The organism is Bradyrhizobium sp. PRIMUS42, assembly GCF_023006515.1.
In the GTDB taxonomy this organism is placed as follows: domain Bacteria; phylum Pseudomonadota; class Alphaproteobacteria; order Rhizobiales; family Xanthobacteraceae; genus Bradyrhizobium.
Map to the genome: position 1 here is coordinate 1 of NZ_JALBGZ010000005.1, position 52,615 is coordinate 52,615.

Consider the following 52,615-nt stretch of genomic DNA (forward strand, 5'->3'; position numbering starts at 1 on the left):
GGTCTGCGCGACGACATGGGCTTCGCCCGTGTCGGGATCCACGATCGTCAGCTGACCGCTGGTGTTCAGCGCCGCCGCGGTGTCGCCTTCCGTGACGGACTTCGAGTCCGACGAGACCGTCGCCGCATCGTTGCTGCCGGTGATTGTCACTGTGACGATGCCGCTCGCGGTGCCGTCCTGACTGGTCACCGTGAACTGATCCTGCACCTGCTGGCCGGCGGTGAGCTCATCGTGGGCACCATTGCCGGTGTAGCTCCAGGTCCCGTTGGCATCGATCGTGAAGTCGCCATAGGTCCCGTGCGCGTTGGTCTGTGCGACGACATGGGCCTGGCCCGTATCCGGGTCGGTGATGCTGAGCTGGCCGGAGGTGTTCAATGCGGCGGCAGTGTTGCCTTCCGTGACGGACTTCGAGTCCGACGAGACCGTGGCCGCATCATTGGTGCCGGTGATAGTCACCGTCACCGTGCCGCTCGCGGTGCCATCCTGGCTGGTCACCGTGAACTGGTCCTGGACCTGCTGGCCGGCCGTGAGCTCGTCGTGGGCGCCGTTGCCGGTGTAGCTCCAGGCGCCGTTGGCATCGATCGTGAAGTCACCGTAGGTCCCATGGGCGTTCGATTGCGCCACGACATGGGCCTGGCCCGTATCCGGGTCGGTGATGGTGAGTTGGCCGCTCGTGTTGAGCGCGGAGGCGGCATTACCCTCGGTGACGGACTTCGCCTCGGAAGAGACCGTGGCAGCATCATTGGTGCCGGTGATCGTGACCGTCACCGTCTGGGTGGCTGTTGAGCCATGGCCGTCATTGATCGTCACCACGAAGCTCTCGGTGACGGTCTGGCCCGCAGCGAGGTGTTGCGCAGCCGCGTTGTTCAAATTGTAGTGCCACTGCACCGCGCCGTTGGCGGAATTGGCCGCCTCGTTGACAGGATCGAGCGAGAAGGCGCCGAGCGAAGTAGTGTTGGAAGAGGCTGCCGCGAACGAGGCCGAATGCGTGTCGCTGAGATCGGCGTCGTTGAAACTGATAGTGCCGGCCGCGCCCTGCGAATCCGAGAGATCGGGTGTGGCATTCGCGTCTTCTACCACCGAGCCGCTTTGCGGACTTGACGTGATGAAGACCGAGTCGTTTGCGCCGTTGAACTGGAGTGTCACGGTCGCCCAACTGAGCGTGCCATTGCCCAGCTGGATCGCGTAGGTGAATGTGTCGGTCAGCGTTTGCCCGGTCGCCAGCGCCTGAAGCTGAACGTTGATGTCGCCCTTGTCGTAATGAACGGTGCCGTCCGCTTCGATCCAGATGCGTGCGCCGAGGGCGCTGCGGTCACCGGTTGCGGCCATTCCAGCGGCATCACTGCTGTACGCTACATCTTTGACCAGCAAGTCCGCCGGTGCGTAGTTCTTGGTGGACGCGGAGGAGCTCGTTCCATTGTCCAGGGAGAACAGCGTCTTGGCCGCGCCCCCAAGGTCATTTGCCAGTACGTTCAAGATGAGAATGTTGCTGGCGTCTTCCGTAAACGAGAAACTGTCCGTGTTGGCTTGCGGAGTATTGCCGAACGAAACCGTGCTGCCGCCGCCCGTTGTCTGCGTCGCCATAGCTTAAATCCTCTGGGTGATGCGCCGTCCGCATTCACGGACCGGCACAAATTGCACAATGGCGCTGGGATGATCGGCCGTTGCCTGGCTTATGCTGCTGAAGAAAAATGCCGAGCTGCTCAGCAGGCCAGCCGTCCTGCTCAGCGCTTCGAAAATGTGCAAACAGAACATGTGCCGCTCAAGCCAGTTTGGGGCTGGAGTCGCTCCGAGCTTGCGAGCGGATGTCGCGTGCATGATCGCGCGCCTGGCAGCCGCCATGTTTGCAAACCGCAAACCTGGCTGGATCGAGAGATCGCAAACTGACGGAGAAGAATTCGAAATTGCCCGAGCCCGAGTGAACATTGCTACAAAATGCGTGCACGTCATTCGCAACCCTCGTCTGCCAATGCAGAGCAGAGAGCGTCGCCGCAAAATCAATTCACGCAAATTGGTAGCGCTTGCTCGGACGGCGATAAGTCCGCCCCAGCGACAATCCCTGCCAAGTTACGCGAACGATCTAGCGGTTCCCCTGCCCATCGTGGCCGGCGCTCGGCCGCCCCCGTTTTGGCAATTATGATTCTGCAATATTCGCGGCTTCAGAAGCGACAACCGTGATCAAGAAGCGCCACGATCAATCACTCCAGATTAAATCAAACCTATTTTAAATTAAAGCTCAAGTCCATTTATTTATTTATCCACCATATTTAATAATTAATGCATCGAAATCAACAACAAGGAGGCTCTTGCGCCCCTCCTGCGAGGCGACCGGAATTTTACGGCTTTTCTCAAGATGCACTCGGTCCGCGAGGTGATCTTTGCCTCGCGTGGATCGGCAGTCGCAGCGAGCCCGCGGGAGCCGAAACTCACCCCTATCCGCGAAGACGGGGCATGAAAGCAACCGTCGCGCAATACTTTGCGCCAACCTGCGATCATTAATTTGCGCACCCGACGCGATCCAGGCCCACCGGCCGTGAAGCGGCGAACTTGAGCTTTCAATGTGTTGCGGGTCATCCTTATCGGGTCAGCGTAGCCGTCCTTGTCGCCCGAGCGCACGTTCCAGAGCGTGAGAGCAGACCGCTGACGCAATCCCAATGGCTGGGTTATGGCTCGGTAGCCGGCGCAAGTGTCCTGGAGTGCGGCGACAAGGTCCTCGGTTGGGATTTCTGACATTGCGATGCTCGCACGCGAAGCTTCGCATCTCGTGTTGCCGTCCCGCGCAAGTTTCTCGTTCGCTTTACCGCGCAACAGGGCCCCGGCGAGCAAGCATTCGAAACGATGTGAAGCTTAAACTGAAACCAGTTCCCGTTCAGCCCACATAGGGAACCAAATAGACCGCCATTAAATAAGAAATTTGATTATTGTATATAATCATGATGACTCCATCGCGAAATTGAAAAATATGTTTGGGGAAAACATGGGAGGTTGAAATGGAAGCTGCCCGCCGCTTTCGTGCAATGGCTTTGCTTTGCCGACAGACTGCCGCACTCCAACCTGAGAGAAGCTGGAAACTGCTTGCAGAGGCAGAGTACTGGGAGCATCTGGCGGCTGCGGCTTTAGCTCATTGAGCTTCGGTCCGGCGTCTTTGTCTTTCGCTTTTCGTCGACTTCTTACTCCAAGTCATTTTCTGAGGCATATGATGTCGAGTACGCGTCAGCTTTTTTCTAGTGCTGTTCTGAGCGAACGGCACCAGGCACTTCTGGAGGAGCTTAGAGAGGTGGAGAAGCTTCGGAGTAAGCTCCGACATGTAGAAGCAAGAACAATCGGCAGAAGACGGCGTACCAAACCGAGCGGCAGAGCGAAAGCCGTTTAGAGACTTGCCGGGTCCGAAGGTTGACCCGCGTTGGCTCATTCGCGCGATTCGATGTACGGATTGCCCGCCTTCCTTGCATCTGCCACTATTTGACGAGGACTGGCGCCTTCATCCCCGCAGTGGTGAGCCTCGGCGACGACGTCGCTGCGACATGTCGGCAACCACCAGGCCGGGGTGCCTCGCAACGCTCGAACTAACTCGGCGGCGAGACCGTCTATTCAGGATCGCGCGTTAGCTCCGGCTTTCATTCGACGTTGCACTTCGGAACACCGCAACGAGTCGATTGCCTTCCCAAAGCTCAACGTCGTGCTCGTCATGCATTTGCTCGGCTCGGCGTCTCGCCGCCTGCTCGTCAATGCAGTCGAGCTTTGCAGCGCAGATCACCTGCCGGCTGCCGTCCACCACGAACACCTTGTACCGCATAGTGCAGTCCGATCCCAAAGGCGACCGTCATCGTACTCGAATGCTCGTCTAGGCACTGCCAAACTAGGTGTGGCGCACGGAACCTATGTACGTGTTGCAGTCCGGCTATATCAGCTCGTGGAATCCACCGATCGCGCGGCGGCTGTACCTCGTATCTAAGCTACCTCAGTGGCGCAATCTCCACGCGTGCCGAAGCGTGCGGCTCGAGCTTAAGAGCGAGAGGCCACCAAGCGTCATCAGCAGCACACCAAACCAGGCCGTCCAGTTGCGCGCTTCGTCGCGCGCCTCTGCAGTGCGCGCCCCCAGCGGCATATCTTGAGGTGAATCGGCGGGCGCGGCGGCGAGAAGCTGCCCAGCGTCGACTTGGCCCGGCGCGGAGTGTTCGGGCGTGAGCTGGTTGGGAAGATCGACAATGGGGGCCGCCGACATCAGGGCGGGGCCCGTGCCGAGACTGGAATCGGCATCAGCTACCTTCATTTCGGGTACAGGCGGCTGAGATTGCTCGGGCGGTGTTGAGCGCAGCAACTCCGCGCGCGCATCAACGACCGCGCTCCGCCTCGTCCCGTTTTCGTCCAAACTGGCGCTGCGGTCTTTGGCCACGCGCGCCCGAATGGGCTTCTTCACCGTCGCGATGCCCTCGGCCAGGAACCAGCATTTGCGGCGACCGTCCGTCCGGTAGACCCAATGCTGTCCACCAGTGATCGAGGTACCCGGACGCGGCACGCATTCGGCTTGCGGCGGAGAGGTTACCGTGGGTTGGGACCTAGCAGTATTGAAGAAATCGGCAAGAGGATCGGAAGACGCAGGCCCCGCCGAAAAACCTCCGACAAGGACCAAACTGGCGAAGTACAATCGCAAATGACCGGACATCGAGAACTCCCGGGTGCGCCCTTACCCCCGCTCGAGCCTTAGCGGCGACAACGGCTCCCATGGGGCTTAAATCGGGCAGCGCGATGAATTAATTGTAGTCTTGGCTACCTAATTAATATGCCGGTCCGGCACTCCAGGGGTGCAACACGGGGCAGCGCGATCGATTCATCGAGCCACCTGAATTGCGCCGGGCCTCACTCCCGCCCGCGATCCGCGGCGCCGTCGCCCGCCATCATTGCGCTCGTTCCCCAACACGAAAGCGCGCAACTGGCCGAGGGGGAGCTTGTGGATGTCACGATACGTGGATACCCCTCGCAGGAAATTAAACACTCCGCCACGATATTACCACTGTCGCGCCTTTCTCCCTGCTACCCCTGGCATTTAAATGTGGATTGCACGATCAATATTTAACTGACGGCTTGTCTGCTCCCGGATTCCCGACTTGTCTGCCTGGGCCTTCTGCCCAAGATTCGGATGAAGCCATGAACACCGCGCATTTCAATTCGCTCTCCGTTGACGAACTCTGGATACTTCACCAAGAGGTCGCCGCCAAACTCACTCAGAAAATGTTGGTGCAAAAAGCACATTTGGAGGAAAGGCTCCACAGGATTGGACTGGCCAACGAGGCCACGCGGTTCAATCGTAAGCGCCGTCCATACCCGCCCGTTCGTCCCAAATATCGCAATCCGAAGAACCCGGCGGAGACATGGTCGGGTCGCGGCAGGCTGCCTCGATGGCTGCGGCCGCAGCTTCGAGGCGGCCGAGATTTGCACGATTTCCTGATCGATCAGGCCTCAGCCCAAAAGCGGCAGACAAATTGAGCACCGATTGCGGCATTTTGGGATGGAATGCGGGCGCCGGCTGCTACCCCCTGGGGCTCTGAGCTCTTCACATCATCGCTCGAACGCGGGTCATACCATGCTTGGAGGCATGGCATAGCGAGCGCGCTGGCGATCTGGCTGATGGGTCTCGCTGAATCGCTCGGGGGGCCCGCGGCGCAGTGAAGACATCGACGAGAATCTCGAGCGCGCGATGGCCCGCGTCTAGTCGTGGCGCCCTCTGAAGTGCCGCCTAACCGCATTCCACGCTCGAAGGACTGGAAGGAGGAGGACGACGAAAAGAACTCTGATTGCAACCGGCGTCATCCCGCGCCGCGGGAGTGGTGGGTCGTGATCGTCCGATCGACGGGCCGTCGTGTTGATCGTCACCGGAGATGGAGTTCCTGCTCGCCGAGTAGGTGCCGGTCTGCGCGTGGGCAGGACAACTACAACGAACAGAACATTCACCAGTAGCCATATTCCCACAATGAGAAGGAATGTACGCACGAGAACGACCATCGTTTGATCTGAAATCTGCCGAGCTTGCTCCTGCCTCATGCCCGGCACGCAGCCGGCAGCACTGCGTTCGCGGACGGAGCCGCTTCAGCACAGCCGGCACATTGGCATCCCCCCGAGGCCATTGGGCCCCGAGCGCTTCGCGAGCGTCCGGGATCGCTCACAAGCCTAGTCCGGCGCAACAATCGCGTCTGTGCGCTTTCGAACATTCATGCCCTTTCAGGTATGGTAGTTCTATGCATCCGGCGAGAGCCGGACAGGGATGGCTCATCAGAGCGTGGCTAGATATCGCAGCATGATGAGCGGCGAATTTGGCGATCCGCATAGAACCAATATCCAGTTTCGGCAGTTGACTCCCGGGCGATCGGAACAAGCGAACTGATCCTTCGGGCCGAGGATAAGTTTAGAAGCTGAGCCGGCACACATGAAGGACCTCCGACGACGTTTGGAAAAGGTCCGCGCTGACGCCAGAGAGTTTGCGCTGATGAGTCAGCGGGGGACGGACATGGAAAAGCGCGAGCTGTTTAAGCGCATGGCGGATGAGCTCGCCTTCGAGGCTCTCGAGCTTGAGCTAATCGTGAAAAAAAATGAGCCACCTGATCCGTGCGACCAGCACGAGGTCGTGGAGTTTAAGCCACCCTCTCAGCGCAAGCGCGGCTGACGCGGAAGAGCGTTAAGCCGGCTGGATCGTGCGTGCACAACTGATCTTTGCTTGTCTCCGCTGTCGGCCTGAAGCGATTGTAGCAGACTTACCGGTCGCACCGCTGGGCTTAACCGACCGACAATGGGCATTCGTCGCACGAGATCAAAGAGCGCTCACTCGAAATCTTCGGGGACGAACAGCTGGACACGTTGAGCGAAAGATCGGGATCGGGCTTCGGCCATTCATTGATGCGGCGCGCCGCTTCGAGGCGGAGACAATTATGCTGGCGCGCAGCGAATCCCATCAAGGGGTATTCACTGTAGCTCAGAACGACCCCTCACGGTCCATTCAGCGAACCGCGCCGACGCCGCTCTTAGTCCCTGTAACGCGAACCCTTTGCGTCCAATGCGCGCCGATAGGCTTCGAACGAATCTTGTCCAAAGGCGGTCTTTTCGTCGAAGCCCTTCGCAACCTCGCTCTGCATCTGTCGCGTCGTACGGCGCAAAATCTCTTCCGGCAAAGGCCGCCAGCCCTTCCCGAACGTTGCCGCCGCGAGCTGCACCTCGCACGCCCGTTGCAGGATCGTCATGCGGAACAGCGCCTCCGCGGCAGTCCTCCCGCAGGTCAGAAGCCCATGATGTCTCAGGATCATGTAGTTCTTGTTGCCGAGCGATCTGACGAGGCGCTCGCGCTCGCCGAGATCCGTCGAAATGCCCTCGAAATCGTGATACGCGATTTGCTCGTAAAGCATCGCGCCGTAGAAGCTGTGATGCGAGAGCCCCTCATCCGTGCAAGCAACGGCCACACCGGCCGTCGTGTGCGTGTGGGCGATAAAATGGGCGTCATCGCGCGCGGCATGAACCGAAGAGTGGATCGTGAACCCCGGCGCATTGACACGACCCGGAACGTCCACAACCTTATTCCCATCAAGATCGATCTTGATGAGATTGGAAGCCGTGACTTCGTTGTACGCCAGCCCGAACGAATTGATCAGAAAGTGCTTCTCGGGACCCGGGACGCGAGCCGTGATGTGATTGTAGATGTGTTCGCACCAGCCTAGATCAAAAAACACATGATACAGCGCACCGAGGTCCTCACGGACCAGCCGCTCGTCGGCGGCCCGAGCGTTCTGGCTGACTTTTCCAAGGGAAGTTTGGGCGTTCATGCGATACCTCCGAACAAGATTATTGCTGGCCGGCACCTCAGATGAGCAGATCCGGCTGTTCTTTTACGATCTACGAATACAGGGTCTGGAATTGGAAACCACCCTGCAGGCGGGAAGTTCGTTGACGTTACGGGACTATAATCGTCTCGCCGATCCATTCCTGTTGGTCGGAATAAACCAGGCAAGCATGGGCTGTGCTTCGGTAGCGCCTCGCGGGCCGCAATTTATCCTCCTCCACTCGCTCGCCGAGTTTTGCGTGAGCCCTGCGGCGATATCGACCGCATCATGAGGGGCTCAGAAGACAAACGCAGCCAAGCGGCCCACCACGGCGACCGATAAGGCTACGAGAACGACGAGAAGTTGCCCAAACTGGACCTCTTCCATGTCGATGTCCGGCATCGTGATCATGGCGTATGCGATCATGTGGCAATTTTCCATGGCAGTTCCTCTCCTAGCTATTGTTCTGCCGTCTTCCGGGCAGTACCAACCCGCTCGGAGCGGATCGCTCGAGGGGCGACTCTTCGCTTAACACGCGCGGATCAGGCCGCCCTGCTTTCAAGCTCCGTCTGATGAGATGCCGCAATCGTTCCGACGCACACTCCGAAGCCGATGGATGCAAAACCCTCACGAGTGCAGCGCCCCTCAAATCGGATCTCGTCACCGTCGTGTAGAAAGCCGCGACGCTCTCCGTTGGGAAGCGTAATGGGGCGGGTTCCGGCAGAAGTGAATTCGAGCATGCTGCTCAATTCAGCGTCGGTAGGTCCGGAGATCGTGCCGGTGCCGATCAGGTCCCCCGGTAGAAGGTTGCATCCATTGATCGTGTGGTGCGCAACCATCTGCGCCGGTGTCCAATATAGATATCTGGCGTTCGAGCTGAGAATTTCGACCGGAACGTCCCTTGCGGCCCGCATCTTTTCGGTCGTAAGAAAAACCTTCAGGCTTATGTCCAGCCCGCCACTTTTCTGATCATCGTCGTCGAGCAGATATTTCAACGGCTGGGGGTCCCCGTGAGGACGAACCATCGCCGGAATGCGGAACGGCGCCAATGCGTCCGCGGTGACAACCCACGGCGAGACCGACGTTGCGAAACTTTTGCTGAGGAATGGGCCGAGTGGGTACATCTCCCAGCGCTGGACGTCCCTCGCCGACCAATCGTTGAGAAGTGAATAGCCGACAATCTGTTCGCTTGCGCGCGCAACGGGGATCGGACTTCCGAGCTCGTTGCCGCCGCAGAGATAGAAACCCATTTCCAATTCGAAATCGAGCCGGTCGCACGGACCGAAGCCCGGAGTGCCTCCGTCGACCGACGGCGGCCGCTGTCCAATCGGTCGGCGAACAACACCCTGCCCGACTTGCACCGAAGACGCCCGTCCGTGATAGGCAATCGGCACCCATTTGTAGTTGGCGGGCAGCGGATTCTCAGGCGTGAGAAGTGCGCCCGCCGCCTTCGCGTGATGTATACCGGCATAAAAATCCGTGTAGTTCGGCACCGCGGTCGGACGATACATCGTGCAGGCGCCCATTGGGACCAGCAGGTCCGACGCCCGGCGGCGCGCAGCCTCACCGCTTGAACCCGCGTCAAGCGCGGCACTGATTGCCTTTCGTAAGGTGCGCAACGCGCGAGGTCCCAACGCAAATAGCGAGTTGAGCGAGGAGTCGGCGACGGTCCACTCGGGAATTTCTGCCGGGAGGAGACCGGCCCTGTGCGCCGCATGAAGATCGAGGATCTGGTCGCCGATCCCAATCCCCGCGGATCGTGTCCCGTCCTTGCCACGGCTGAAGACACCGAGCGGCAGGTTCTGGATGGGGAAGTCGCCGGAGGGATCGTTTGCGGACGACACAAAACTGCGGCGCGCCGGATCGTGGGTCTCGTCGATCGTGGCGCTCATCGTGCAACTCCCGCCAGCGCGTTGTTGCCTTCAGAGAGGCCGATGCCGATCTCCGATTGCACAAACTGAGCGTCAAACGCGCGCCGCTCCGCCGTGGCACGCGCCGTTCGGTCACTCAGCGAACCGAGCCAAATTACCAGAAATGCCAGGGGCATCGAGAAGAGCGCCGGATTGTCGTATGGAAACAACGGCGCCGCGAAATGGAACACCGCGACCCAGACCGTCTTGCTTAGCACCACGAACAGGAGAGAGCTGAACAGCCCGACCAGGCCGCCGGCAACCGCACCGCGCGTGGTGGTACCGCGCCAAAAGATCGCCATCGCCAGCACTGGAAAATTGCAGCTTGCCGCGACCGAAAGCGCTAACCCCGCCATGAACGCGACATTCTGGTTCTCGAAAGTGATGGCAAGACCCACCGCGACGATGCCGGTCGCCACCGCGGCAATCTTCGCAACCATGACCTCACGTGCCTCCGGCGCGTTACCCTTCGCAATCACCTGCCCATAAATATCGTGGCTCACCGCGGAGGCGCCGGCGAGCGTCAATCCGGCTACCACGGCGAGAATGGTGGCAAACGCGACGGCCGAGATAAACCCAAGCAGGATTGGTCCGCCGAGAGCGCCCGCCAGGTGCACCGCCGCCATATTGGGACCGCCGATCAGATCGGTAATCTTGTTGAATTGACCGCCTGCGCCGACGTTGAAGAAACTCGCGTCCGGCATAAGGACCACCATCGCGGCAAAGCCGAACAGCGGGATGACCAGGCAGAAATAGGCCACGCAGGTCGTCGCGTAGAAAACCGACTTCCTTGCGCCTGCGGAATCGCTGACGGTGAAGAACCGCATCAGGATATGCGGCAATCCCGCGGTACCGAACACCAGCGCGAGTCCAAGCGAGATCGCGGAAACCGGCTCAGCGAACAGCCCACCGGGAGAGAGAACTGCGGCCCCCTTGGGGTGCACCCGGCTCGCCTCGGCAAATAGGCGTCCAAGACTGAAATCGAAGCGCCACAGCACCACCAGCGCCATCAAGGTGCCGCCGATCAGCAGCAGCAGCGCCTTGGTGATCTGAACCCAGGTGGTAGCCTGCATGCCGCCGACAGCGACATAGACGATCATCAGAAGTCCGACGCCAACGACTGCGAACAGATAGTTCACGCCGAACAGAAGCTGAATCACCTTGCCGGCGCCGATCATTTGCGCGATCAGGTAAAACAGCACGACCACGAGACTACCCGTGGCGGCGACCAAACGAACTGAGGTGCGATCAAGACGAAACGACGCTGCGTCGGCGAACGTGTAACTGCCGAGGTTACGCAATCGCTCCGACATCATGAACAGCACGATCGGCCACCCCGTCAAGAAGCCTAATGCATAGATGAGGCCATCAAAGCCGGTCGCATAGATCAGCGCCGAGATGCCGAGGAAAGCTGCGGCCGAAAGAAAATCCCCCGCAATCGCCAGGCCGTTCTGGAGGGGTGTGATCTCATGTCCCGCGGTATAGAAGTCCGCCTTCGATTTGGTTCGACCAGCCGATCGATAGGTGATGAGGAGCGTGACGGCGACAATCAACAGGAACATGCCGATAGCAACCCAGTTCAGATCGCGGCCCGCTACGACAGCGGTGGCCTGCGCATGTGCCGAGAAGGACACCGTCGCGGCAATGGCGGCCAGCAGAATGCGCATGATCATCGGCCACACTCCCGGCGAACGAGCTGTGTCAGGCCGTCGAAGTACGTGTTGGAACGGCGTACATAGTAACCAGTCAGGGCAACGACCATGGCGATCATGCCAAGCGCGATCGACATGCCCAACGGAACGGCTCCGCCTGCCATGCTCTTCCCGAGCGCTGACGACGCCGCTGAGATCAGCCCGATGAAGCCGAAGAACATCAGCAACGTGACGATCGAGAGCCCCCACCGCAACCGTGCCCGTGCGGCGGTCAGCTCCCGAAAAGACGGATTAGACAGGATTTTTCGCGTTTGTTCCGAAGACAGCGACAACGACATGATTTCCCTCCCGCATTCCTTGATCAGTTGGTTTCGACCCAGCTAGGACGCCTGCTTCAGGACATCGTCACTATCGGGCGGCGCGGATTCTTCTATCGACGGAGAGGGTCGCGGCGGAATGTTCGTCAACAGCACGCCCGAATTGGTAAGGGCAGCAATCTCCTGATCGGAGTAGCCGTATTCCTTCATTACTTCGACGTTGTGTTCGCCGCGAAAGGCAGCTTCGCGCGCAGCGGCCAGTGGCGTCTTTGAGAAGTGCCAGGGCTTGCCGGGGATTCTGACAGCTTTGCCGCGGCGGTCCGTAACCTCTTCTATCGCGCCCCACCATTTGACCCAGTCCGAACCGGCGAAGTCCTTGACCGAGCGGACCACGCCGAACGCCAGCTTCACTTCGTCGAGCTGTGCATCGAGTTCGCCGGCCGTGGCAAAGGAAAGAATCCACTGCTGGATGATCTGGTAAAGGGCGTTGAGATTCTTCCGGCGCGCCGCCGGCGTGGCGAATCGGGGATCTGAAGCGAGGTCGGGGCGACGCATCGCCGCGATGTAATTCGGAAACGTCAGACTGCTGACGACACTGGTCGCGATTGTGATGACGTCACCGTAGCTTGTCTTGAAGAACGGCGAGTCAGCAGGTCCCAGCGCCGCCGGTTCGGCGCCGAGATCCACGTCGGAGAGATCGGCGTGCACCCGCTCATTGACGGCAAGCATGGTGGCGGCCATCGCAATATCGACATATTGGCCTTCGCCTGTTTGGTCGCGGTGATGCAGTGCTGCCAGAATGCCGATGATCGCTTCGAGGCCCGTATAAATGTCAGCATGCGAATAGGCATCATGCCTCTTGACCGTGAGATCCTCGCCGAGATGGTCGATCATCCCGCCGACAAAGCCGGATTCGGCATGGACGGTCGGCGCGTAGGCGCTGCGGTGTGACAGCGCGCTCCCTTGGCCGTATCCGCTGATTGAGGCGTAAATCACTTTCGGGTTGCGCGCGGCGACGGATTCATAATCGAGGCCGAAGAATTTCAATGTGCCGGCGCGAAAATTCTCAACGATGATGTCGGCGCTGTCGCACATCTTGCGCACGACTTCTCTTCCTTCGGGGAAGTTAAGGTCGATGCTGATGTTCCGTTTCCCGACGTTCTGTTGGATATAGTAGTAGGACATGCTCGCGGTTTCGTCGCCAGGCAGTGCGTATCGAGAGATGTCTCCGCGCGGCGGCTCGATCTTGATCACGTCGGCGCCGAGGTCCGACAGTGCCCTGGTGCAGTGGGGACCAGCAAGGACACGCGAGAAGTCGACGACCTTGATTCCGGCAAGGGGTGTACGATTTGTCATGATAACGTCCCTCAGCGGCCCGAGAAAATGGCGTGACCAGGCCCGGACTCGCGGAAGGCCTTGAGGCCGACGACGAGATCGTTGCTCTGGAAGATTGGACGCTGCGCGTCAGACATTGCGCGGTCGGCTTTCACGACGGTCTCGTCCGTGTATTCCCGGATCAGCCGTTTGGTGGCGCCATGCGCCACTGTCGGCCCCATCGCAAGCTCGAGCGCGAGGATCCGCGTCGTTTCTTCAAGCTGGGCTTCGGGCACGACGCGATTGACGATATTCCAGCGCTCTAGCGTCGCCGCATCATAGCGACGTCCGAACAGAGCCATCTCCTTGGCGCGCGCCACACCGGCGCGCGATGCCACACGTTGTATGGCGCCCATCAGCGGATGCAGGCCCAGCGTCACCTCGACCATGCCGGCCTTCGAGGAGTCCGCGGCAACGATGATGTCGCAGGCCAGCGCCAGCTCGAATCCGCCACCGAGGGCCAATCCGTGCATGCTCGCGATGATCGGCACAGGAACCTGTTCGAGCGCATCCAGGCAGGCGCATACATCAATTTCGGGCAGCCGTTCGCCGCGATTGTCGAATAGTTCTATTTCAGCACCGGCGGAGAAGTGTCGCAACCCGCTGCGAAGGATAATGGCGCGCGCGCCTTCCTTATGAGCCTTTTCGACTGCGTCCAGTAGCGCAGTCAGCAGCGGCTTTGCCACGAGATTGTATGGAGCGAAAGTCATCGTCAGGGTAACGAGATCGCCCTCCCGACTGACGGTAACCAACTCGTTTGGTGTGGCCATTGAATTCCTCCGGATTTTTTGAGTCAGTCGTTGGGTTCGATAATGGAACGGTATCTGAAAAACTCATACGGTCAACATAAAAAAGATATTATTCGATCTATCTTGTATTCTCCCGAATCCTTGTGAAAATGGGCGGGATGCCCCAGGACGCGACCAGCCTTACCGTTTCAGCCTATGTTCGACTTCGCTCGGACATCTTGGCCGGCCGCTTGCCGGCCGACGGAAAGCTGAAAATTCAAGATCTGGCTCAATATCTTGGGGTCAGCCCGAGCGTTGTACGGGAGGCTCTTTCGCGTCTCTCCGCCGAGGCACTGGTTATTGCGGAGCCCCAGCGGGGTTTCCGGGTGGCGCCCATCAATGCCGCCGACGTTTCCGACCTAACCGCCGTCAGAATCGACATCGAACTGAAATGCATGCACCGCGCGATGAAACTCGGCGGCCTCAAATGGGAGGCTGCGATTGTCGCAGCCGATCATGAGCTCTCGCATACGCCCCATGACATTCGCGACCTTGGCGACGACTGGATGATCGCGCACGCGAAGTTCCATGCTGCCCTGGTGGCGGCCTGCGACAGCCCCTGGCTGCTGCGAATCCGCGAACAACTCTTCGTCCAGGGCGAACGCTATCGCCGCATCAATGTGCGAATGTCGCGCGCGGATCGTGATCTGCGCGCCGAACATTCGGCACTGGCCCAAGCCATTCTTGGCCGGGATGTGAAACTCGCCACCGACCTGATGACGGAACATCTGCGCTTGACCGAGGTGTTGACGCTTCAGTCGCTCAAGTTGCAGGACGCAGTGGTCGCCTAGCAAAAACGTCTCCCGGTCCGATACATTCAATTCGGCCAGCCGCACTCAATTGACCATCCGCTCATATCCTTCCCAGTAGCGCTCTCGCAGCAGCCGCTTCAGGATTTTCCCGGATGGATTGCGGGGAAGCTCGCGCACGAATTCGATCGACTTCGGGATCTTGAACCCCGCCAGCCTTGCTCGCGCGAAATGCAGTATGCCCGTCGGGTCCGCAAAACGATCCGGCTTCAACACGATGAGGGCCTTGACCGCTTCACCCCACCGGTCGTCAGGCACGCCGATGACGGCGACGTCGGCGATATCCGCATGTCCATACAAGGCACTTTCGATCTCGGCGGGATAGACGTTCTCTCCGCCGGAAACGATCATATCTTTCAAACGATCATGAATGTACAAGTAGCCGTTTTCATCAAGGAATCCGGCATCGCCGGTATGCAGCCACCCGTCCCTGAGGGTCCTCGCGGTGTCGTCCGTCCGATTCCAATACCCCCGCATATTTTGTGATGATCGACACACGACCTCACCCACCTGTCTAGCAGGCAGCGATTTTCCCGAAGCGTCGATGATCTGCAACTCGACGCCTTCGATAGGGCGGCCACACGACCTCAAGAGTTCGCCATCGCCAACGGAGTGGTCCGCGTCTCCCAAAACGGTGATGACGCCAGCCGTCTCGGTTAGACCGTAGACCTGGAAGAACCCCGTATGCCTGAACACCCGGAGCGACTTCCTGAGGAGCTCGAGCGGGATCGGTGACGCCCCGTAAAGAATTTGCCTCAGCGAGGAGAGATCGCATGTCTCGACGTTACGTTCGGCCAGCATCGCCAATAACATTGCCGGAACGAGGAACGTGACCGTAACTCGATCGCGCTGTATCGTCTCAAGCGCCACCGATGGAACGAACTCGCGAAGCACGATCGTCTTGAGGCCGGCGACCAGACCGAACACGCTGGTACCCACCCCTGCGATGTGGAATAACGGCATTGCGAGCAACATGACGTCGTCGGACGACCACGCCTTCCAGTCGTCAAGCGCGTGTAGCGGGAAATTTGCGTGAGAAAGCTGCACGCCCTTCGGATAGCCGGTCGTGCCACTTGTGTAGAGTTGCAGGCAAACGTCATCGGGCTTGACTGGCAGTCTCGTCTCAGTCGGCGGGTGAGCATCGCGCCACTTCAGGTAACGAGAGTCCAGCACAATGATTTGGTAAACAGTGTCCAGCTGATCCTGGATTTCAGTGATGAGTTTCTCGAACGATTCCCCGACGAAGAGAATCTCGGTTTTGGCATCGTTGACAGCGAAAACGACCTCGGGAGGTGCCAGCCTTGCATTGACGGGAACCAGGACGGCGCGGGCCTTGGCTGCCCCGAGAAGCACTTGAAAAAAGATATCCGAATTCTTGTCGAGTATCGCAATTCGGCTGCCCGGTCGCACACCCCCAGCCACGAGGCCATTGGCGACCTGATTCGATAATTCGTCCAGGACCCGATAGCTCGTGTCGCGCCCCTCGAAGCTCACGGCGACGGCGTCGGGAGTGATCGCCGCGTAACGTCGCGGAATATCCGCGATCGTCTGGATCGGCGTTGACAGCAAGGCCCCTTCCGATTTGGACATCCATCCCTCCCGTTATGATTTTTGGGATGGAGGATGACCGGCACGGCGCCCGGCAAGTATCTAAATTCTGAACTACCGCTATTCAGCGCAGAATGGCCACGGCCTCCTCGCGCGTCTTACCGCGATATTTCCAGACGCGGCGAAGGCAGCATGTGAGACGGCCTCAGGCCTTGCGTTTGGTCACTCTCGCATTTCGAGGGCTGCTCGCGAGCCATTCCCTGGAAGCGGCGAATTCTGCTTCCAGGAATCGCCTGACTTCACGAGTCAATTTTCTCAGGTCGCTCTCGCGCCGGCGCAGCAGCCATACGTTCATCGTAACTGTCTCTTGCGGCAAGACCTGAACCAGTCCCTCGGCTTGCGCGAATGGTACAGCAAGAAGCGCAAGCCCGAGACCGCAACCGGCGGCGGCGAAATGGCTAGCAACCGGGTTGACCCGAACAACGCTGCGGATGCCCGCCGCTTCCGAGAAATACTCCAACAAATGTCTCTGATTGGGCCGAACGTTGCGGAAGGAGACAAAATCGGCTGTATGGCCGATGATGTCGTGATCCCTCAGCTCTGACAATGACCGAGGCGCGGGGCGTCCGGCAAGGTACTGCTCGGAGGCAAAAATCCCCATCGGTACGTCCGCGACCCGCTTTCCAATGAGATCGTTCTCGCCGGGATCTCCCATCCTGATGACGTAGTCCAGATCGCTCGTTGCCAAGCTCTGCTGGTTCACCGTGGAGATGATTTCCAGGTAGATCCGACTATCGCGCCGTCGCAGCTCCGCAACCCGCGGGAGAAGCCAGTGCTTGGTCATGCCTTCGGTCGCCGATATCCTGACCACTGACGATCGTTGCCCGACGCGTGAACGCAGATCGCGATGAAACGACTCGAATGCGAGCATCATATCGCCGGCCGAGCGTTGCAGGTCCTCGCCTTCCCGCGTCAGCTTCACCCCGGACGAGGCGCGAAAGAACAGGGGAGCGGCCACGTAGCGCTCCAGCTCCTTCAGACGCCTGCTCAATGTCGGTTGGCTCATTCCCAGTTCGTGTGCGGCACGATTGACGCTTCCAGTTCTCGCAACCACGGAAAACAAGCGAAACAAATCCCAGCTTGCCTCGGTCATGCTCTCGTCCTTTGCGCAAGCGCTTTTGGTTCCTAATCGCCGAGTGCGAACGACGTCGCAGGACCCGGAAACACAAGCGAAAAAGCCATCAAAGCCTGGCCGCTATTCAATATTGCGTTCCCCGTTCAACAAAATCGACATGGCCTTCCTCGCAGTTTGGGGAAATATGCGAAACAGCTGAACCAACGGACACGGCGATGGCAAAAATCAAGCTCGAGGCGATCAGGGATTTCGTAGGCCAGAATCTCGGAACATCCGACTGGATCACCATCGACCAGCCCATGATTGACCAGTTCGCGGCCTGTACTGGAGACAGGCAGTGGATTCATGTGGACACGGAGCGCGCCAGCAAGGAAAGTCCCGCAGGCGGCACCATTGCTCACGGTTTCCTGAGCCTGTCGTTGATCGCGCCCCTCGGCATGGACCTTGGGCTCGCTCCGGTCGACGCAGCTGCGGTCTTCAACTATGGCCTGGACAAGGTCAGGTTCCTGACACCAGTAAGATCGGGTAACCGCGTTCGCCTTCAGCTTTCCATGACCGGTGTCGAACCAAAGGACAACGGGCGTTTGTTGATCAAGGGCAACGCGGTACTTGAGATCGAGAATAGCCAAACGCCGGCTCTGGTTGCCGAGACGCTGACCCTGGTGGTCCCCTAGCCCTCCACCTGCCACCAGAAGGCGGCTATATAGCGACGGTCAGGAAGACGATAGCACCGAAGTCAGACCGCCATCCACGGCGAGAATCTGCCCGGTAATGTGCTTGCCGGCGTCGCTGGCGAAGAGAGCCGCGGCCCCTTTCAGATCGTCCTCGTCACCGATGCGGCGTAGCGGCGCACCGGCGGCGAGCTTCTCGACACCGACAGCTTCGATCGTGCCCTTCGTCATCCTCGATGGGAAAAATCCGGGCGCCAGAGCATTGGTCGTAATTCCGTAACGCCCCCAACTCCCCGCCAGCGCCCGCGTGAAATTGACCACCGCGCCCTTGCTCGTATTGTAGGCGACAGTCTGCATATCCCCGGAACTTCCGAACAGGCCCGCGATCGAAGCAAGGTTGATGATGCGGCCATATTTGTTGGGAATCATCGAGCCCTTCGCAATCTGTTGGCTGAGCAGGAACAGCGAGCGGATGTTCAAGTTCATCACCTTGTCCCACGCTTCGATCGGGTGATCTTCCGTCGGCGCGCCCCAAGTTGCGCCCGCGTTGTTCACCAGAATGTCCACCCGTCCGAGCTTCTTGATCGTTTCGTCGGCAAGGCGGTTGACGTCTTCGTCCCTGGAATTATCCGCTGCGATCCACTCCGCCTTGACGCCGAGCCCGGCAAGATGCGCCTGGGCCTTTTCCAGGTCTGGGGCCTTGCGAGAGGAGATCACGATCCGTGCTCCTAGCTCACCCAGCGCCTCGGCGATCTGCAAGCCAAGGCCACGGGAACCTCCCGTCACAAGGGCGTTTCTACCGGTGAGATCGAATGCCTTCTTGATGCTTCCCATGGTCAAATCCTCCGACTCGTGAGCGAAGTCGTACTGTACGGTCCGCCAGATTCTATTTCCCGAGGAACACTGCCGAGCGACGTTCCACGAAGGACTGGATGCCTTCTTTCATGTCTTCGCTGCTGAAGACGCGATCCTTGATCTTGGGAATGTAATCGATCGCGGCTCTCTCGCCGGCCTCGATGTATTTCAGCGCGGCCTCCTTCGTCACCTGAATGCCGATCGGCGCATTCTTGGCGATCAGATTCGCAATCTCCATCGCGCGCGCAATCTGCTGGCCGGGTGCAACGACTTCCTGAACGAAGCCGATCTTGTGAGCCCTGGCTGCGCCGAACTCGTCACATAGGAACAGGTGATACATCGCGTCTCCCCAGCCCGCCCGCGTCAAATACCGGAAATGGGCACCACCAAGAGGCGCGATCCCGCGCTTGGATTCCATCTGACAGAACCGGGCGTCGTTGGCGGCCACGACGATATCGCCAGCCAGCATCATTTCGATGCCAATCGTGAAGCAGATCCCCTGCACTGCAGTCACAATCGGCTTGCGGCACCGGCTCTTCAAGGCGAACGCATCGATGTTGCCGGGCTTTAGCTCGGTATTCTCGGCCTTGGGTCCGAAGAATTTCGGCATATCCAGCCCGGCCGTGAAATCCGGACCCTCGGCGCAGAGCACTCCGACCCAATAATCGTCGGTGCGATCGAGAAGCGTCATCGCATCCGACATCTGCGCCATCATCTGCGGGCTGAAGGAGTTCTTCTTCGCTACGTTGTCGATGATGATCTTGAACACATGCCCGTGCACCTCGGTGCGGATCTGGCCGACTTGGGTCTTGGTGTCGCTCATTGTTCGTCTCCGAAATTCTTCCAGGCGACTGCGCAATGACGCGCATGCCCCTCCCGTCGACCGGCATGCGCCGATCTTCTTTGGCAACCAGCTTGGACAGATCGCCGAAATACCGGCCACCAAATATTTGGATAACCTTTATTCAGTGGCGACGCACCCGGCCTCGCAACCCTTCATCGCTCAGCGCAGCGCAGCGAATGCAGTCCGTTCGAAGGACATCAATTCCTCCGTCCGGCCGTCGCGTATCTTCAGGAGCCATTGCGGATCCTGAAGCAGCGCCCGCCCCACCGCGACAAGATCGAACTCCTCGCGATCGAGGCGGCGGATCAGTTCGTCGAGGGACGCCGGACGGGAGCTCTCCCCGCCATATGCGGCGATGAACTCGCCGGTCAGGCCGACCGACCCGACCGAGATCGTCGGCACTCCCGTCACCTTTTTGGCCCATCCGGCGAAGTTCAAATCGGAGCCATCGAACTCCGGTTCCCAGAAGCGCCGTTGTGAGCAGTGCAGAATGTCGACCCCCGCGTCGACCAGAGGTTTGAGCCAGGCTTCCAACGCGCGAGGCGTATCGGCCAGCTTCACTTCGTAGTCCTGTTGCTTCCGCTGGCTGATGCGGAGCAATATCGGAAAGTCCGGTCCGACCGACTTGCGCACCGCGTGAACGATATCAGCGGCAAACCGGGCCCGGCCCGGCAGGTCCTTGCCTCCATAGGCATCCTCGCGGTGATTGGTGCCTTTCCAGAAGAATTGATCGATCAGATAGCCGTGCGCGCCATGCAATTCGACGGCGTCGAACCCCAGGCGCTTCGCGGCAAGCGCCGCATCGGCGAAAGCGCGGATGGCGTCTGCGATGTCCTCTTCGCTCATCGGCTCGCCGAATTTCTTCTCCGGCCGCGACAAACCAGACGGGCTGTCGTAGGCGCCCGGAGGAGACCAATCCTGGGCGCGGGTGCGAACGGCTCCGACGTGCCATAGCTGCGGTGCCATCATGCCACCCGCGGCATGCACCTCATCGACCACACGCCGCCACCCCGCCAGTTCCTTCTCTCCGTGAAAACGGGGAACATTCGGATCGTTCAGGGATGCCGGACGATCCACGCCCGTGCCCTCCGAGATAATGAGGCCGACCGCTCCTTCGGCACGCCGACGGTAATACCGCGCGACGTCTTCGGTTGGGATTCCGCCCGGAGAGAACGAGCGCGTCATCGGCGCCATCACGACCCGGTTCGGCAAGTTCAGCCCTTTCAGCTTGAAAGGCCGGAAGAGAACGTCGCTGGACATCCGTGCTCCATGGTTCAGTTGGTCGTTTTGCGGGCTTAGATCATCCGCATGTTCAGAAGGTACAATTCACCTTCCGTCAGCGCTGAGTACGTCGCCGAATTGCTCCCACGTGGTCCCGTTCCAGCGCTGAAGCTGGAGTTGCGTGTACGCCATGCTGCCTTCGGGGCCCGTGTTGACCACGACACCCGGTATGGAAGTGGGAAGAGACAGCCCGCGTATGCTCCGCGATTGCTTGACGATGTTCTCGCGCGAAAGATCGTTGCCGCACTGCTTCAGCACCTGCTCCAGGATCTGTCCCTGCTGGGTACCGAACAGATAATTGTTGTCGCCGATATCCGCGCCCGGCAGGTATTTGGCAAAAAAGTCCCGGTACCACTTAATGCCCGGATCGTCTGCCCATTTCTTGTCGTTCGGATCCTTCGTGATGGTCGCGGCGACGATGCCCACGGCCTTTTCCGGTCCCGCGGGGACGATGGTCGACGACACGGAGCTCGAAACGAAGTTGATCAGGAACAGAGGCTTCCAACCGATCTCATCGACTTTCTTGATGGCCTGCGCTGCGAATTTCGGTGTGCCGGCCACCAAAAAGGCCTCTGCCCCAGACGACTTCAGCGACACGACGTGGGAATCAATGGTTGGCTCGGTCACCTCATAGGAGGACACGACGACTTTCTTGTCGAAATCGTCCTTCAGGTAGGCCTTGAATGCATTGACGAAGTCCTTACCCAAATCGTCGTTCTGATAGAGTATGGCGATCTTCACGTCGGGCCGGGTCTGGGTGATGTATTTTGCGTAGATTCGTCCTTCGGTGTCGTAGCTTGGCAATCCCGTCGTGGTCATGGGGAATTCAGTGAACTTCGTGAACTTGCTGACGCCGCTCACGACAAACAGGTGCGGCACTTTCTTCGCGTTGACGTACTTGATGGTGGCGCTGATGCCGGGCGTACCCAACGGGCCAAACAGGAACGCCACCTCGTCGCTCTCGATGAGTTTCCTGGTCTGCTCCACCGTCTTGGGAGGGCTGTAACCATCGTCGTAGGTGATGAGGTTGATCTTCCGTCCGTTGATGCCGCCACGCTCGTTGATCGAATTGACGTAGGCGATCATGCCCTTTCCGGTATTGCTGAGCGGCGAAGCGGGGCCGCTAAAAGGGAACGTCGCCCCTATCTTCACCTCGGATTCGGTGACGCCCGGGGTCTGCGCATGCGCGCCGGCTATGGATGCCGCGAGCGCGGCTACAATCATGGCGCTTCTCAACATTGTCATCTCCCTACGGCGACAAGTCCGTCGCTCACCGTTCTTTCCTGAACCGGCATATTGCCGTTCAAATCACTCCTGACGCCCGTCAGCCAGCGGCTGCCGCACGGGACGCCTTCGGGGCGGCCTGTTCGTTCGCCATCTCCCGTAGCTTGTGTTTCAGTATCTTGCCGGTGGAGGCCGAGGGCAGAGCGTCAAGCACGATCAATTCGGTCGGACGCTTGTAGGACGTGAGCAATTGGGCCGTGTACGCCTTGAGGTCTTCCGCGCCGATGCTCGCGCCGGGGAGAAGCTGAACGAACGCGACGACCTCCTCGTTGCCCTCGACCTTTCGTCCGACGACGGCCGACTGAACGACCTGGTCGTGAGCGTTCAGGACCGCCTCCACCTCGGCGGGATAAACGTTGAAGCCGGAGCGGATGATAAGCTCCTTGGTGCGACCAGCGATGTAGAGATGCCCCTTGCCGTTCACCCGCGCGAGATCCCCCGTGTTGAACCATCCCTGCTCATCGATCGCCGCCGCCGTCAGGTCGGGCGCACGATAGTAGCCGAGCATGATGTTCGGACCTCGAACGTGCAATTCGCCCACCTCTCCGATCGCCACCTTTTTTCCTCGCTCGTCCACGATCCGGTGCTCAATGCCAGGAAGAAACGGGCCGACCGACTCGTCCGGGACAGGCTGTTCCGAACGGACCCCCGTGAGCCCCGGTGAGCATTCCGTTATGCCGTAATTGTTCAGCAGCGGGATTCCAAACTCGTCCTCGATCCGCTTCTTGAGGTCGAGGTCGAGCGGAGCGCCGGCGACGGCCATGATCCGCAGGCTGCCCCGTTCGAGCTGTTGGATGCCCTTGACCGCCTTGTGTTCGAGCAGACGCTGATATGTGGCAGGGACGCCAAACAGGCTCGTAATCCCTTCCTCGGCGATGGCGTGAGCCAGCGCAGCGGGATCGGCCTTGGCCACGACATGCAACGTGCCGCCGTGCATCAGCGTCGAGATCAGCAAGATCGCATACCCGACGATGTGCGACATCGGCAGCACGCCGTAAATGCGGTCGCCTGGACCGCTTCGGCGAAGGATTCCCGACGTCCTTGCGGTGAAGAGGAGGTTGCGGTGACTCAGCATGACGCCCTTCGGTGCACCGGTCGTGCCTGAGGTGTATAAAAGGCCTGCGACCTGGTGGGCGCCATCCTTCTCGACGGGCTCCGCTTCGGCATCCGCATTGAGAGGACCGATGCCGATTCCGTCGAACGGCCCCACGGCGCCGATTTTCGCACCGATGCGGCTGGCATGGTCGGCCGCTTCCTTCGACAGCGCCGAGTTGAACAGTACGCGTCTGGCACCGCTGTGCGTCCCGATCAGGTCGATCTCTCGGGGCGAAAGGCGGGGATTGACCGGAATACCCCAGGCACCGAGCTTGCTGGCTGCGAAGAGCATCACGCCGAGGGCCACGCTGTTCTCACTGGCAATCATCACGCGATCACCGGGCCTGATGGCCAATCCGGCGAGATTCTTTGCCGCAGCGTCGACCGCATCCGAGAACTGCCGGTAGCTCCAGGCACGCCCGCCTTCCACGAGGGCCGGATGATCCGGAATATCCCGCACGAACGGTGCGTAGACCTCGTGAACTCTGGACGGCAAGCCGTCCAGCAGTTCGGCTGCGGTGAGCTCGTCCACGCTCCTCATGCCATCCTCCCTCGCGCCTTGTTTTCGGCAGCGTGCGCGGCCCCCTTCAACCGGGAGGTCCGCACCCTTCATTCCTATCGGCCGGCTGAGTAAACCGTTCTAAAATAGAACTGTCAAGACGAGCGAACGTCAATTAACCAGCACAATACGGATTCCTTGGGTGCATAAACTGAATTCTAATTTAGAATTGGTCATCTTTGCGCAATTGTTCGGAGGGATCAGCTGAGCGCAATTACCATTTCTCGACCCACGGCCGCAGCACGACTTGAAAAGCCCAGGTCGACCGGTGCTGGCGGTGCAGCTGCAGATAGGTTTCCGCGATATGGACAGGGTCGGCCATGTTGTCGTCCACGGTCGTTCCCGCCAGCCGGTGCGCGCGGGTCCCGTCCTCCTGAGTCCAACCGATCGCGGCATCGATCGGCACATTCGCCACGTGGATTCCCTGCGGCATCAATTCTCTCGCCAGGCTTTGCGCGAGTCCGGACTTGGCATGGCACGCCATCGCAAATGCACCACTTGATGGAAAGCCCTTGAGCGCCGCGCTGGCGTTCGTAAAGATGATCGTTCCTCTCGTACCATTGACGTCGGGTTCGTTTCCGAGCATGAGCCGAGCTGCCTGTTGACCCACCAGAAACGCGCTGAATGCCGAGTTTCGGATTGTTTCGAGCGCCATCATCGGGTCGGCTTCGAGAATGCCCTTTCGGAAAATGCCGGGAACGCGGCCATCGATGTTATGCACGACAAGCCTCGGCGTTCCGATCTCTCGAGCGACATTCGCGAACAGTTGTGCCACGGCAGCCGGTTCGCTTGCATCGCAGGCGTACCGACGCACGCCGTGCATCTTTTCGAGAGTCTCAAGGACGGCTTTTTCCGGATTCCTGGCTGCGACGGCGACACGCATCCCGTTTTCCGCGAACAGCCTGGCGCAACTCGAACTGATGCCCGGGCCACCACCCACTATAAGCGCAACCTCCTGTGTAGAAGTCTGGGTGCCGGGGCTGGACTGAATCATGTTGCTTCCTCCGATGCATTTGATGGCCGTCAGGATCTTCTCTCCGATCGTACACGCGAGAAATGGGGCCGCGCCTGCGCGACCCCATGGTCGTCAGCGGGCTGCCCCAGCGATGACGGGGTAGTCGGTGACGCGATCCCGGATCGCGCACAGCAGTTCGTCCGTCCCCGTATCAACCGAGATGGATCCATCAGTCACGTTTCTGACCTTTCAAGTCCCGCGGAGAGCTCTCCAAAGTGACCCAGCGCGCCGTGTCCGTGTTCGAACATCACCAAATTTCGTTGAATGGCCGCAGTTCCGTGAGAAACGACCAGGCCGAGCGGTCCTGACCGTAGAGATGCAATAATTCGTCGGCGATCGCCGCCGGCTTGATGAAGAATTCATCCGGTTTGTCGCTCATCCGCGCGCGCATCCGGGGCGTATCGATAACGGCGTCGATGAGAACGTAGGAGACGTGCACACCGAGAGGTCCCAAGTCACGTGCGATCGACTCGGCCAGAATGCGCTGCGCCGCCTTTGTCGGAGCGAAGCCGGCGAAATTGGCCTTGCCTCGGATCGAAGACGTGTTTCCGGTCACCAGGATTGCGCCCTTGCCCCGATCGATCATGTCAGGCGCCAGTTCGCGTGACAGGTACAACAGGCCCATCACGTTGACCTCGAAGTTGCCCTTCAGCATCTTCGGATCGATCTCGCGAAAATTCCCCCAGCCCCCACCGACCGCGTTGTGGATGAGAACGTCAGCCGCGCCAAAGCGGCGCTTCACGTCACTGACCACAGTCCGCACCTGGCCTTCGTCCGAGACGTCGCAGGTCACCGCGTGCACGTCCGGAAGCTCTTGCGCAAGTCGATTGATGAGGTCCGCTGAGCGGGCAAGCGCGATGATACGAAACCCGCCAGCAGAGAAGCGCTTGACGATGGCGGCTCCCGTGCCCGGCCCTACTCCCGTCACGATCGCGATTGGTTTCTCGGTCATTAGACCTCCCCTCGAGCTCTTATCCGGCCGCTCTTTTATGAATTCGTTCGGACTGCGACTGATAGGCGGCAGCCTCGTGCCCTGACACCAGGGTCAAACGCACCGGAACGTTCTTGTGGTACGGCGTGCCCGCAATGGGATCGCGGTTGCCGCTCTCGGTGAGCAGATTGATGCGTGGCCCGTTGATCAGGCGCTCTCCATCGGGCGTGGGGTATGCCTGACCGTACCCGTGCGGCAGCGCCAGCTGGCCATTCCGCATGGAGTTATCGACCTGGCAGCGAACGACGAGACGCCCGACCGCCGACTCCACGGCGATCCAGTCGCCATCCTTCGCACCCAGCTCACGCAGATCGCTCGAATTGATCAACAAGGCGCCGTCCGGGTCCTCGCGACGCCACGCGGGATCGCGAAAGATCTGGTTGGCGTTGAACATGCGGCGACCACCCGCCGCCAGCATGAACGGGAACTCGCTTGGCGCGCCCACGGCTTGCGGATCGAGACGCGCCAACCATTCCAGCATCTGCGGGACGACCAGCCGAACCTTGCGATCCGAATGGCTGATCAGTGACCAGACCTCGTCATAGTCGTGCCGGGTAACCGCTGCACCCTGCCGGGCGGCCACGATGGTGTCGAAGAGGAGATCTCCGAGCTGCTGGTCCGCCACCTCGTCGGAGGCGCCGATCGCCCGCCGCACCGCTTGCGGCGATCGCTTCGCGCAAGCCAGCGCGGCGCTCCACATCGGTGCCGCGGCCGCGGTACCGTCGGGAAGCGTCTTTCCCAGCGTATGGTAGAGCACCAGGGCGGGCACTGCCGCAGGGTTTTCCGCGATGAAAGCACGAAAGGCCGCGGCGAATTCAGCTCGCGAGCGCCCTGCTATTTCCCGCAACGGCGCGAGCACATTGTCACCCGGCAGAAGCCCCATGGCGACGGCAAGCCGCGTGTAGATTTCTGGCTCCGGCAAGGTGCCAGCAAGGGGCGGCAAGACACCGGCACGAACGTGAAAATAGTTTGTCGGGAACTCGTAGTTAAAGAGAGTAAATTCGGTCTTCTCGTATTGTGTGGACGCCGGGAGAACGTAATGCGCGAGCCGTGCGGTTTCGGTCATCGCAACATCGACGACAACGCATAGTTCGAGCGATTGCAGCGCGCGTTCCACCGCCGCCGTGTTGGCCGCCGTGTTGGCAGGATTGGAGCTATCGATCCAGGCGCAACGTAAGCGGTCCGGATGGTCCTTGAGCACCGCTTCGGGGAAGATGTTGGGCGGCAACAAGCCGCCAATAATTGCGTCGCCGGTCGGCGCGAATGTCTGGTTCGGCGAATTTCCCCATAGCGGTTGAAGCCAGCTATGCAACTGGTTGGTGCCTTCCCGGCCGAAATTGCCGGAAAGCATGATCAGGAGCTTCTCGAGATAGGAGTTGAGAGTCGAGTTGACGCCTTGCTGGATGCCGAGTTCAACCCGAACCACCATGGCCTTCGCGGCCGCAATCATGGCGGCGCAGCGCTCCAGCTCCGCGATGGAGATGTCGGCGGCGGCCGCCCATTCCTGAACCGGGATGTTCAGTAGCACCTGCCTCACTTCCGCGAAGCCGATCGTGTGCTCCTCAATGAACTTGTGGTCAAGCCGGTCGGAACGGACGAGCGTGGCCAGCAGCGCGCCAAGAAGAAACGTATCGCCGCCGGGACGAACCGCAAGATGCAGATCGGCCATTTTGGCGGTTTCGGTTCGCCTGGGGTCGATGACGATCAGCTTGCGTGCGGGATCCTTGCTGATCTGATTGAGATGGTCGCGCGCATTGGGGAAGCCGTGCGCGATCCAGGGATTGGCGCCGATGACAACCAAGAGATCGCAATGATGCACATCCTCTGTCGTGTGGCAGGTTTGGCTGCCGAACATGTGGCCATTGACCCAGAAGTCGCCGGTTTTTTCCTGCGAAAGGGCGTTGAAGACGCTGCGCGAACCGAGCGCGCGCAACAAGCCACTGGCATAGGCGCCGCCGGCATGGTTGCCCTGCCCGCCGCCGCCGTAAAGGGCAATGCTCTTGCCACCGTGCCTGTCGACGATGTCCCGCATCCGCTGCGCGATTTCTGCGATCGCCACGTCCCATTCGATCTCGTCAAAGCCGCCGTCGGACCGCCGACGCAGCGGGGTCGTGAGCCGATCCCTGTGGTGCGCATAATAGGGAATGCGGGTCGCCTTGTTGCACAGATAGCCTTGCGACTTCGGATTTGAACGGTCGCCCCGCACTTTCTCAAGGCGCCCGTCGTTCACCAAGACTTCGATACCGCAATTTACGTAACACAGGTTGCAGGCCGTCTTGAGCCACTTACCGGCCGTCATGGTGACCTCCCTATTTGTCGCAGCGTATCGCCTTCTTTGTTCTGCGCCGGGGCTTCTGTCTCCGGCGGCCTGCAGTCATACGTCCGGCATCGAGAATGCTATCGGAAAGTTTCCCGGCACCGACAGCACGCGACAGCACGATCGATCCAACCATGGCTGCAATGGCGCCCGTCGCGATTTGGCGAGCCTGTTCGGGCGCCTCATCGGGAAGCAGCTCGACAAAGACGTCGATCATATTTTCCAGTTTGGAAGCCAAGGCCCGCCGCTCGCCGGGGCTCGATCGAGCGACATCAGCAGCCAGGGCTGGAAGCGCGCAACCGTGTCTTGGATTGTCGCGATGCCGGGGGCTGAGATAGTCGGCGATCAACGCCTCGAAGCGATCCTCGTCGCCCTTTCCGTTCGCCAGTCTTTTCCACCGCTCGACCATTTGGTCCATTGCAAAAGCGATTGCCTCGCCGACAAGCGCGGCACGCGAATCGAAATGGTTATAGAACCCGCCATGCGTCAGACCCGCGAGCTTCATCAACTCGATAACACTGAGCCCCTCGGCGCCGTTTTGACGCAAGCCGTAGGAAGCATTTTCAACGATCCGTTCGTGGGTTTGCCGCCTGTGGTCTTCGACGTAACGCATCGCCTCTCCGTGAAAGCTCATGGGTAGCCAGCTGTACAAGCCGTTCCCATCCCCTCCCTGCAATTCTGGAACCGCGCTTTTGCAGACCACGGCAACATTTCATTGCAATGCCGGCTATCTTATATGACTATCGTCATATAACAACAGCGATCAACAGGAGAATTCGCCATGGCTGCCGCTTCCGATCCCGTCGTCATCCTTTCCGCCGCCCGTACGCCGCTCGGCCGCTTCATGGGCGAGCTCTCGCCGCTCAGCGCACACAAGCTCGGCTCCCATGTGATCGGAGCTGCTCTGGAGCGGGCCAAGCTGGCGCCCGAGCGGATCGACGAGGTGTTCATGGGCAACGTGCTGCCGGCCGGACAAGGCCAGGCGCCGGCGCGCCAGGCCGCTCGTGGCGCCAAATTGCCGGATGCCACCGGCGCCACCACCATCAACAAGGTCTGCGGCTCCGGCATGAAGGCCACCATGCTTGCTCACGACATCATCAATGCCGGTTCCGCCGAGATCGTTCTGTCCGGCGGCATGGAGAGCATGAGCAATGCGCCCTATTTGCTGGCCAAGGCGCGTGGCGGCTATCGCGCTGGCCACGACCGCATCATCGACCACATGTTGATGGACGGGCTGGAAGATGCATATGAGACCGGACGCTCGATGGGCGACTTTGGCGAGGCCACGGCGGAGGCCTATCAATTCACCCGCAAGGACCAGGACGACTATGCGATCGAGACCTTGACCCGCGCCCGCAAGGCGGTTGAAGGCGGCGCGTTCAAGGCTGAGATCGTTCCGATCACGTTGACCGAGAAGGCCGGGCCGAGGATCATCTCCAATGACGAGCATCCCCTCAAGGTCGATCCCGCCAAGATCCCAGGACTGAAAGCCGCGTTCCGTGCCAACGGCACCATCACGCCCGCCGCCTCCTCCGCCAATGCTGACGGCGCTGCGGCGCTCATCTTGGCGAAGCGCTCGCTGGCCGATCGCGACGGCCTTCCCGTGCTGGCCGAGATCAAGGGCCATGCCACCCACAGCCAGGAGCCACAATGGTTCACCACGGCCCCGATCCCGGCTATTCGCAAGCTGCTGGACAAGGTGGGCTGGAGCGTTGGCGACGTCGATCTGTTCGAGATCAATGAGGCCTTTGCCGTCGTAGCGATGGCGGCGCAGAAGGATCTCGGCATCCCCAGAGAGAAGCTGAACGTCAACGGCGGCGCCTGCGCGCTGGGTCATCCCATCGGCGCCACCGGCGCGCGGCTGATCGTGACGCTGCTGCACGCGCTCGAAGCGCAGAACCTCAAGCGCGGCGTCGCGTCGCTCTGCATCGGCGGCGGCGAAGCCACGGCCATAGCGATCGAGCGAGTCGTCCGCTGACACCACGGCTGCCCGGACAAGAAGCGGCTCGGCGAGTGGCGTGAACGCGTCACTCGCCGCTTTGCAACCAATCTCTTTTTATCAGTGCAAAGTCTAGATGGCTGACCAGATCAAGAACAGGCCGAGGGACGTTCCCACCTCCAGCGCCCTGCCGATCGCGGTCCTTTCCGTCCTGGCCGCAATGGGCACGCTCGCGACCAACATTCTGCTGCCGTCTCTGCCGCAGATTGCGATCTCACTGAATGTCACGAGTGCGGCGGTCACGTCCGCCATCACGGTCTTTCTGGCAGAGTTCGGGTTGGGCCAGCTCCTGGTCGGACCGCTCTCGGATCGCTACGGAAGACGTTGGCCGGTCCTGATCGGATTTGGCGTGTTCTTCGCCGGCAGCGTTTGGTGCGGTCTGGCAACCGATCTGCCCAATCTCCTGATCGGCCGCGTCGTGCAGGCAGCAGGGGCTTGCGCGACCTCCGTGCTGTCTCGCGCCATCGCCCGCGACATGTTCAGCGGCGCGGCACTGGCACGCGCAATGGCGCTCATCATGATCGTGATGTCCGCCGCCCCCGGGTTCTCGCCGCTGCTGGGTGGCGCACTCGACCACAGCTTCGGCTGGCGCGCCGAATTCGCGCTGGTCGCTGCCTTTGCCGCAGGCGGCGCCGTCGCCTACAGCATTGTTCTCGGCGAAACCCACCATTCGATCCGTACGCCGTTCAATCCGATTGTCATCGGCAGGACCTATGCCGGCCTGATTGGCGACCATCGCTTCGCTATTCCCGCGGCCACCTCGAGCCTCATCATAGGCGGTTTGTTCTCGATGTTTTCGGCTGCACCGCGCCTATTCATCGAAGCGCTGCACTTCACGCCGATTCAGCTCGGCCTCTTCTTCGCCGGCACCGTCTTTATCGTATTCGCGGCTGGCCTGCTGGCGACGAGATTGGCGCCACGCTACGGGCTCGATGGCCCGATCCGGGCAGCATTGTTGGCGACAGCGGCCAGCAGCCTGGCGGTTCTGCTCATCTCGATGCTCAACCCGACTTTCTTGCCGTTTCTGGGCGCGATGAGCGTCTATCTCCTCGGCATGGGGATTGTCAGTCCACTGGCCACCGCACGCGCTCTCTCTCCATTCGGCAACAAGGCCGGCGCGGCCTCGGCGCTGCTGGGCTTCTCGCAGATGATGACCGCCGCAATCGGCGTGTGGCTTGCTGCCACGGTATCGCAAGAAGCGATGCTGGCCCTGGGCGTCGTGTTGAGCGCGTTTTCGATGCTGGCCCTTGGCCTGTACGCGTGGGGGCCCGGGACTTGATCAGCTTGTGACTCCACACGCTCCCCGGCACGGCATCAGGTGCCGTGGAATTCCGGCTTGCTGCTGCCGGGCGGGCGCTTCATCTCGAACATGTTTTCGGTCCTGACCTCGAGGTAATCTCCACCCCGGCCCGCACGCAGTATCGGACGCGCAAGTGCCGTGTTGTAGACGCCGTCCTCGATCAAGGATTTGTCGATGTAGACCGCGACAACCTCGCCAAGCACGAACCAACCTTCGACCTTTTCGCCGCGTGCGTTGGCCAGTTGAGAGACCTCGACGACCTTGCATTCCATGGCGGCCCTGCTCTCGCCCACCCGCGGCACACCAACGTGGCGCCCGGGTATCGGCGTCAGTCCGGCTGCTTCGAACTCGCTCACGCCGTGATCGAGCGGTGTCGCTGTCACGTTCATGCGCTCACCAAGATCCATGGTGACCAGATTCCAGACGAACTCGCGGGTCTCGCTGACGTTCTTGACCGTGTCCTTCCACGAAATCGAGGAGAACCCGATGATCGGAGGATCGTAGAGGAACGCGTTGAAGAAGCTGTACGGCGCGAGATTAAGTTGACCAGCCGCATTCCGCGACGAAATCCAGCCAATCGGACGCGGCGCGACAATCGCGTTGAACGGATTATGCCGGAGCCCGTGCCCCTTCGAAGGCTCGTAATAGTGGAAGTCGGACGGATCCATAAGGTCCCTTTCCCGAGGTCGACGAAAATCGGCCATCGCTCGCTAAACGCGCTCCATCACACCGCAAGCGGCTCCCGCTACCACTTCTCGCCGAACGGACGAATCTCCAGCTCGAAAGTCCAGGCGCTTTTGGGCTGCTGATAAAGCAGCCAGTAGGACTCCGCGACCGACGATGGCGGCATCAAGAGATCGGGGTCATCCAGCGCATTCGGACCGAGCGCCTCGATTCGCCGCTGGCGGACCCATTCGGTATCAACGCCGGAATCGATGATGAGGTGGGCCACGTGGATGTTCTTTGGACCCAGTTCGCGCGCGGTCGCCTGGGCAACGGCGCGCAGGCCGAACTTGGCGCTGGCGAAGGCTGCGTATCCGCTTCCGCCGCGAAGGCTCGCGGTAGCACCGGTGAAGAAGATATTGCCCTTGCCGCGGGGCAGCATCAGGCGGGCTGCCTCACGGCCGGCGAGAAAGCCGGAATAGCAGGCCATCTCCCAGACCTTGCGGAATACGCGTTCGGTCGTATCCAGGATCGGAAAATTGACGTTGGCACCGATGTTGAAGATACAAACCTCGAGCGGCGCGTGCTTGTCCGCGTCGCCAAGAAATGAGACGATCTCCTCTTCCTTGCGCGCATCGAGGGAGCGCGCATGGATTTCGCCGCCCGCCGCCTCGATTTCCTTGACCAGCGGCTCGAGCTTGGCGCCATTGCGGCGCCCGGCGAACACGGTGAAGCCCTCTGAAGCGAACTTCTTGGCGATCTCGCCGCCGATATAGTCTCCGGCGCCGATCACAGCCACGGTTGCGTTTCTTTTTTTCAAGGATGTCCTCCCGGTAAAGTTAGATATGTTGCCGGCGGAGTTCGGGCTGCACCGAAGGGACTGCGCCACCTTCGCGCAAGGACTCCGCCAGCTTGTGCTTGAGTATCTTGCCGGTCGAGGTCGCCGGCAAGGCATCAAGTATGACGATTTCGGACGGCCGTTTGTAGGAAGTCAGCTGAGATCGGGCGAAACTCTTCAGAGTCTCGGGCGTCGTGCGAGATCTCGGCAGCAATTGCACAAAGGCGACGATCTCCTCATTGCCGTCCGCGGCACGACCGACCACAGCGGATTGCACGACGTCCTTGTGTGAATTGAGGACCGCTTCGACCTCCGCGGGATAGACGTTGAACCCGGAACGGATGATCATTTCCTTGGAGCGGCCCACGATGTACAGGCAATCGCCGTCGAAACGCGCGAGGTCGCCGGTATTGAACCAGCGCTCGCTGTCAATCACCTTCGCGGTAAGCTCGGGGGCACGATAGTACCCCAGCATCACATTGCGCCCGCGAACATGCAGCTCGCCGACTTCACCTGCTGCCGTCGGAAACCCTTCCAGGGTTCGCACCCGTGCCTCCACACCCGGAAGCAGCGTCCCAACCGCCTGATCCGAGCGCGGCCTATCGAAACGTACGCCTGATATTCCCGGCGAGCATTCGGTGATCCCGTAGCCGTTGAGCAACGGAAGCCCGAACTCCTTTTCCACACGCGACTTCAGATTCAAATCCAGCGGCGCGCCGGCAACGGCAATCAAGCGCAACGAACCTCGGGCGAGCTGCTCCACGCCTGATACGCTCTTGTACTCCAGCAGGCGCTGATAGGTGGCAGGCACGCCATTGAGGATGGTGACGCCCTCCTGCGCGATCGCCTTTACGGTCGTTGCAGGATCGTACTTGCTGACCATCCGCACCGTGCCACCGACCATCAGCGTCATGATCAGGAGGGAGATGCCGACGATATGCGAGATCGGCAACACAAGATAGATTTTGTCCTTCTCGTTCATTCTGCGGAAGTACGCGGTAGTCTTTGCGCTGATCAGAAGGTTGTCATGCGAGAGCATCACGCCCTTGGGAGTCCCCGTCGTCCCTGACGTGTAGATCAAAACCGCGACTTGCCTTGCTGGATCGGTCTCCACGGGCTGGACTGTCGCACTTTCGTTGAGCGGGCCGACACCAATTTCCGGCAGCGGGCCAATTCGCCGGTTCTCGGCGCCGTAGCGTGAGGCGTGAGCAGCGGCCTCCTTCGAAATACCCGACGTGAACAACATCCGCCTGGCGCCGCTGTGATCGCGGATCTGGTCCAGTTCGCGCGCCGACAAGCGCGGGTTGGCGACAATTGCCCAGGCGTCGAGCCGGCTCGCCGCCAGCAGCAAAGCAGCAAGCGCAATACAGTTTTCGCTGACAATGATCATCCGGTCGCCGGCCCTGATCCCCAGCGATGAGAGCACGGTGGCGGTCTCGCCAACGCGCTGCTCCAGATCTCGATAGCTCCAGGAAGCCCCGTCCTCGACCAGCGCAATCCGGTCGGGCGCTCTGGCAACCGGTCCTGCCGTTATCTCATGGATTCGGCTCGGCAAGCCGACAGCAATCTCGTCGCCACTGATCGTCTCTGAAAGCTCCAGCACGACTGACCTCCCGATCGACCATGCCGACGCTGCAATGCGGCACACTTGGCGTCGATTTATAGTTCTTTTTTAGAACTCGTCAACTGATTGATCATCGTCCAGCCTTTTTCGAGAGCCGAATGGACAGTCCATCTCCGAGCAATGGTTTTGCGCGGCTCATAAACCGCCGTTTACAACGCATCATCCGACAGCTAGTCTAAAGTATCAAATAAGAACTTAAAGGGAGGATCGAGGATGGCGGCGAGCCGCGGTGTAGCGATACTTGTGGGCGCAGGCGATGCCATTGGCGCGGCGGTCGCCCGGCGTTTTGCCCGAGGCGGCTATACGGTTTGCATCTGCAGGCGCGATGCCTCCAAATCGCAGGGACTAGTGGCCGAGTTGAGGGCCGCGGGGCATGACGTTCACGCATTCAGCGTAGATGCGCGCCAGGAAGCAGAAGTCCAAGGCATTTTCGCGCGCGTCGAGAATGAGCACGGGCCTGTCGAGGTTTGCCTCTACAATGCCGGCTCGAACGTCAACAAGCCTCTGCTCGACACGACGGAGAAGTTGTTCTTCAAGGCCTGGGAACTCGCCTGCTATGGTGGTTTCCTGGTTGGACGCGAGGCTGCCCGCGTGATGCTGTCGCGCGGACGCGGTGCCATCTTCTTTACGGGTGCGACGGCAAGCGTGCGTGGCGGCCCAGGATTTGCAGCATTTTCATCAGCGAAGTTCGCACTTCGAGCAGTGGCCCAGGCGATGGCGCGCGAGCTTGGACCGAAGAACATTCACGTCGTGCATCTTCTGATCGACGCCGGCGTGGATAGCGAGGCGATTCACCAACGCATGAAGGCAGCGAAGGGCATCGAAGCAAGCGATATTCCGCCCGATAGCCTGACCACGACGTCTTCCATTGCCGAAGCCTATTGGTTCACCCACCAGCAAAGCAAAGATGGCTGGACCCACGAGCTCGATCTCCGTCCGTCCGTGGAGAATTGGTAATATGAATGCGACACCAGACCTGACCCTGTGGGGCGTTGGAACGAGTCGCACCATTCGTCCGCATTGGGCCATGCACGAACTGGGCTTAGCCTACAAGATAAGGCCCATTGGCCCGCGGACCGGCGAAACGAAGACCGCAGAATACACGAAGCTCAATCCGCGCCAGAAGATCCCGCTGCTTCAGGATGGCGACTTCTGCATCGGCGAGAGCGCGGCGATCGTTGCGTACCTGTCGCGAACATATTCCACAAAGGAACGCTCGCTGATTCCGGAAGCGACCCGCGAGTACGCCGCGTGGCTGGAATGGTGCTTCTTTATCGTCGCCGAGCTGGATTCCACCAGCCTTTACGTGATGCGCCGCCATCGGGCCGACGCGCTCGGACCGATCTACGGCATTGCACCGGAGGTCGTTGCCCAGGCCGGCGAATATTTCCGCCAGCAGTTGCGCCATGTCGAAGTCGCGCTCGCAGACGGTCGGCAATTCCTGATGGGCGACCAGTTTACGAGCGCAGACATCCTGCTCACGACCTGCCTAGAGTGGGCCATCGCCTATGGCGTCGGCATTTGCGACAACGCTCAGCCATATCTCGAGCGCATCAGGAAGCGGGAGGCCTTTCAGCGAGCCCTTGGGGCGAATGTTCCGATGGCACCGATCACGCCGGCGCCGGCAAAGGTCTAGAACACGTCGCCAACAGGTCTCGCAGTTAGACCGCGACGCGCACGCTGCGCTCGGCGACCATCTTGTCGATGGCGCCGTCGTCGTAGCCCAGCTCGTGCAACACGTCCCGGGAGTGCTCGCCGACCCTGGGAGCGGGCCCACCGATCGTGGACTCGTTGATCGCAAAACGCGCTGCCGGCTTAGGTTGCCGCACCCGCCCTACTTTCGGTTGATCGAACTCCGTGATGATATCGCGCGCGACCACCTGTTCATTGTGAATGATCTCGCCCCGCCGCAGGATCGGCGAACAGGGGACGTCGGCGGAATCCAGACGCTCCAGCCATTCTGCGGTGGTGTGCTGGCTGATATACTCCGCCATCTTGTTGATGCGCGCCGTGGCGTTGACGGAGCGCGCCGCCGGCGTCGCAAACCGGGGATCCTTGGCAAGCTCGAGGTCACCGGTGGCCCGGCAAAAACCCTGCCATTCGGAATCGGAAATAGTACCGGCGGTGATGTAGCCGTCGCTGGTCTTGAACACGAGATCAGGCCGATCGTTAGGATCGGCAGCAGCGGCCTCGGCACCCACCACCGTGTATTGCATCATGCCTTCCGGCCACAAATACGAGATCATCGCATCCAGCATAGCGACCTGAATGTGATCACCCTGTCCTGTCTTTTCGCGGGCATAGAGTGCCGCTGCCACCGCTTGGGCGGTGAACACCGCAGTGGTCTTGTCACATACGATGGTTCGGATCATCTGCGGACGGTTCGTGACCGGCTGCGATTGAATATCGGCAAAGCCCGAGAGGCCCTGAATGATCGGGTCGTAAACACGCTTCTTCACATAGGGTCCGGTGTCGCCAACACCGCTGATCGAGACATAGATCAGGCGCGGATGGAGCTGGCGCAACTCTTCGACGCCGAGACCGAGGCGCTCCATGGTGCCGGGCCGGAAATTCTGCACCAGCACATCCGCCTTCGCGACCAATTTGGCGAGAACCTCACGGCCGGCCGCGCTCTTGACGTCGATGGAGAGCGAGCGCTTGCCGCGGTTTGATGAAATAAACAGTGCCGAAAACTCGCCATCCTTGTCGATGGTGGCGCGGCTGCGCCGGGTAATATCACCGCCGATCGGCTCGATCTTCAGGACGTCGGCGCCCTGATCCGCCAGGAACATGGTCGCGAACGGGCCAGACACCACGCCTGTCAGGTCGAGGACGCGAACGCCGTTGAGTGGACCTGGCATGACATTCTCCCTGAATTGACTTTATTATGAGGCCGACTGAGCTTTCGTCATGCAGGCGCCGGACATCTGCTCGGCTCTGCAGGCTTCAGGTACTGACCTTAGGCAGTCTTCGAAGCGGGCTGACCGATCTGCTCGACAATCGACTCCTCCACATCGCGGAGCTGATCCTTGCCGAAGAACATTTCCTTTCCAACGAAGAAGGTCGGCGAGCCGAATGCGCCTCGGTTGACGGCGTCGGTGGTCCGACCGATCAGCCCCTTCTTGACGTCGTCCTGCTGCGCACGCGCAAGCAACCGATCGATATCGACGCCTGAGGAGATGAACGCTGCTCGGAAGGTTTCGAGGTCATCCATCTTCTTTGGCTCCTCCCACATGTGGTGGTAGGCCGCGCGGAAATAGGGTTCGAACACGCCTTCGAACTGCGCCGCGACGGCGCCGCGCATCAACATCAGCGTATTGACCGGAAAGAACGGATTGGGACGAAACTTCGTCACGTTATGGCGGCGAATGAAGCGCTGGGTCTCCACAGCCTGGTATTCCAGCTTGTTCTTGATGCCACGAAGGGAATCAAATGGGGACATGTTGCCGGTCGCCTTGAAGATGCCGCCAAGCAGGATCGGGACATACTCGAATTTCACGCCGGTGCGTCGCTCGATTCCCGGAAGGGCCAGTTCCGCGAGGTAAGCATTCGGACTGCCGAAATCGAACAGGAATTCAACTTTGAGGGACATGTCAGCTCCTCCCGCAGAGCGCGATGTTGGTCAGGTTTGGGTGATCTTCTCGGCCGAACGCATGCTCTCGCTCTTTTCTATAGTTCTAAAATTGAACTGTCAAATCGCTCTGAAATCACGGGATTTCGGACGACCGGCGGGGGTATTGTATCCACTTTAGTACCTATCTAGAATGGTGTGAGCGGCGCCTGCCGTTTCCCCTGATTCGAGCGGAACAGGCCCGGTCGACCGGAGAGCAGAATGAAATGGGATGAACTTGAGGAAGAGCCCTGTTCGATGGCTCGCACCATCGGTGTGATTGGTGACCGCTGGACTCTTCTGATTCTCCGCGAATGCTTCCTGCGCACGCGCCGCTTCGAGGGCTTTCAGTCCGCGCTTGGAATTACGCGCCACCTGCTCGCCGAACGGCTAAAAAAGCTGGTTCGGCAGGGCGTCCTGCGCCGCATTCCTTATCAGGAGTCGCCCAAACGCCACGAGTATATCCTGACGCAAAAGGGCCTCGACCTCTATCCCATCATGATGGCGCTCGTACATTGGGGCGACACCCACATGGTCGACGAACGCGGGCGTCCCCTGCTGCATGAGCACCGCAAGTGCGGAAAGATGTTCGACCCCGTGATGGTGTGCTCGGAATGCGGCGAGCCGCTTTCGGCCAAGGAAATTCATGTGCATCCTGGTCCAGGCGCGCGCCCGGCTCCACAGAGAGTCTTGCTCGACAAGAAAGCAAAGCCGAAGCCCCGCAGAAAAGCGGCGTAAGGGCCCAAGCCGCGCTCCCGCGCAATGGCCGGGCGGCCAAGCCAGCACGTCACTGGAAGACCATTCGCGAGCGCGCCGGTATGCCGGATGTGATTCTCTATGCTTTGCGGCACTCGAGCATCGCGCGCGGTCTCCGAAAGGGTTTGCCCATCCAACAGGTCGCTAAACTGCACAACACCTCGGTCAAAATGATCGAGCGGCACTACGCGAAATACATTGCAACCGCCTTGGAAGACCTCGCCAGGGCGGCAGTCGTATCCCTGGTGCCGCGGAGTGATGGAACCGTGCTGCCGATTGGAAAACGCGCGTAAATGTTTTCTTTCTATTTTAGGGTGGAAGGCGCGGACCTAACGACCGAAAAGCGACGCGCGCTTCAACCCTTCCCGCAACTCTTGCGAAAGCCACCTCTCTAGTGTCTTGAGGTCGCTCCTCGAGGCAAGGTGCGGCGCGATCCAAAGCGAGAGCTGTCGTTTTCCAGGCGCAAAGCCAAACGGGGCAATCAGCCTGCCGGATTCCAAGTCGTCTATTGCGAGCATATGTGGGACAACGGCGATCCCCAGTCCGAAAGTCGCGGCCTGGATCATCAAATAGAAATGATCGAACCTTTGATGCACTTGCGGTGCCCTCTCCTCTTCTCCGACAGCTGCGAGCCAATCAGTCCAGGCGTTTGGGCGCGTCGTAGTCGCGAGCAATCTGGCGTTCGACAAATCTTTGCGCTTCTTCAGCGAGATAGACTTGAGATAGGCCGGAGAACACACCGGACCGATCCACTCAGTGCCCAGCGGACGAATAACTGCCGATTTCGGCGGTTCGAACGTGTTGTTGCGAATAGCTACGCTGATGTTGTCACGCGTGAACTCCACTCGGTCGTAGTTCATGTCGAGCTTGATTTCCATGTTGGGGTGCTTGGCGTGCAAACCGGGCATCCGCGGAATAAGCCAGCACATGGTTATCGACGCCGAGCAGGACAGCGTTAACGGCCCAGGTTTCAAACGCTCAATCGTCGCGTGAATGAGGTTGAACGCCGTCGACAGCCCGTCAACGAGTTGCTCGCCCTCCCGGGTTGGCACCGATTCCCTGGTGCCGCGCTTGAGGAGCGACACACCCATGACCTCTTCGAGCGCCTTGATTTGGCGACTAACGGCGCCATGTGTCACACCCAGCTCGACGGCTGCACGGCTGATGCTGCGATGTCTAGCCGTTGCTTCAAATGCGCGGAGTGCGTTCAAAGAAGGCAACGATGCGGACATCAGATCCTCCGACGTATGTGACATCATTTCATATCAGGCCCGTCCAGCCGATTGTCTTTCTGAGCCGTGGTTTATTCGGAGGCAACCGGTTTTTGCGCCGTGGCCGGCCTTGTCCGGAGAGACCACGGCATCAGGTTGGCGCCACCGACATCCGCAGGGATGAATGCAGATACGAGAAAAACTTACATGCGCGGCTCGGCCGCCCCCGAGGCGCAATAGGTGAAGTTGCTGCCTGATCTGTTGAAGCAGGAATCGAGGAGACGCTGCCACCGCCGTCGCGATGTAGCGGCGTGCCTCGAGTGCAAGATTGGTTGCCCAGGCAAAACCGTGCGCTCGTCGGCTGCAGGCGTTACAAAAACTCATATACGGTTGAGAATTTCTGCAGTCCCGTCCCGGAAGCGAGTGTTTAGTGTTGGCGGACTGGCTGCACGCATGCTCGAACCCACAGCACGTTAGGTGCGTATCACACAAGGTGGGGACTGCGGCGAAGTCAGCGACACCAAGAGCCGACACTGGCTCGGATAAGCAACAGGAAGTTAGGGATGAAACCGATCGTCATCAGCTCGCGCTCAGGCTCATGGTAGCTGAGCGGCTGTTTCAAGAAGTATCTCAGCATCGCAAATCCGACTGAAATCGTTCAGTAGCCGGCCTTGTCGAACATGAGCCTTTACCTGGAAAAATCACGATCCCATTCTCAGTGGCGCTCGCTCGTCGCGCCCCATGTGCGCAAGGAAACGAGAAGCCGCGGCCATGAGTGCTGACATCGCCATTTCATGCGCAGCCGAACTTAGCGCCGCTAAGGTTGTCGGCATCGACAAAAGGTTTGGCGGCGCGCACGCGCTGCGCGGCGTGTCGATCACTTTCGAGAAGGGCGGCGTGCATGCCATTGCTGGCGAGAACGGCGCCGGCAAGTCGACGTTAGTGAAGATCCTGTCAGGCGTCATCGGCGATTACGCCGGCGCAATCGAAATAGACGGTGTTGGCCGCCGCTTCGACAGCATCCGCGATGCCGAGCGACATGGAGTGTTCCTGGTCCCGCAGGAACTCAGCGTCGTGCCGGAGTTGCGGGTTGGCGAATATCTGTTTCTCAACCGCGAGCCCCAGCGCTGGGGGATGGTAGACACGAGGAAGTTGTGGGCCGATGCCGCGCATTGGCTCGACGTCTTCAAGCTCGATGCCTCGCCGCTGGAGCAGATGGGCAATCTAAGCACGCACCAGCAGCAGTTGGTCAGTATTGCCCGCGCGATGACGCAAGGCGTGAAGCTGCTCATCCTCGACGAACCAACGTCGAGCCTCACAGAGCGCGAGACCGAGCTCATGTTCGCCCGGATCGCGGACCTGCACCGGCATGGTGTCACCACCATCTACATATCCCATCGGCTGCGCGAGTTGGAGCGCGTCGCCAATGTGGTGTCGGTGATGCGGGACGGCAGAGTCGTCGACCATTTTAGGCTTCCGGACCAAAGCGACACGCCCCGTCGGATTGTTCAAGCCATGGTGGGGCGGGACATCATCGAGATGTATCCAAAGGTGACTGCTAAGGTCGGCGAACCGATCCTCTCGGTCCGCGACTGGACCGTAGAAAGCACGGGAGTCGGCCGGGTCCATGCTATCAAAAACATCCACCTGGATGTCCGATCAGGAGAGATCTTAGGAGTTTTTGGCCTGCTCGGCTCCGGGGCCTTTGATTTGGCCCGGTCGCTGTTTGGCGCTCATGCTGGACGCGTGAGCGGTTCGATGCAGATCCGCGGGCAGGTCATCTCGGTTAGGACACCACGCGACGCGATCCGCAACGGCATCGCCTATGTTCCGGCCGAACGAAAGCGCGACGGCTTGATCGAAGCTCATTCGATCGAAAGCAACATGACGCTTGCTGCGCTCAACCGCTTCAATCGCTACGGTATCCTCAACCGGTACGGCGAACTCCAGCGTGTACAGCAATATGTCGCGAGCCTGAAGGTAAAGTGCGGCTCGGTGGAGCAGCCCATGTCGCAGCTCTCCGGCGGCAACCAGCAGAAGGTCGTGGCCGCGAAATGGCTTCTTTCCGAGCCGGAGATCTTTATCCTGGAGGAGCCGACCCGTGGTGTCGACGTGAACGCCCGCATCGATTTGTACGCACTCGTCAACGAAATCGCCACGGCCGGCAAAGCAGTCATCATCGTATCTACCGATCTGCCGGAAGTTCTCGGCATGTGCGACCGCGTGCTGGTCATGTGCGAGGGACGCCTCGTGCGCGAATGGATGCACGGCGAGGCGAGCGAAGAAGACGTGATGATTAGCGCGGCAGAAGAATACAGTGAGGGGGCATGACCTCAACAAAAACAGTGACAGAACGGGGCGCACCCGCCAAGGGCTTCCAGCTTCGCGAGCTGCCGGCTGCGATGTCGCAAGACAGGCTTCGGCTGCTGCCGCTGATCGTCGTCCTCCTGATCGTCTGGATGGTGCTGCAATATCTCACAGGCGGTCTGTTCCTCAGCGCCCGCAACTTAACCAATCTAAGCGGTCAGGTCGCCATCACCGCCGTGCTGACGGCAGGCGCCGTGCTGGTGATGATCCCAGGCTACATCGACCTGTCGCTTGGCGCGACCGTCGCTGCCGCAGCCGTGGTAGCAGCCATCGCAGGCACGAACTATGAGCTTTCGCTCTGGCCAACCGTCGTAATCACGCTGGCTTTCGGGCTGTTGATCGGTCTGTGGCACGCCTTTTGGGTGGCCTGGATGAAGGTGCCATCGTTCATCGTAACGCTGGGCAGCTTGCTCGCCATTCGCGGTTTGTCGCTGGTTATCACCAATGCCGAAACGATCTCGCCCAATCCCGACATCCTGGTGATCTCGGACGCTTCTCTGTCACCGATGCTAGGCATCGTCGTGCTGTTCGCTTTCTGGCTCGCTTTCGCCCTTTTGCAGGTACGAGAATGGCGCGCCCGGCAGGCGGCCGGGATTCGCTCGTCGTTCGGTGCCGTCGTCGGCCTGCCTGCCGCTTCTGTCGGCATATTCACGCTGGGCGTCATGATCATGGCGGCCAGCTATCGTGGCTTGCCCCTGCCCGTTGTCCTCGTTCTGGCCGTAGTGGCTTTGGCCGGGTGGTTCCTGCGCTTCACTGCCTTTGGCCGTCGGCTCTATGCTATCGGCGGCAATCGTCAGGCTGCGCTGCTTGCCGGCATCAACATCCGAATGCAGGCCTCCTTGGTCTTCGCCTTCATGGGGCTCCTCTACGGCCTGACGGGCCTGGTCCTCGTGGCACGTCTCGACAGCGCTCCTCCGGGCGCCATGCAGGGCCTCGAGCTCAACGTGATCGCCGCTGCTGTCATCGGCGGAACTAGCCTCATGGGCGGCCGCGGAACTGTCGCAGGAGCGGTGATCGGCGCGATCTTGATGGAGAGCCTTTCCAACGGCATGAGCCTCATGAACCTGCCATCTGCCTATCAATCCATCACAGTCGGTCTTGTGCTGCTTTTTGCCGTCTACGCCGACCTGCGTAGCCGCGGCGGAAGGTTCGGAGACTGATCGAACCCGGAGCAATGCGGCGAAAACCACGTGACCATCGCCAACCTGATGCAGCCAATCCAAGGGAGAGAAACATGACGAAGGAAATCTGTGGGAATGGCCTTGACCGTCGGCAGACGCTCGGCATTGCCGGGTCTGCACTGCTCGCTGCCATTGTCGGTCTGAAGGCTGCTCATGCACAAGGCAAAAGGCTCAAAGTTGGATTGATCATGCCAAATTACGACCAGCTTCGCTGGAAGAATGCTGATCAGGCGTTTTTTGAAAAGCAAGCCGCCGCACTCGGTGTGGACGTGTTTGCTCAAGCCTCCAATGCGTCGGAATCGCTTCAGGCGAGCCAGGTTGAGAACATGTTGACGCAGGGCATCGATGTCCTCGTTCTGACTCCGGTCAACGCCAACGCAGCAAACGCATTGATCCGGAGAGCCAAACAGGCGAATGTGCCGGTCATCAACTACAACTTTCTGATCAACAAAGGCGATGTCGTCTGCTTCCTCGGCCGTGATGCTGTGGAGATGGGCGAGAAGATCGCGAAGGCTGCAGTTGATAAACATCCGAAAGGCAAGTACGTGATCGCCGCCGGCGAGGAGGCGACGAGCGTTGCCAAGGAAACCCGCCAAGGCTTCCTCAACGTTCTTAAACCCTACATAGAGAAGGGCGACATCAAGCTGGTGTCAGATCAGTTCAACAAGAACTGGTCGACCGATAGCGCGCGTGCGCAGGTCGAAAACGCTCTCACCAAGAACAACAATGATGTCGTCGCGGTTCTGTGCGGCAACGATGGCATTGCCTATGGCGCGATTCAAGCCTTGCAAGCGCAGGGACTGGGAGGAAAGGTATTTGTGACCGGCGTTGATGCCGAGCCCCGCGCCCAGGAGCTCATCAAGCAGGGTCTGATGGGACTATCCAACTTCACGGCCTTCGATCAAATGGGAGTCGAGGCGGCCAAAGCGGCTTACGCTGTCGGAAACAGCAAGCCCATCGAGGCGAACGCTACCGTGGATAACGGGCTCAAAGTCGTGCCCTGGATCAAGATCCTGAATTTCAATGTGACCAAGGAAAACCTGGACCAAGCTACGAAAGACTTCCCCTGGTGGTTCAACGCTAAGGCCTGATGAACGTCAGCGGCCTGTCGGGCGCTTTGCTACGATCAGAACAAACTTCGGTACGGTGGCCGCCCATTCCGGTGGGCGATCCGTCCTTTCACGCAGAACTGAAAAATGGAGGAAACCGTGACTTCTCATCCCCAGACCGGGGCCGCAACTCGTCTCCAGGAGAATATCGTAATTCAGCTAGGAGCCATGCTCAGGAGCATGCGAGTGGTCGACCTTTCGCCAACCCTGGAGCGAGGCATCCCCAATTGGCCACTGCATCCGCCGCTAGTGATCGATAAGGTGCGGCTACGGAGACGGGACGGGTACTACTCCCAGCTTCTGATGATCTCGGAGCATACCGGCACCCATGTAGATGCGCCGGTTCATTTCCATGACGACTTAATGCACATGTCGATCGATAAATTTCCAGCCGATATTCTGATCGCACCAGCGGTACTTTATGATTTTTCCAGCAAGCACATGCAGCCGGGCGATTTAGTGACCTTGGATATGGTGAAAGCCTATGAGGACGAAAAAGGAGTTCAGATCGGCGAAGGTGAGATCCCGCTGATAAATTTTGGCTGGATGCAGCGCTTTTGGCGGACCGACGACGAAAGTACTTGGTTCGTAAAGAATGCTCCAGGCATTCGCGAAGATGCCATCATCTACTTTAAGGAACGCGGCATTCGCGCGATCGGTTGCGATACCGTGGCCTGCGACATGGCCGTCATCGACGGCGTCGGACAAGAAACCAGCGGGCATACCACCCACTGGTTGCCCAATGGAATCCTGATCATCGAGATGTTGACCAATCTGCACAAGCTTTCATTGCGCAGCCTATTCGTCGCCACTCCGCTCAAAATCAAGGAAGGATCGGGCTCGCCCATCCGCCCACTTGCCTTTTGCGAGGAAGCCGGAACACGTCGATTTTCGGCGCCGCACGCTACACGTCCCTAAACCAAAGGGAGGCATGAAGGCTTCAATATTCCGTTGTTGCGGCAGAGCAAGCTTCAGCCAAACAGCGGCAATCAAGCAAGATGCGACACAATACCAGTGCCCGCCCAACCGATCGCGGCTCGCGCATTCGGCATCTGCAGTCTACACCTAGATCGCGACGAACGATTTTAAGGAGCTGTTTCGCGCGATCGCTCTTGTACCGAGGCGATTGCCGATAGGGAGGGACAACGACGACTACTCTTCCGAACCGAAGAGCGTCGGAACGCAAAATGGCAGATGACGCTATCGAGACTCTCGTTGACGTCGCGAATGCGATGCCCGTGAAAGGCCATCCAGTTCTCGATCCGGCGCACGCCCGAACGTCCCAGGCCCGGCTGCGCCAGGAGCTCGGCCCTGGTATGGAGCGACGCAATCTCGAGGAGGTAGTACATGCGCGTCAATGGCTCTCTGCCAACCAGCGCCGCGAGCGGGCTGTGAACCAATATGCCTGCAATTCGCTCCGGCAAATGGCTGTGGCTTTGCTTGAGAACGAAGGCCTTCCTCACGTCAATTCCACCCGAACCTGCAAACATTCCAAAGATCGTTCTAAGAACACCTCTACCAGAGCCGTTCGGCATTGTCTCAGGTATGCACGCCTCGGTTGATTTCGATTAGACAAGTTCTAGATCGGGGAAGCTCCAAATCGACATCGGAACACGCCAAATTATGTCCATCGAACATCGTGAATGAACGGAGATGAGGCAGCTGGAGCCGGAATGCAAACCATTTGCAAGTACGTTATCGGCTCGGCTTGCAAGCGAGACCTTCGTTTGGTCGATCGCCGTCAGATCTTCGGCTCCACTCAGTCAATTGCGCCTGCGATCCCTGTCGGGTCCATGGATTCGGGGTTCAGCCGAGTTCCAGAACCCGCGGGAGATCCTCTTGTGGCTGGGCGCGACGCATGGCTTGCGAAGCGAGGCGCTCGGCAGCGATGCAACACTCCGCGCCGACCAAGCCAAGATGCTGCTGAACGCCGAAGAATCCAGACGTCTGGCGCGATTTCTCCACGTCGAAGATCGAATGAGCTATCTTGCCGCACACGCCGGCGCGCGCCTCCTGCTGGGAGCTTTGGCGGGGCAGGCAGCCGACCGGGTGCGATTTGAGACATGTCCGCTTGGCAAACCCCGGCTCGTTGATGCTCCCACCGGCCTCGACTTCAGCTTGAGCCATGCCAGAGGCGCGGTCGCCGTTGTAGCGGCATACATGCCGATCGGGGTGGATATCGAGCCGCTTCGGCAAATATCCGATCTGGACGAGATGACCGAAATCGCCTTGTCGGCAGAGGAACGCAAGACGCTCGCAAGAATGCCTGAAGCCCTGCGATCCCGTCACTTTCTTCGCTACTGGACGTTGAAGGAGGCAATCCTCAAGGCCGCAGGCGTCGGTTTGTCGGTGTCACCGCACACAGTGATCGTCGATGCGGGCTCGTCTCCGGCCGTGCTTGCCCTGCCGGCTGCACTTGGTCAGGCCTCGCAATGGCACGTGATCGCCTCGAGCTAGGCGATGAGTTCCCGGCGCGAAATTGTCGAAAGCAGTGACTCCGCAATTTCCTGGGATCGCACCGCAAGAACCGAGAGCAGCGTATCGCTCAAGCCGTGAGAGGATTCCGAATAGCCCTGGAGATGGATCTGCGGCCGGAACGCCGGGCTGGTGACGAGCCTGTAACTGCGATCGAGCGCGCCATCGCGAATGTAGCGACGGACCGGCTCGAGAAACCTGTGCGGGGTTTCCCTGTCGTATCCCGTTGCCAGGATCACGACGTCATAGGTCGAACGATGGCTTTCGCCACGGAATTTGTCGGCCAGCCCGATTTCGATGCCGTTCGGTCCCGGATCGACGTTCGTAATCTCGCTGCGGGGACGCAATACGATCGTTTCGTCGCCACCGACGCGTTGCTGATAGAGCAGCCGGTAGAGCTGGTCCAACAGGTCGGAATCGACCACGGCATAGTTCGTATTCCGGAAGTTGCGGACGATTGCGTCCCGCCGCTCGGCAGGCTGGGCGTAGACAAAGTCGGTATAGTCCGGGTTGAATATCTCGTTGACGAAGGGGCTGCTGTCGGACGGCTTGAGCGCATGACCGCGAAAGATCAGATCGATGTGCGCCTGGGGACATCTGCCATGGAGGTCGATCGTCACCTCGGTCGCGCTCTGTCCGCCGCCGACGACGGCTACTCGTACCGCCCGGCCGCCCGGGACGACGTGCTCGATCAAGTCGAGATAGCGGCTGGAATGCAGCAGCCTGCGATCGTCAGCGGCCTTGGCAAACACCTGGGGGACATACGGCTGGCCTCCCACCGCGACCACGACATTTCGTGCAAGCCGCACAGTCTCTCCGCCGGTGATTGGCCGTGAATGCACCCGCAACGACGTCACCGTCTGCCCGGCCATCACCGGCTCGATGGCGACGATGGTTTCGCCGTAAGCGGCCTGCGACTTGAAGTGGCCAGCCGCCCACTGGAGGTAATCATTGAACTCGACCCGGCTCGGATGGAACGTCCTGCAGTTGATGAACTCCAGCAAGCGACCGCGCTTGTGCAGATAATTCACGAAGGTGAAGGGACTGGTCGGATCGCGCAACGAGACCAGATCCTTGAGAAACGATATCTGCATGTCGCTGCCTGGAAGCAGCATGCCGCCATGCCAGGTAAAGCGCGGCTGCTTCTCCACGAACAGTGGCGCGCATTTCAGCCGCGATCGCTTCGCGCATTCGTCCAATGCGATGGCCAGCGCGAGGTTGGAAGGCCCGAACCCAACGCCGATGACGTCGTGCTCGATCGCAAGTTGATGAGACATGAAGCCACGCTCCGCTTGCGCTTTAGGACGAGACCGCCGGACCGGCGGCTGCCGGAAGCCAGAGCCGATCGGCGAAGAAGCGCTCGCGCAACAGCATCACCAGGGTCGCCCGCTTGTGGGGAAAGTCGAAATTCTTGATCTTCGCAAATCCCGAGAGCTCGAGATTGCGAAGCTGCTGGGAATGCGCCGCCGCCGGCTCCCCGACGATTCGCTGCGTACGGCAATCGTCGAGGAACATGTAGTGCATCAGCGAGGGCAGCCACGCGCTGATGTAACGACGGCCGCGAAAGGCGTCCTCGCCCACGACCACGTGCCACCCCCGGTCATAGTCGCCGGCATCATAGAACGGCGCGATGCGATTTTCCTTGGCCCAATAGAGCTCGAAATAGCCAAACGGCTCATCACCGAAGCAGCCTATCAGCGGCAGCATATGAGGATCAGCCAGGATGCCGGCCAGATATCGTCGATGCTTGTCGAGATCGCCCGCCTCGTTCCAGAACGCATCGACGCGGGGATCGTTCATCCAGCGATGCAACAAATGGAGATCGTTATCGAGGTCGGCCACGCGAAACGAGATGACCTCCGACAGCCAGGGGATGAACCGGCCATATACTTTTCCCGTCGGCTTTGCGGCGCGTCGCGGATGTCGCCGTCCGTCCGTCATGACGTGGAGCTGCGGCAATGGCCGTCGTCCGGGATTCACCAGCCAATTGTCCCGTCGCTGCATGACCAGCTCGGGAAGCAGCACCAGTTGCCCCTCGGACATGATGGCCAGGCCGCTATCCATCAGCTCCCGAGCAAGTGACGCTCCACCGCCGAAATCCAGAACGAGCCGATCAACACCCGGCCGCCAGGCAAACAGCGCCTCGGCAGACGCCGATACGGCTCGTGCCGCAAGCTCACGGTCGTCCGACGCATTCAGGACCTCGAGGTGATCGATCCGCTCCCGCAGACGCTGTTCCAACGCCGTCACGCCGTCGGCGACGACGCGAAGGCGATCGCCGTCCTGGAAAACGGTCAGAGCGGAATATGGGCCGACCGGGAACGCATGAGGTCCGGTCCCGGAATCCGATGCCTTGTTCATCCGGCCCTCGCATCTCGATCATCGCTGACGCGTGGTGTAGATCACTCGCCTACAGGCTGACAAGGAATGCGCGCACACGCAGATTAGATTCTCTACAAATCTGACAGTCAGTCGCAAAACAGGATGGCATGTTGTCGTTTGCGTGCGACAAAAAAGCACCCGCACTTCGCCACAATAGGTCTAAAGCGGCGCGTCGGTTGGAACTGCGGAAGCTGCCGCGAGGTTATGCGCCTTCGCCTCGCTTGCGACGATCTTGCCTTCGCGCAGCCGCACGAGATGATCAGCAATCCCGAAATAGCGATCATCGTGTGAAATCACGATGATCGTCTTTCCGAGACGCTTCAGATCGGGCAGCAGCTCCGTGTAGAAGATGTGCCGGAACGCCGGATCCTGATCCGCGGCCCATTCGTCGAACACGAGGACGGGTCTTTCCTCGAGCCATGCATTCATCAGGGCCAATCGCTTGCGTTGTCCGGTCGACAGGTCCGTCGTCGTAAACACACCGTTCTCGACCGAGACCTTGTGCGCGACCTCCAGCCGCTGGAGATAGCGCTCCGCGACATCAGGAACCACGCCTTCTCCACGAATGAGATCCTCGAACAGATAGTAGTCGGAAAAGATGGTCGTGAAGAGCTGGCGGTAATCGTCCCGCGTCTCGGTCAGGACGGGCGAGCCGTCGCGCAGCACCGTGCCGCCGTGCGGAGCATACAGACCCAGCAACAGCTTGATGAGGGTCGTCTTTCCGCTGCCATTCTGCCCCACGATGAAGACGATGTCGCCCTGCCGAACAAGCAGATCGACCGGCCCAAGGACAAAGGGGTTACTGCCCGGTACGGCGCGAAAGGCATAGGTTACGCTGCGGAGCTCGATGGATTCGATCGTGGTCTTGCCCGGCCCGGCAGGAGCAATAACCAGCAGATCGTGCTCGGGGGTCGAGAACTGCTCCGAGAGGTCCGCAATGCGCCGCATCGCGACCTGGGCGCGGCCGAGCGCCGGCAGGATACCGATGACCTGATCGATGGGTCCGCGCATATAGAGCAGCACCAGCACGAAGCCGCTGGACACCGCGGCGGGACTATCGGGCCACAGGAACGGACGCAAGGTCAGCGCCACGCCGATCACGACAAAAAACAGCATCGTGCCGAACGCCCGCGCCGTCACGAACAGATTGATCGACCTGATCTGCACCGAGCTGATCCGGTCCACGGTGTGCTGGAGTTGCTCGACATAGACGCGCCGACGGCGGACACGATTGAGACGCAGCTCCTTGGCGCCCTCAGCGATCGCGCGATACTGCTTGTGCAGCTGATCCTCCGAATCGCGCGCGACGCTGAAGCCGTGGACACCTCGCGTCCTTGCATATCCATGCGCCAGCGACCCCAGAACGATGACGGCCCCCGTGATCAGGAAAAGCGGCCACGACAGCACCGCAAGGTAAACCATGCAGCCGAGCGCGATCACGAGCGACACGAAAAAGGACGAAAAGAAGAACGCGAAATCACTGATCGTGTCGACGTCCTGCGTGAGAACCGGGATCAGGCGATGCGTCCGGTAGATTTCGAGCTGATCGATCGGCGCGGCCAGGATCCTGGCGGCCAGCGACTTGCGAAGCTCGGCGATGATCCGTTGTCCGACGTAATTGGCGCTGATATCGGCACCGATGGACCCGATCAGGATCAGGAGGCACAGGCCGGCGAATGCGAGAAGCAGCGTTACGACGTCGGCCTGCGTGGCATAAAGCCCGCGATTGACGACCGCGAGCAATGCCGCGACGCTGGCACCACCAACCAGACCCAGAACGATGCCGCCGAGCACGAGCGGCCAGTAAGGCCGCAGGAGGTGCAGGATCTGCGCCGTCAGGCCGCTTCGTGAGTTCATGATGAGAGCCGCGCTGGAGGAGACCTGAAGCGAACCTATACGGCCCGTCACGATCAGAACAAGCCGTGCCGATGTGATGCGAATACATGATGGCAGCACCGCAACTCCAGCGCTTATTTTCCATGTTCTTTCGATGGATTCTAATTTGGGATCGGCAATGCCTTTAATATGATGCGGGTAGTACCGCTTTTGCATCGCAGCCGGCGAGCGAGCAGGATTTTGATCCAGCGCCGTGCCAGGCCGCGACATCCGGACATCGAAGCGCTTGCAGGCCAGCATCGGACAGGCCCGGTGGAGAATGACTTTGGACTTGCTTATCTCCGAAGCCCGCATCGCGCTTCCCGATGCCGCCGGCCTCGCTGCGCGGATGATCGATCATCTGGCCGAGCATGACATCGCCTTCGAGGACCGGGACGGCCTCATGGTGGCGAAGCTGCCGTTCGGCACCAGCTCCCTCGCCGTCGAGGCCGAAGCGCTCAAGATCCGCGTCGAGGCCAACGACAAGGGCAATCTGGAGATGTTGCGCTCGGTCGTCGCCTCGCATGTGATCGAGTTCGCGGGCGACAGTGCCCCGACCATCGTTTGGTCCGGTCATGAGTCCAATGGCGGCACACTGGCCAACTTCCGCGAGGTGCGGCTGAAGGCCGCGCTCACCCTGACACCGCACATGCGGCGGCTGACCTTCACTGGCGACGACATCGCCCGTTTCGTGAACGACGACGACCTGCACGTGCGGCTGTACTTCCCGCCGGAAGGGCTCGCCAAGCCCGAATGGCCGTGGCCCGCCCCGGACGGACGTATCCTGTGGCCGGAGCCCGACCGCAGGCCCGTCACCCGCTATTACACGATCCGCCGCATCGACTTGCAGAGCCGCGAGATCGATATCGACTTCGTGGTCCATGATCACGCCGGACCGGGTTCGGCGTTCGCCGTCAACGCGAAGGCCGGCGCCATCTGCGGCATGGCCGGCCCGCTCGGCCGCGGCATTCGTCC

The 52,615-nt window shown here is 60.1% G+C and carries 45 protein-coding genes and 1 pseudogene; 16 read left to right on the top strand and 30 right to left on the bottom strand.

Annotated features, from left to right (window positions below; genetic code table 11):
• From MOV75_RS01520 to MOV75_RS01530, 3 genes are all read right to left on the bottom strand, one after another.
• On the bottom strand, window positions 1-1,584 hold a 1,584-nt coding region (locus MOV75_RS01520; RefSeq protein WP_247004592.1), incomplete at its 3' end, for a VCBS domain-containing protein.
• A gap of 2,020 nt (window positions 1,585-3,604) precedes the next feature.
• Window positions 3,605-3,796, bottom strand: coding sequence for a hypothetical protein (locus tag MOV75_RS01525; protein WP_247004594.1), 192 nt, complete (start codon window positions 3,794-3,796; stop codon window positions 3,605-3,607).
• Window positions 3,797-3,961: 165 nt separating this feature from the next.
• Window positions 3,962-4,666: a hypothetical protein gene (locus MOV75_RS01530; protein WP_247004596.1), complete on the bottom strand. Its 705-nt coding sequence runs from the start codon at window positions 4,664-4,666 to the stop codon at window positions 3,962-3,964.
• A gap of 482 nt (window positions 4,667-5,148) precedes the next feature.
• Between MOV75_RS01530 and MOV75_RS01535 the strand changes: the two genes are divergently transcribed.
• Together MOV75_RS01535 and MOV75_RS01540 are read left to right on the top strand one after the other, a co-directional pair.
• Window positions 5,149-5,487, top strand: coding sequence for an H-NS family nucleoid-associated regulatory protein (locus tag MOV75_RS01535; RefSeq protein ID WP_246917506.1), 339 nt, complete (start codon window positions 5,149-5,151; stop codon window positions 5,485-5,487).
• Between the two features lie 937 nt (window positions 5,488-6,424).
• Window positions 6,425-6,661: a hypothetical protein gene (locus MOV75_RS01540; protein ID WP_247004597.1), complete on the top strand. Its 237-nt coding sequence runs from the start codon at window positions 6,425-6,427 to the stop codon at window positions 6,659-6,661.
• A gap of 355 nt (window positions 6,662-7,016) precedes the next feature.
• On the opposite strand, the gene MOV75_RS01545 is transcribed toward MOV75_RS01540, so the two are convergent.
• The 7 genes from MOV75_RS01545 to MOV75_RS01570 form a co-directional block, all read right to left on the bottom strand.
• A complete protein-coding gene (locus MOV75_RS01545) occupies window positions 7,017-7,808 on the bottom strand; it encodes a class II aldolase/adducin family protein (RefSeq protein WP_247004606.1) in 792 nt (263 codons plus the stop codon).
• Window positions 7,809-8,102: 294 nt separating this feature from the next.
• A complete protein-coding gene (locus MOV75_RS42400) occupies window positions 8,103-8,231 on the bottom strand; it encodes a hypothetical protein (RefSeq protein ID WP_018322638.1) in 129 nt (42 codons plus the stop codon).
• Window positions 8,232-8,347: 116 nt separating this feature from the next.
• Complete coding sequence (gene fahA, locus MOV75_RS01550) at window positions 8,348-9,697, bottom strand: fumarylacetoacetase (RefSeq protein WP_247004608.1); 1,350 nt, start codon at window positions 9,695-9,697, stop codon at window positions 8,348-8,350.
• Window positions 9,694-11,388: a cation/acetate symporter ActP gene (gene actP / locus MOV75_RS01555; protein ID WP_247004610.1), complete on the bottom strand. Its 1,695-nt coding sequence runs from the start codon at window positions 11,386-11,388 to the stop codon at window positions 9,694-9,696. Before actP ends, fahA begins: the two co-directional genes overlap by 4 nt.
• Window positions 11,385-11,705: a DUF485 domain-containing protein gene (locus MOV75_RS01560; RefSeq protein ID WP_246917494.1), complete on the bottom strand. Its 321-nt coding sequence runs from the start codon at window positions 11,703-11,705 to the stop codon at window positions 11,385-11,387. Before MOV75_RS01560 ends, actP begins: the two co-directional genes overlap by 4 nt.
• Window positions 11,706-11,747: 42 nt before the next feature.
• On the bottom strand, window positions 11,748-13,040 hold the full coding sequence (locus MOV75_RS01565; protein WP_246917491.1) for a CaiB/BaiF CoA-transferase family protein: 1,293 nt from the start codon (window positions 13,038-13,040) through the stop codon (window positions 11,748-11,750).
• Window positions 13,041-13,051: 11 nt separating this feature from the next.
• The gene (locus tag MOV75_RS01570; RefSeq protein WP_246917488.1) at window positions 13,052-13,828 is read right to left on the bottom strand and encodes an enoyl-CoA hydratase/isomerase family protein; all 777 of its coding nucleotides are present in this window, start codon (window positions 13,826-13,828) and stop codon (window positions 13,052-13,054) included.
• Between the two features lie 137 nt (window positions 13,829-13,965).
• On the opposite strand from MOV75_RS01570, the gene MOV75_RS01575 reads away from it, so the two are divergent.
• The gene (locus MOV75_RS01575) at window positions 13,966-14,637 is read left to right on the top strand and encodes a GntR family transcriptional regulator (protein WP_247004612.1); all 672 of its coding nucleotides are present in this window, start codon (window positions 13,966-13,968) and stop codon (window positions 14,635-14,637) included.
• A gap of 45 nt (window positions 14,638-14,682) precedes the next feature.
• Here the strand turns inward: MOV75_RS01575 and MOV75_RS01580 are convergent, their stop codons facing one another.
• Together MOV75_RS01580 and MOV75_RS01585 are read right to left on the bottom strand one after the other, a co-directional pair.
• Window positions 14,683-16,245, bottom strand: a complete 1,563-nt coding sequence (locus MOV75_RS01580) for a fatty acid--CoA ligase (protein ID WP_247004614.1) — start codon at window positions 16,243-16,245, stop codon at window positions 14,683-14,685.
• Between the two features lie 163 nt (window positions 16,246-16,408).
• Complete coding sequence (locus MOV75_RS01585) at window positions 16,409-17,356, bottom strand: LysR family transcriptional regulator (RefSeq protein WP_247004616.1); 948 nt, start codon at window positions 17,354-17,356, stop codon at window positions 16,409-16,411.
• A gap of 197 nt (window positions 17,357-17,553) precedes the next feature.
• Here MOV75_RS01585 and MOV75_RS01590 point away from each other — a divergent pair, with 197 nt between their 5' ends.
• Window positions 17,554-18,012 (top strand): MaoC family dehydratase, encoded by a 459-nt coding sequence (locus tag MOV75_RS01590; RefSeq protein ID WP_247004618.1) that lies wholly within the window; start codon window positions 17,554-17,556, stop codon window positions 18,010-18,012.
• A 39-nt stretch (window positions 18,013-18,051) separates the two neighbouring features.
• Here MOV75_RS01590 and MOV75_RS01595 read toward each other — a convergent pair whose 3' ends face one another.
• From MOV75_RS01595 to MOV75_RS01635, 9 genes are all read right to left on the bottom strand, one after another.
• A complete protein-coding gene (locus MOV75_RS01595) occupies window positions 18,052-18,843 on the bottom strand; it encodes an SDR family oxidoreductase (RefSeq protein ID WP_246917474.1) in 792 nt (263 codons plus the stop codon).
• A gap of 52 nt (window positions 18,844-18,895) precedes the next feature.
• Entirely contained in the window at window positions 18,896-19,687 is a 792-nt protein-coding gene (locus tag MOV75_RS01600) for a crotonase/enoyl-CoA hydratase family protein (protein ID WP_246917471.1), read from the bottom strand.
• A 180-nt stretch (window positions 19,688-19,867) separates the two neighbouring features.
• Window positions 19,868-20,968, bottom strand: coding sequence for an NADH:flavin oxidoreductase (locus tag MOV75_RS01605; RefSeq protein ID WP_246917468.1), 1,101 nt, complete (start codon window positions 20,966-20,968; stop codon window positions 19,868-19,870).
• Window positions 20,969-21,034: 66 nt separating this feature from the next.
• Complete coding sequence (locus MOV75_RS01610; protein WP_246917465.1) at window positions 21,035-22,228, bottom strand: ABC transporter substrate-binding protein; 1,194 nt, start codon at window positions 22,226-22,228, stop codon at window positions 21,035-21,037.
• A gap of 85 nt (window positions 22,229-22,313) precedes the next feature.
• Window positions 22,314-23,909 (bottom strand): class I adenylate-forming enzyme family protein, encoded by a 1,596-nt coding sequence (locus MOV75_RS01615; protein ID WP_246917462.1) that lies wholly within the window; start codon window positions 23,907-23,909, stop codon window positions 22,314-22,316.
• Window positions 23,910-24,141: 232 nt separating this feature from the next.
• Window positions 24,142-24,921: an SDR family oxidoreductase gene (locus tag MOV75_RS01620; protein WP_246917459.1), complete on the bottom strand. Its 780-nt coding sequence runs from the start codon at window positions 24,919-24,921 to the stop codon at window positions 24,142-24,144.
• Between the two features lie 268 nt (window positions 24,922-25,189).
• A complete protein-coding gene (locus tag MOV75_RS01625) occupies window positions 25,190-25,894 on the bottom strand; it encodes an SDR family NAD(P)-dependent oxidoreductase (RefSeq protein WP_246917456.1) in 705 nt (234 codons plus the stop codon).
• A gap of 19 nt (window positions 25,895-25,913) precedes the next feature.
• A complete protein-coding gene (locus tag MOV75_RS01630) occupies window positions 25,914-28,232 on the bottom strand; it encodes a molybdopterin-dependent oxidoreductase (RefSeq protein WP_246917453.1) in 2,319 nt (772 codons plus the stop codon).
• 10 nt (window positions 28,233-28,242) lie between these two features.
• Window positions 28,243-28,863: a TetR/AcrR family transcriptional regulator gene (locus MOV75_RS01635; protein ID WP_246917448.1), complete on the bottom strand. Its 621-nt coding sequence runs from the start codon at window positions 28,861-28,863 to the stop codon at window positions 28,243-28,245.
• Window positions 28,864-29,031: 168 nt separating this feature from the next.
• Here MOV75_RS01635 and MOV75_RS01640 point away from each other — a divergent pair, with 168 nt between their 5' ends.
• Both MOV75_RS01640 and MOV75_RS01645 read left to right on the top strand, forming a co-directional pair.
• A complete protein-coding gene (locus MOV75_RS01640) occupies window positions 29,032-30,228 on the top strand; it encodes an acetyl-CoA C-acyltransferase (RefSeq protein WP_246917445.1) in 1,197 nt (398 codons plus the stop codon).
• 97 nt (window positions 30,229-30,325) lie between these two features.
• On the top strand, window positions 30,326-31,528 hold the full coding sequence (locus MOV75_RS01645; protein ID WP_246917441.1) for a multidrug effflux MFS transporter: 1,203 nt from the start codon (window positions 30,326-30,328) through the stop codon (window positions 31,526-31,528).
• Between the two features lie 35 nt (window positions 31,529-31,563).
• Here the strand turns inward: MOV75_RS01645 and MOV75_RS01650 are convergent, their stop codons facing one another.
• The 3 genes from MOV75_RS01650 to MOV75_RS01660 all read right to left on the bottom strand — a co-directional run bounded on the left by MOV75_RS01650 (window position 31,564) and on the right by MOV75_RS01660 (window position 34,653).
• Window positions 31,564-32,217 carry a flavin reductase family protein gene (locus MOV75_RS01650; protein WP_246917438.1) on the bottom strand — a complete coding sequence of 218 codons (654 nt, stop codon included), beginning with the start codon at window positions 32,215-32,217 and terminating at the stop codon, window positions 31,564-31,566.
• Between the two features lie 77 nt (window positions 32,218-32,294).
• Complete coding sequence (locus tag MOV75_RS01655) at window positions 32,295-33,032, bottom strand: SDR family oxidoreductase (RefSeq protein ID WP_246917435.1); 738 nt, start codon at window positions 33,030-33,032, stop codon at window positions 32,295-32,297.
• A gap of 19 nt (window positions 33,033-33,051) precedes the next feature.
• Window positions 33,052-34,653: a class I adenylate-forming enzyme family protein gene (locus tag MOV75_RS01660; RefSeq protein ID WP_246917432.1), complete on the bottom strand. Its 1,602-nt coding sequence runs from the start codon at window positions 34,651-34,653 to the stop codon at window positions 33,052-33,054.
• A 234-nt stretch (window positions 34,654-34,887) separates the two neighbouring features.
• Between MOV75_RS01660 and MOV75_RS01665 the strand changes: the two genes are divergently transcribed.
• Together MOV75_RS01665 and MOV75_RS01670 are read left to right on the top strand one after the other, a co-directional pair.
• Window positions 34,888-35,631: an SDR family NAD(P)-dependent oxidoreductase gene (locus MOV75_RS01665; RefSeq protein WP_246917429.1), complete on the top strand. Its 744-nt coding sequence runs from the start codon at window positions 34,888-34,890 to the stop codon at window positions 35,629-35,631.
• 1 nt (window position 35,632) lies between these two features.
• Window positions 35,633-36,310, top strand: coding sequence for a glutathione S-transferase family protein (locus tag MOV75_RS01670; RefSeq protein WP_246917522.1), 678 nt, complete (start codon window positions 35,633-35,635; stop codon window positions 36,308-36,310).
• 25 nt (window positions 36,311-36,335) lie between these two features.
• Here MOV75_RS01670 and MOV75_RS01675 read toward each other — a convergent pair whose 3' ends face one another.
• Window positions 36,336-37,535, bottom strand: coding sequence for a CaiB/BaiF CoA-transferase family protein (locus tag MOV75_RS01675; RefSeq protein WP_246917426.1), 1,200 nt, complete (start codon window positions 37,533-37,535; stop codon window positions 36,336-36,338).
• Between the two features lie 98 nt (window positions 37,536-37,633).
• Window positions 37,634-38,266, bottom strand: a complete 633-nt coding sequence (locus MOV75_RS01680) for a 2-hydroxychromene-2-carboxylate isomerase (protein WP_246917423.1) — start codon at window positions 38,264-38,266, stop codon at window positions 37,634-37,636.
• A gap of 240 nt (window positions 38,267-38,506) precedes the next feature.
• Between MOV75_RS01680 and MOV75_RS01685 the strand changes: the two genes are divergently transcribed.
• Together MOV75_RS01685 and MOV75_RS01690 are read left to right on the top strand one after the other, a co-directional pair.
• On the top strand, window positions 38,507-39,022 hold the full coding sequence (locus MOV75_RS01685) for a helix-turn-helix domain-containing protein (RefSeq protein WP_246917420.1): 516 nt from the start codon (window positions 38,507-38,509) through the stop codon (window positions 39,020-39,022).
• Between the two features lie 53 nt (window positions 39,023-39,075).
• Window positions 39,076-39,333: pseudogene (locus tag MOV75_RS01690) on the top strand (integrase); the annotation flags it as partial.
• A gap of 36 nt (window positions 39,334-39,369) precedes the next feature.
• On the opposite strand, the gene MOV75_RS01695 reads toward MOV75_RS01690, so the two are convergent.
• Window positions 39,370-40,272, bottom strand: a complete 903-nt coding sequence (locus MOV75_RS01695; RefSeq protein WP_246917416.1) for a LysR substrate-binding domain-containing protein — start codon at window positions 40,270-40,272, stop codon at window positions 39,370-39,372.
• A gap of 750 nt (window positions 40,273-41,022) precedes the next feature.
• Here MOV75_RS01695 and MOV75_RS01700 point away from each other — a divergent pair.
• From MOV75_RS01700 to MOV75_RS01720, 5 genes are all read left to right on the top strand, one after another.
• The gene (locus MOV75_RS01700; protein WP_246917414.1) at window positions 41,023-42,582 is read left to right on the top strand and encodes a sugar ABC transporter ATP-binding protein; all 1,560 of its coding nucleotides are present in this window, start codon (window positions 41,023-41,025) and stop codon (window positions 42,580-42,582) included.
• The gene (locus tag MOV75_RS01705; RefSeq protein WP_246917411.1) at window positions 42,579-43,778 is read left to right on the top strand and encodes a sugar ABC transporter permease; all 1,200 of its coding nucleotides are present in this window, start codon (window positions 42,579-42,581) and stop codon (window positions 43,776-43,778) included. Before MOV75_RS01700 ends, MOV75_RS01705 begins: the two co-directional genes overlap by 4 nt.
• 74 nt (window positions 43,779-43,852) lie before the next feature.
• Window positions 43,853-44,890 carry a substrate-binding domain-containing protein gene (locus MOV75_RS01710; protein WP_246917408.1) on the top strand — a complete coding sequence of 346 codons (1,038 nt, stop codon included), beginning with the start codon at window positions 43,853-43,855 and terminating at the stop codon, window positions 44,888-44,890.
• Window positions 44,891-45,094: 204 nt separating this feature from the next.
• Entirely contained in the window at window positions 45,095-45,826 is a 732-nt protein-coding gene (locus MOV75_RS01715) for a cyclase family protein (protein WP_246917404.1), read from the top strand.
• Window positions 45,827-46,747: 921 nt separating this feature from the next.
• Entirely contained in the window at window positions 46,748-47,365 is a 618-nt protein-coding gene (locus MOV75_RS01720; protein ID WP_246917401.1) for a 4'-phosphopantetheinyl transferase superfamily protein, read from the top strand.
• Here MOV75_RS01720 and MOV75_RS01725 read toward each other — a convergent pair.
• The 3 genes from MOV75_RS01725 to MOV75_RS01735 form a co-directional block, all read right to left on the bottom strand.
• On the bottom strand, window positions 47,362-48,660 hold the full coding sequence (locus tag MOV75_RS01725; RefSeq protein ID WP_246917397.1) for a lysine N(6)-hydroxylase/L-ornithine N(5)-oxygenase family protein: 1,299 nt from the start codon (window positions 48,658-48,660) through the stop codon (window positions 47,362-47,364). The genes MOV75_RS01720 and MOV75_RS01725 overlap by 4 nt on opposite strands.
• Before the next feature lie 22 nt (window positions 48,661-48,682).
• A complete protein-coding gene (locus tag MOV75_RS01730; RefSeq protein ID WP_246917394.1) occupies window positions 48,683-49,744 on the bottom strand; it encodes a GNAT family N-acetyltransferase in 1,062 nt (353 codons plus the stop codon).
• A 180-nt stretch (window positions 49,745-49,924) separates the two neighbouring features.
• Window positions 49,925-51,622 carry a cyclic peptide export ABC transporter gene (locus MOV75_RS01735; RefSeq protein WP_246917391.1) on the bottom strand — a complete coding sequence of 566 codons (1,698 nt, stop codon included), beginning with the start codon at window positions 51,620-51,622 and terminating at the stop codon, window positions 49,925-49,927.
• Window positions 51,623-51,887: 265 nt separating this feature from the next.
• Between MOV75_RS01735 and MOV75_RS01740 the strand changes: the two genes are divergently transcribed.
• A partial coding sequence (locus MOV75_RS01740; protein WP_247004620.1) for a DUF2218 domain-containing protein occupies window positions 51,888-52,615 on the top strand: 728 nt, incomplete at its 3' end.

What these genes read in the sequence shown, in the direction of transcription:
- MOV75_RS01525 (WP_247004594.1), bottom strand. Translation starts at nt 3,796, where the DNA reads ATGCGGTACAAGGTGTTCGTGGTGGACGGCAGCCGGCAGGTGATCTGC.
- MOV75_RS01530 (WP_247004596.1), bottom strand. Translation starts at nt 4,666, where the DNA reads ATGTCCGGTCATTTGCGATTGTACTTCGCCAGTTTGGTCCTTGTCGGA.
- MOV75_RS01535 (WP_246917506.1), top strand. Translation starts at nt 5,149, where the DNA reads ATGAACACCGCGCATTTCAATTCGCTCTCCGTTGACGAACTCTGGATA.
- MOV75_RS01540 (WP_247004597.1), top strand. Translation starts at nt 6,425, where the DNA reads ATGAAGGACCTCCGACGACGTTTGGAAAAGGTCCGCGCTGACGCCAGA.
- MOV75_RS01545 (WP_247004606.1), bottom strand. Translation starts at nt 7,808, where the DNA reads ATGAACGCCCAAACTTCCCTTGGAAAAGTCAGCCAGAACGCTCGGGCC.
- MOV75_RS42400 (WP_018322638.1), bottom strand. Translation starts at nt 8,231, where the DNA reads ATGATCGCATACGCCATGATCACGATGCCGGACATCGACATGGAAGAG.
- fahA (WP_247004608.1), bottom strand. Translation starts at nt 9,697, where the DNA reads ATGAGCGCCACGATCGACGAGACCCACGATCCGGCGCGCCGCAGTTTT.
- actP (WP_247004610.1), bottom strand. Translation starts at nt 11,388, where the DNA reads ATGATCATGCGCATTCTGCTGGCCGCCATTGCCGCGACGGTGTCCTTC.
- MOV75_RS01560 (WP_246917494.1), bottom strand. Translation starts at nt 11,705, where the DNA reads ATGTCGTTGTCGCTGTCTTCGGAACAAACGCGAAAAATCCTGTCTAAT.
- MOV75_RS01565 (WP_246917491.1), bottom strand. Translation starts at nt 13,040, where the DNA reads ATGACAAATCGTACACCCCTTGCCGGAATCAAGGTCGTCGACTTCTCG.
- MOV75_RS01570 (WP_246917488.1), bottom strand. Translation starts at nt 13,828, where the DNA reads ATGGCCACACCAAACGAGTTGGTTACCGTCAGTCGGGAGGGCGATCTC.
- MOV75_RS01575 (WP_247004612.1), top strand. Translation starts at nt 13,966, where the DNA reads ATGCCCCAGGACGCGACCAGCCTTACCGTTTCAGCCTATGTTCGACTT.
- MOV75_RS01580 (WP_247004614.1), bottom strand. Translation starts at nt 16,245, where the DNA reads ATGTCCAAATCGGAAGGGGCCTTGCTGTCAACGCCGATCCAGACGATC.
- MOV75_RS01585 (WP_247004616.1), bottom strand. Translation starts at nt 17,356, where the DNA reads ATGACCGAGGCAAGCTGGGATTTGTTTCGCTTGTTTTCCGTGGTTGCG.
- MOV75_RS01590 (WP_247004618.1), top strand. Translation starts at nt 17,554, where the DNA reads ATGGCAAAAATCAAGCTCGAGGCGATCAGGGATTTCGTAGGCCAGAAT.
- MOV75_RS01595 (WP_246917474.1), bottom strand. Translation starts at nt 18,843, where the DNA reads ATGGGAAGCATCAAGAAGGCATTCGATCTCACCGGTAGAAACGCCCTT.
- MOV75_RS01600 (WP_246917471.1), bottom strand. Translation starts at nt 19,687, where the DNA reads ATGAGCGACACCAAGACCCAAGTCGGCCAGATCCGCACCGAGGTGCAC.
- MOV75_RS01605 (WP_246917468.1), bottom strand. Translation starts at nt 20,968, where the DNA reads ATGTCCAGCGACGTTCTCTTCCGGCCTTTCAAGCTGAAAGGGCTGAAC.
- MOV75_RS01610 (WP_246917465.1), bottom strand. Translation starts at nt 22,228, where the DNA reads ATGTTGAGAAGCGCCATGATTGTAGCCGCGCTCGCGGCATCCATAGCC.
- MOV75_RS01615 (WP_246917462.1), bottom strand. Translation starts at nt 23,909, where the DNA reads ATGAGGAGCGTGGACGAGCTCACCGCAGCCGAACTGCTGGACGGCTTG.
- MOV75_RS01620 (WP_246917459.1), bottom strand. Translation starts at nt 24,921, where the DNA reads ATGATTCAGTCCAGCCCCGGCACCCAGACTTCTACACAGGAGGTTGCG.
- MOV75_RS01625 (WP_246917456.1), bottom strand. Translation starts at nt 25,894, where the DNA reads ATGACCGAGAAACCAATCGCGATCGTGACGGGAGTAGGGCCGGGCACG.
- MOV75_RS01630 (WP_246917453.1), bottom strand. Translation starts at nt 28,232, where the DNA reads ATGACGGCCGGTAAGTGGCTCAAGACGGCCTGCAACCTGTGTTACGTA.
- MOV75_RS01635 (WP_246917448.1), bottom strand. Translation starts at nt 28,863, where the DNA reads ATGCGTTACGTCGAAGACCACAGGCGGCAAACCCACGAACGGATCGTT.
- MOV75_RS01640 (WP_246917445.1), top strand. Translation starts at nt 29,032, where the DNA reads ATGGCTGCCGCTTCCGATCCCGTCGTCATCCTTTCCGCCGCCCGTACG.
- MOV75_RS01645 (WP_246917441.1), top strand. Translation starts at nt 30,326, where the DNA reads ATGGCTGACCAGATCAAGAACAGGCCGAGGGACGTTCCCACCTCCAGC.
- MOV75_RS01650 (WP_246917438.1), bottom strand. Translation starts at nt 32,217, where the DNA reads ATGGATCCGTCCGACTTCCACTATTACGAGCCTTCGAAGGGGCACGGG.
- MOV75_RS01665 (WP_246917429.1), top strand. Translation starts at nt 34,888, where the DNA reads ATGGCGGCGAGCCGCGGTGTAGCGATACTTGTGGGCGCAGGCGATGCC.
- MOV75_RS01670 (WP_246917522.1), top strand. Translation starts at nt 35,633, where the DNA reads ATGAATGCGACACCAGACCTGACCCTGTGGGGCGTTGGAACGAGTCGC.
- MOV75_RS01675 (WP_246917426.1), bottom strand. Translation starts at nt 37,535, where the DNA reads ATGCCAGGTCCACTCAACGGCGTTCGCGTCCTCGACCTGACAGGCGTG.
- MOV75_RS01680 (WP_246917423.1), bottom strand. Translation starts at nt 38,266, where the DNA reads ATGTCCCTCAAAGTTGAATTCCTGTTCGATTTCGGCAGTCCGAATGCT.
- MOV75_RS01685 (WP_246917420.1), top strand. Translation starts at nt 38,507, where the DNA reads ATGAAATGGGATGAACTTGAGGAAGAGCCCTGTTCGATGGCTCGCACC.
- MOV75_RS01695 (WP_246917416.1), bottom strand. Translation starts at nt 40,272, where the DNA reads ATGTCCGCATCGTTGCCTTCTTTGAACGCACTCCGCGCATTTGAAGCA.
- MOV75_RS01700 (WP_246917414.1), top strand. Translation starts at nt 41,023, where the DNA reads ATGAGTGCTGACATCGCCATTTCATGCGCAGCCGAACTTAGCGCCGCT.
- MOV75_RS01705 (WP_246917411.1), top strand. Translation starts at nt 42,579, where the DNA reads ATGACCTCAACAAAAACAGTGACAGAACGGGGCGCACCCGCCAAGGGC.
- MOV75_RS01710 (WP_246917408.1), top strand. Translation starts at nt 43,853, where the DNA reads ATGACGAAGGAAATCTGTGGGAATGGCCTTGACCGTCGGCAGACGCTC.
- MOV75_RS01725 (WP_246917397.1), bottom strand. Translation starts at nt 48,660, where the DNA reads ATGTCTCATCAACTTGCGATCGAGCACGACGTCATCGGCGTTGGGTTC.
- MOV75_RS01730 (WP_246917394.1), bottom strand. Translation starts at nt 49,744, where the DNA reads ATGAACAAGGCATCGGATTCCGGGACCGGACCTCATGCGTTCCCGGTC.
- MOV75_RS01735 (WP_246917391.1), bottom strand. Translation starts at nt 51,622, where the DNA reads ATGAACTCACGAAGCGGCCTGACGGCGCAGATCCTGCACCTCCTGCGG.